This window comes from uncultured Chitinophaga sp. (genome assembly GCF_937898475.1).
Lineage (GTDB): Bacteria > Bacteroidota > Bacteroidia > Chitinophagales > Chitinophagaceae > Chitinophaga.
The window spans coordinates 115,344-173,014 of record NZ_CALEJS010000041.1 but is presented as its reverse complement, the minus strand read 5'-3'; the positions used below and the strand labels follow the sequence as shown (position 1 = coordinate 173,014).

General features: G+C 50.6%; 45 protein-coding genes (2 of these 45 cut by a window edge). 35 read left to right on the top strand and 10 right to left on the bottom strand.

Annotated features, from left to right (window positions below):
* Window positions 1–135, top strand: the 3' portion of a protein-coding gene (locus Q0577_RS25110) for a hypothetical protein (protein WP_298741257.1). It extends 1,338 nt beyond the left edge of the window; only the last 135 of its 1,473 coding nucleotides appear in the window; its start codon lies beyond the left edge, outside the window; the stop codon is at window positions 133–135.
* A 307-nt stretch (window positions 136–442) separates the two neighbouring features.
* A complete protein-coding gene (locus Q0577_RS25105) occupies window positions 443–1,813 on the top strand; it encodes a tryptophanase (RefSeq protein ID WP_298741256.1) in 1,371 nt (456 codons plus the stop codon).
* Between the two features lie 74 nt (window positions 1,814–1,887).
* On the opposite strand, the gene Q0577_RS25100 is transcribed toward Q0577_RS25105, so the two are convergent.
* From Q0577_RS25100 to Q0577_RS25085, 4 genes are read right to left on the bottom strand one after another with little or no spacing between them, the layout of a single operon-like run.
* Entirely contained in the window at window positions 1,888–2,895 is a 1,008-nt protein-coding gene (locus Q0577_RS25100; protein ID WP_298741255.1) for a glycosyltransferase family 9 protein, read from the bottom strand.
* The gene (locus Q0577_RS25095) at window positions 2,895–3,980 is read right to left on the bottom strand and encodes a glycosyltransferase family 9 protein (protein ID WP_298741253.1); all 1,086 of its coding nucleotides are present in this window, start codon (window positions 3,978–3,980) and stop codon (window positions 2,895–2,897) included. Before Q0577_RS25095 ends, Q0577_RS25100 begins: the two co-directional genes overlap by 1 nt.
* A 40-nt stretch (window positions 3,981–4,020) precedes the next feature.
* On the bottom strand, window positions 4,021–4,737 hold the full coding sequence (locus tag Q0577_RS25090; protein ID WP_298741251.1) for an SDR family oxidoreductase: 717 nt from the start codon (window positions 4,735–4,737) through the stop codon (window positions 4,021–4,023).
* 24 nt (window positions 4,738–4,761) lie between these two features.
* Window positions 4,762–5,766 (bottom strand): glycosyltransferase family 4 protein, encoded by a 1,005-nt coding sequence (locus Q0577_RS25085; protein WP_298741250.1) that lies wholly within the window; start codon window positions 5,764–5,766, stop codon window positions 4,762–4,764.
* A 500-nt stretch (window positions 5,767–6,266) separates the two neighbouring features.
* Between Q0577_RS25085 and Q0577_RS25080 the strand changes: the two genes are divergently transcribed.
* The 4 genes from Q0577_RS25080 to Q0577_RS25065 are packed head-to-tail and all read left to right on the top strand — an operon-like array spanning window position 6,267 to window position 11,030.
* Complete coding sequence (locus tag Q0577_RS25080; protein ID WP_298741249.1) at window positions 6,267–6,905, top strand: TetR family transcriptional regulator; 639 nt, start codon at window positions 6,267–6,269, stop codon at window positions 6,903–6,905.
* On the top strand, window positions 6,895–8,238 hold the full coding sequence (locus Q0577_RS25075) for a TolC family protein (protein WP_298741247.1): 1,344 nt from the start codon (window positions 6,895–6,897) through the stop codon (window positions 8,236–8,238). The genes Q0577_RS25080 and Q0577_RS25075 overlap by 11 nt, the downstream gene beginning before the upstream one ends.
* Window positions 8,239–8,287: 49 nt before the next feature.
* Window positions 8,288–9,430: an HlyD family secretion protein gene (locus Q0577_RS25070; RefSeq protein WP_298741245.1), complete on the top strand. Its 1,143-nt coding sequence runs from the start codon at window positions 8,288–8,290 to the stop codon at window positions 9,428–9,430.
* 19 nt (window positions 9,431–9,449) lie between these two features.
* Window positions 9,450–11,030 (top strand): DHA2 family efflux MFS transporter permease subunit, encoded by a 1,581-nt coding sequence (locus tag Q0577_RS25065; protein ID WP_298741243.1) that lies wholly within the window; start codon window positions 9,450–9,452, stop codon window positions 11,028–11,030.
* 86 nt (window positions 11,031–11,116) lie between these two features.
* Here Q0577_RS25065 and Q0577_RS25060 read toward each other — a convergent pair whose 3' ends face one another.
* Both Q0577_RS25060 and Q0577_RS25055 read right to left on the bottom strand, forming a co-directional pair.
* Entirely contained in the window at window positions 11,117–11,518 is a 402-nt protein-coding gene (locus tag Q0577_RS25060; RefSeq protein ID WP_298741241.1) for a DUF1634 domain-containing protein, read from the bottom strand.
* Between the two features lie 3 nt (window positions 11,519–11,521).
* A complete protein-coding gene (locus Q0577_RS25055) occupies window positions 11,522–12,358 on the bottom strand; it encodes a sulfite exporter TauE/SafE family protein (RefSeq protein ID WP_298741239.1) in 837 nt (278 codons plus the stop codon).
* A 77-nt stretch (window positions 12,359–12,435) separates the two neighbouring features.
* Between Q0577_RS25055 and Q0577_RS25050 the strand changes: the two genes are divergently transcribed.
* On the top strand, window positions 12,436–13,956 hold the full coding sequence (locus Q0577_RS25050; protein WP_298741236.1) for an arylsulfatase: 1,521 nt from the start codon (window positions 12,436–12,438) through the stop codon (window positions 13,954–13,956).
* Window positions 13,957–13,972: 16 nt separating this feature from the next.
* Here Q0577_RS25050 and Q0577_RS25045 read toward each other — a convergent pair whose 3' ends face one another.
* Window positions 13,973–14,998, bottom strand: a complete 1,026-nt coding sequence (locus Q0577_RS25045) for a LacI family DNA-binding transcriptional regulator (protein ID WP_298741234.1) — start codon at window positions 14,996–14,998, stop codon at window positions 13,973–13,975.
* A 214-nt stretch (window positions 14,999–15,212) separates the two neighbouring features.
* On the opposite strand from Q0577_RS25045, the gene xylA reads away from it, so the two are divergent.
* Together xylA and Q0577_RS25035 are read left to right on the top strand one after the other, a co-directional pair.
* Entirely contained in the window at window positions 15,213–16,544 is a 1,332-nt protein-coding gene (xylA, locus tag Q0577_RS25040; RefSeq protein ID WP_298741232.1) for a xylose isomerase, read from the top strand.
* 555 nt (window positions 16,545–17,099) lie between these two features.
* A complete protein-coding gene (locus Q0577_RS25035) occupies window positions 17,100–18,173 on the top strand; it encodes a hypothetical protein (RefSeq protein WP_298741230.1) in 1,074 nt (357 codons plus the stop codon).
* Window positions 18,174–18,266: 93 nt separating this feature from the next.
* Here the strand turns inward: Q0577_RS25035 and Q0577_RS25030 are convergent, their stop codons facing one another.
* Both Q0577_RS25030 and Q0577_RS25025 read right to left on the bottom strand, forming a co-directional pair.
* Window positions 18,267–20,015: a hybrid sensor histidine kinase/response regulator gene (locus Q0577_RS25030; RefSeq protein ID WP_298741228.1), complete on the bottom strand. Its 1,749-nt coding sequence runs from the start codon at window positions 20,013–20,015 to the stop codon at window positions 18,267–18,269.
* 544 nt (window positions 20,016–20,559) lie between these two features.
* Window positions 20,560–21,609: an AraC family transcriptional regulator gene (locus Q0577_RS25025; protein WP_298741226.1), complete on the bottom strand. Its 1,050-nt coding sequence runs from the start codon at window positions 21,607–21,609 to the stop codon at window positions 20,560–20,562.
* A gap of 473 nt (window positions 21,610–22,082) precedes the next feature.
* Between Q0577_RS25025 and Q0577_RS25020 the strand changes: the two genes are divergently transcribed.
* The 10 genes from Q0577_RS25020 to rhaM all read left to right on the top strand — a co-directional run bounded on the left by Q0577_RS25020 (window position 22,083) and on the right by rhaM (window position 35,185).
* A complete protein-coding gene (locus Q0577_RS25020; RefSeq protein ID WP_298741224.1) occupies window positions 22,083–24,275 on the top strand; it encodes a helix-turn-helix domain-containing protein in 2,193 nt (730 codons plus the stop codon).
* A 112-nt stretch (window positions 24,276–24,387) separates the two neighbouring features.
* Window positions 24,388–25,386: an LLM class flavin-dependent oxidoreductase gene (locus tag Q0577_RS25015; protein WP_298741222.1), complete on the top strand. Its 999-nt coding sequence runs from the start codon at window positions 24,388–24,390 to the stop codon at window positions 25,384–25,386.
* A 253-nt stretch (window positions 25,387–25,639) separates the two neighbouring features.
* Window positions 25,640–26,704, top strand: coding sequence for an L-rhamnose/proton symporter RhaT (gene rhaT / locus Q0577_RS25010; RefSeq protein ID WP_298741220.1), 1,065 nt, complete (start codon window positions 25,640–25,642; stop codon window positions 26,702–26,704).
* Between the two features lie 42 nt (window positions 26,705–26,746).
* Entirely contained in the window at window positions 26,747–28,870 is a 2,124-nt protein-coding gene (locus Q0577_RS25005) for a bifunctional aldolase/short-chain dehydrogenase (RefSeq protein WP_298741218.1), read from the top strand.
* Between the two features lie 135 nt (window positions 28,871–29,005).
* On the top strand, window positions 29,006–30,280 hold the full coding sequence (locus Q0577_RS25000; protein WP_298741216.1) for a TIM barrel protein: 1,275 nt from the start codon (window positions 29,006–29,008) through the stop codon (window positions 30,278–30,280).
* A 176-nt stretch (window positions 30,281–30,456) separates the two neighbouring features.
* Window positions 30,457–31,830 (top strand): FGGY family carbohydrate kinase, encoded by a 1,374-nt coding sequence (locus Q0577_RS24995; protein ID WP_298741214.1) that lies wholly within the window; start codon window positions 30,457–30,459, stop codon window positions 31,828–31,830.
* Between the two features lie 90 nt (window positions 31,831–31,920).
* Window positions 31,921–32,658 (top strand): (Fe-S)-binding protein, encoded by a 738-nt coding sequence (locus Q0577_RS24990; protein ID WP_298741211.1) that lies wholly within the window; start codon window positions 31,921–31,923, stop codon window positions 32,656–32,658.
* Between the two features lie 124 nt (window positions 32,659–32,782).
* A complete protein-coding gene (locus Q0577_RS24985) occupies window positions 32,783–34,156 on the top strand; it encodes a lactate utilization protein B (protein WP_298741210.1) in 1,374 nt (457 codons plus the stop codon).
* A complete protein-coding gene (locus tag Q0577_RS24980; protein WP_298741208.1) occupies window positions 34,157–34,747 on the top strand; it encodes an LUD domain-containing protein in 591 nt (196 codons plus the stop codon). It begins immediately after the preceding gene.
* Between the two features lie 126 nt (window positions 34,748–34,873).
* Window positions 34,874–35,185, top strand: a complete 312-nt coding sequence (gene rhaM, locus Q0577_RS24975; protein ID WP_298741206.1) for an L-rhamnose mutarotase — start codon at window positions 34,874–34,876, stop codon at window positions 35,183–35,185.
* A gap of 40 nt (window positions 35,186–35,225) precedes the next feature.
* Here the strand turns inward: rhaM and Q0577_RS24970 are convergent, their stop codons facing one another.
* Window positions 35,226–36,245 (bottom strand): GntR family transcriptional regulator, encoded by a 1,020-nt coding sequence (locus Q0577_RS24970; RefSeq protein WP_298741204.1) that lies wholly within the window; start codon window positions 36,243–36,245, stop codon window positions 35,226–35,228.
* A gap of 693 nt (window positions 36,246–36,938) precedes the next feature.
* Between Q0577_RS24970 and Q0577_RS24965 the strand changes: the two genes are divergently transcribed.
* The 16 genes in view from Q0577_RS24965 to Q0577_RS24890 are tightly spaced (at most 37 nt apart) and all read left to right on the top strand, a layout consistent with a single transcriptional unit that may run on beyond the window.
* Window positions 36,939–38,870, top strand: a complete 1,932-nt coding sequence (locus Q0577_RS24965) for a nucleoside-diphosphate sugar epimerase/dehydratase (protein ID WP_298741203.1) — start codon at window positions 36,939–36,941, stop codon at window positions 38,868–38,870.
* A 7-nt stretch (window positions 38,871–38,877) separates the two neighbouring features.
* Window positions 38,878–39,672, top strand: a complete 795-nt coding sequence (locus Q0577_RS24960; protein ID WP_298741202.1) for a polysaccharide biosynthesis/export family protein — start codon at window positions 38,878–38,880, stop codon at window positions 39,670–39,672.
* A gap of 10 nt (window positions 39,673–39,682) precedes the next feature.
* Complete coding sequence (locus tag Q0577_RS24955) at window positions 39,683–42,076, top strand: tyrosine-protein kinase (protein WP_298741201.1); 2,394 nt, start codon at window positions 39,683–39,685, stop codon at window positions 42,074–42,076.
* 25 nt (window positions 42,077–42,101) lie between these two features.
* Window positions 42,102–43,391, top strand: coding sequence for a nucleotide sugar dehydrogenase (locus Q0577_RS24950; protein ID WP_298741199.1), 1,290 nt, complete (start codon window positions 42,102–42,104; stop codon window positions 43,389–43,391).
* Window positions 43,392–43,404: 13 nt separating this feature from the next.
* Window positions 43,405–44,847, top strand: coding sequence for a lipopolysaccharide biosynthesis protein (locus tag Q0577_RS24945; protein ID WP_298741196.1), 1,443 nt, complete (start codon window positions 43,405–43,407; stop codon window positions 44,845–44,847).
* Window positions 44,844–45,926, top strand: a complete 1,083-nt coding sequence (locus tag Q0577_RS24940) for a DegT/DnrJ/EryC1/StrS family aminotransferase (RefSeq protein WP_298741194.1) — start codon at window positions 44,844–44,846, stop codon at window positions 45,924–45,926. The genes Q0577_RS24945 and Q0577_RS24940 overlap by 4 nt, the downstream gene beginning before the upstream one ends.
* 4 nt (window positions 45,927–45,930) lie before the next feature.
* Window positions 45,931–47,211 carry an ATP-grasp domain-containing protein gene (locus Q0577_RS24935; protein ID WP_298741191.1) on the top strand — a complete coding sequence of 427 codons (1,281 nt, stop codon included), beginning with the start codon at window positions 45,931–45,933 and terminating at the stop codon, window positions 47,209–47,211.
* Window positions 47,212–47,223: 12 nt separating this feature from the next.
* Entirely contained in the window at window positions 47,224–48,294 is a 1,071-nt protein-coding gene (locus Q0577_RS24930) for a polysaccharide pyruvyl transferase family protein (RefSeq protein ID WP_298741189.1), read from the top strand.
* A 23-nt stretch (window positions 48,295–48,317) separates the two neighbouring features.
* The gene (locus tag Q0577_RS24925) at window positions 48,318–49,145 is read left to right on the top strand and encodes a glycosyltransferase (protein WP_298741187.1); all 828 of its coding nucleotides are present in this window, start codon (window positions 48,318–48,320) and stop codon (window positions 49,143–49,145) included.
* 21 nt (window positions 49,146–49,166) lie between these two features.
* On the top strand, window positions 49,167–50,093 hold the full coding sequence (locus Q0577_RS24920) for a hypothetical protein (RefSeq protein ID WP_298741186.1): 927 nt from the start codon (window positions 49,167–49,169) through the stop codon (window positions 50,091–50,093).
* A 20-nt stretch (window positions 50,094–50,113) separates the two neighbouring features.
* The gene (locus tag Q0577_RS24915; RefSeq protein ID WP_298741185.1) at window positions 50,114–51,211 is read left to right on the top strand and encodes a glycosyltransferase family 4 protein; all 1,098 of its coding nucleotides are present in this window, start codon (window positions 50,114–50,116) and stop codon (window positions 51,209–51,211) included.
* Window positions 51,205–52,431, top strand: a complete 1,227-nt coding sequence (locus tag Q0577_RS24910; RefSeq protein WP_298741182.1) for an O-antigen ligase family protein — start codon at window positions 51,205–51,207, stop codon at window positions 52,429–52,431. Before Q0577_RS24915 ends, Q0577_RS24910 begins: the two co-directional genes overlap by 7 nt.
* A gap of 16 nt (window positions 52,432–52,447) precedes the next feature.
* Window positions 52,448–53,611 carry a glycosyltransferase family 4 protein gene (locus Q0577_RS24905; protein ID WP_298741180.1) on the top strand — a complete coding sequence of 388 codons (1,164 nt, stop codon included), beginning with the start codon at window positions 52,448–52,450 and terminating at the stop codon, window positions 53,609–53,611.
* A 37-nt stretch (window positions 53,612–53,648) separates the two neighbouring features.
* Window positions 53,649–54,767 carry a UDP-N-acetylglucosamine 2-epimerase (non-hydrolyzing) gene (gene wecB, locus Q0577_RS24900; RefSeq protein WP_298741178.1) on the top strand — a complete coding sequence of 373 codons (1,119 nt, stop codon included), beginning with the start codon at window positions 53,649–53,651 and terminating at the stop codon, window positions 54,765–54,767.
* Window positions 54,764–56,659: an alginate lyase family protein gene (locus Q0577_RS24895; RefSeq protein WP_298741176.1), complete on the top strand. Its 1,896-nt coding sequence runs from the start codon at window positions 54,764–54,766 to the stop codon at window positions 56,657–56,659. Before wecB ends, Q0577_RS24895 begins: the two co-directional genes overlap by 4 nt.
* A gap of 5 nt (window positions 56,660–56,664) precedes the next feature.
* Window positions 56,665–57,671, top strand: partial view of a glycosyltransferase family 4 protein gene (locus Q0577_RS24890; protein ID WP_298741174.1) — the 5' portion only. The gene runs 277 nt beyond the window's last position; 1,007 of the gene's 1,284 nt are visible here — the first part of the coding sequence; its start codon is at window positions 56,665–56,667; the stop codon falls past the right edge of the window.

Genomic DNA, 57,671 nt, shown 5'->3' with positions numbered 1-57,671 from the left:
TCCCAGCAGGCCGGCGACGAATGCATGATCAACGCCGCCGCTGCAAAGGCAATAGAAACCGGCGCCGCCGTATTCATGCTCGATAAATCCCAGATGCCTGCGGGGAGTGTAATGGCGGCGAGGATGAGATATTAACGTTTGAAGTTTGAAGAGGTTTGAGGTTTGAGGTTCGTTGGAGGTTGATGGTTTATGGCAGGGCTTTCGAACTGGCGAATTGCTACAACTTATAACGTGCAACAAACCTCAAACCTCAAACTTTTTTATTATTTTTGTTTGGATGAACCTCTGGAAAAATATCATCAAAAGTCCCACCTGACCGGCTGGTCAAACATACGCCTTGTTACAGGCGGCATTCCCTTATTGAATAGTATTACATGTTGAAATGAGATGCTCCCTTTTGGGCGGAGTGTCCAATACTGTATTCCCTAAACTGATATCTGCAATGAAAACAATTATAGAGCCTTTTAAGATAAAGTCTGTAGAACCTGTTTATTTTACCAGCCGTGAAGAGCGTAAACAGATACTCTCGGCAGCACATTACAACCCCTTCCTGATCCATGCCAGGGATGTGATCATTGACCTGTTAACAGACAGCGGTACCAGCGCCATGAGCAGCGAACAATGGGCCGGCGTAATGCGGGGTGATGAGAGCTATGCAGGCAGCGAGAGCTTTTTCCGCTTTGAGAACAGCGTGCGGAATATCACCGGTATGCCCTTTATTATCCCCACCCACCAGGGAAGGGCGGCAGAAAAGATACTTTTCAGCATTTGCGGTGGTAAAGGAAAATATTTTGTGAGCAATACCCTGTTCGATACCACGCGCGCCAATATTGAATTCTCAGGGGCAGAAGGGATAGACCTGCTCTGTGAAGAGGGAAAACAGCCTGCACTGGTGGCGCCTTTTAAGGGGAATATCAATATACAGGCGCTGGAGCAGTTCATACAGGAAAAAGGCGCGGAAAATATTCCCATGGTGATCATTACGGTAACCAATAACTCCGGCGGCGGGCAACCTGTAAGTATGGAAAATGTACGCGCCGCCAGGCAGGTCTGCGATAAATACGGTGTACGGTTGTTTATAGACGCCTGCCGCTTTGCAGAGAATTGCTACTTCATCAAGAAACGGGAGAAGGGCTATGCAGATAAAACCGTCCTGGCCATTGCGCAGGAACTGTTCTCCTATGCAGACGGCTGCACCATGAGCGCCAAGAAAGATGCATTCGCCAATATAGGCGGATTTTTGGCGCTGCGCAATGAGCAGCTGGCAATGGAATGCCGCAACCTGCTGATCATTACGGAAGGGTTCCCCACTTACGGCGGACTGGCAGGGCGCGACCTGGAAGCCATTGCTATCGGGCTGGAAGAAGTGATGCAGGAAGATTACCTGCAATACCGCATCCGCAGTATTGAATACATAGGAGAGAAGCTGGATGCCGCAGGCGTACCCTATATCAAACCTACCGGTGGCCATGCCGTGTACCTGGACGCTAAGGCATTTCTACCGCACATTCCCGTACACCAGTATCCCGGGCAGGCGCTGTGCGCAGCATTGTATATTGAAGGCGGCGTGCGCGGTGTAGAGATAGGATCTGTGATGTTCGGTAAGTACGCGGCAGACGGATCCCTGATACCCGCCCAAATGGAACTGGTACGCCTGGCTATTCCCCGCCGGGTATACACCCAGAGCCATATTGACTACGTAGCGGAAGTGATCGTAGAAGTATTCAGGAACCGCGACCAGATCAAAGGATACGAGATCACTTATGAAACACCGTTACTGAGACATTTCACCGCGCAATTCAGGGAGGTGTAAGCGTTTGAATGTTTGAAAGTTTGAAGGCGCCCTACCGCTTTTGGCCACCTTCAAATTTTCAAACGCTCAAACTATCAAACCTTCAAACTATTTACATTTATTTTTCCAACACATTTGTCCGCCACATACGCCAGGTTGTTTGCCTGCGCGGCTGTCACAACGGTATGCAGTTGATCATTGAGGGGCGCCCAGCGGCCGGGATCAGAATAGTCGGAGAAGATGATGACGCTGGGTATGCATAACGCAGCGGCAATGTGAGAAACGCCGGTGTCATTGCTTAACAGCAGCTGCGAACTTTGAATGAGGGCTGCCATTTCGCCGATGGTGGTTTGCCCTGCCTGCGCAACCAGGTCAATGGCGGGGTATTGCATTTGTGCAGTGACGGCCTGTGTGAGGGCGGCTTCTTCTGCAGCACCGGTAACAACTATTGTATGTCCCATGGCTGCGAGCGCATCGCCCACGGCGGCAAAATGGGCGGCAGACCAGCGGCGCCGCGGATCACGTGCGCCGGGATGCAGGCAGATATAGTTGCCTGCCTGCAGGTTTAACAGCTCCATGATCATCCCCGCCCCTGCGTATTCTTCTGCATGGATAGGAAATTCCAGTGCGGTGCCGTCTATGGGTATGTCCAGCGCGTGCACTATTTTCAGCAGGCGCAATATTTCATGCTCGCTTTCGGTCATGAGCGGGAACAGCGTTTCATTGGGGGCCCACACGCCTGCGGCACGGAGTCCTGCCGTTATCCTGCCATTCAGCAGGAAGCAGCAGTCATTGGTATGGGCACCGCTGCCCTGCATTTGAAGGACCAGGTCAAATTGTTCCTGCTGCGCATCCAGCAGGAAACGTGCAATCCCGGCGGGATCGGCTTCCTGTTCCGGAAGGCCGGGCCACCCGGGAAACGGTAGCAGCCTGCTGAAATAATGATTGAACCGTTGTACAAAATTTTCTTTTCCCGGCAGGCCAAGTAAAGTTATTTCCGCTTGCGGGTATGCCTTTTTAATGGCGCGTACCGCGGGGATCATGCAGAGCATATCGCCCAGCTGTAATGCACGCAGTATGGCTATTTTGTTAATGTTATCCATTATATCACGGCTTTAAGCTCATGCATATTGCAGAGCAGGTCCTGTACCGAATGTATCACATCATCCACCGTTATATCTGCAACAAAGGAAGTGTTGTGTTTACAGCTGGTAATGGTGGTCTTCAGTTTTTTTGTTTCCAGTCCGCATAAAGGACATTGACTGGTCCATGAGATCAGTGGCCGCGCCAGCGCGCTGGTCATGGGCGTACCCGTGATCATATTACCTACCCAGTAGATGCCAACTGCGGGAACCCGTAGTGCGTAAGCCAGGTGCAGCGGCCCGGAGTCGTTAGACACTACGATGGCTGCCATAGACAGCAGGCCGGTGAGTCCGCATATGCCCAGCTTCCCGCAAAGACTGTAGGCGCCCTTGCGCTGCTGCATGTTTTGCAGTATGGCGTCGGCCAGGTAGCTTTCTTCCGCTACGCCGTTGATGTACACGGTGTATCCTTCGTTCACCAGGTAATCTGCCACCTTTGCAAAATGGATGGCGGGCCAGTGGCGGTGCGGATCTGTTGCCCCCGGATGGATCACCGCAATGCGGCCGGTGTACTGCCCGGGCATAGCTGCCCTTGCTTCCTGCAGGTCTTTATCCATCACAGTGATGGCCGGAGCAATATGACGGGTATTGGCGCCCAGGTAGGACACCACTTCCAGGAAACGCAGGATCTCGCTGTAGTACACAACATATGGGATGTTGATATCCAGTGGGGGCGCATCAGGCGCCTGTAAGCCTACATTCAGCCGGGCGCCCAGTTTTTGCAGGAAGGGGTTGGAGAAGCCGCCGCCGCCGTGCATCTGTATTGCGATATCGAATTGCTCCTGCTGCATCTGTTCAAAGAAGCTTTCCACCAGTGCATGGTCGGGCTCGTAGTGCTCTGCTTCACCTACACCGGGATAGGGCGGTACCACCACAACACGGTCTACCGGGCCCGGGCGGTCTGTCAGTAAAGCCTGGTGCATTTTTTTACCCAGGTATACGATCTCGTTATCCGGGTAGGTTTCTTTCAGCGCCCGCAAGGCGGGTAATGCAAATATGAAATCACCGAGGGCATTGGCCCGCAGTACAGCGATCTTTTTTTTCATCAGCATGTAGCTTTTGGCTTTAGCTTTCAGCCTGGTGTTTTCACGGCCAGGAAGTTTCATGTAAAGGAATCACCATGATCTCCGGAACGGCGGTGTCTGCGGGGCCTTCCAGGATGTAGCGGATGTTGCCTGCTACGTTTTCCGGGTCTTGCAGCTTGTTCTGGTCAATATCCGGGAAGCGGTCCAGCAGGAAGGGCGTTTTCATACCGCCTGCAATGAGCGCCGTTACCTTGATACCGTGCTGCCGCGCTTCTGTGAATAATGCCTGGGTAAAGCCGCGCAGGCCCCATTTACTGGCATGATAGGCAGAAGCTTCTGGCCAGGCGCGTAAGCAGGCGGTAGATACGATGTTGATAATGTGACCGCCACCCTGGCCCGACATCACCGGCAATACATATTTACTGGTAATGAAAGGTCCGCGCAGGTTTACAGACATCACCACATCCCACTCTGCCACGCTCATTTCCGTGATGGGTTTGGTAAAATCCACCCCCGCATTATTGATCAGTACATCCAGGCGGCCATACTTACCGGTGATTTCCTGCAACGCTTCTTTCACATTTTCTTCCTTGCTCACATCCAGGTGCAGGGGATAAGCCTCTCCGTTGTTCTCCTGGATCTCTTCTGCCAGCTTAACGGCCTTGGCGTCCTGGATATCCCCGATGATCACGATGTGATCTTCCGCCAGTGTGGTGCAAATGGCTTTACCGAGGCCCTGGCTGCCGCCGGTTACTAATACTACCTTTTTGTTCTGCATGTGTATTGTGTGGTTTTAATGTTTTCAGATCTCTTTTTCAACATCCGTGTGTTGTCCGCTGATGTAGCTGACAGGCCCGTTGTTGGCTACTGCTGTGCGGAACAGTGCTTCCCATTCCCGGGTAAACCGTTGTATGTTAAAGCGCCGTTCAGCAATTTTCCGTCCTTCGGCCCCTATGCGGGCGGCCAGTTCGGGTTTTCGCAGCAGCAGGTCCATCTTGTTGATCAGCGCCGCAGGGTTGGTGTCCAGGAAGCCGGATTGTCCGTTACAGATGATGGTGGCCAGTTCTGTGGTAGCCAACGCTACCACGGGTATACCCATCATCATGGCTTCGCATACGGCCAGTCCGAGGCTGGTGTACCGGATGGGGTTAAAGAAGAAGCGGTATTGACAGATGAAGGCGGGCAGCTCTGTATGGGTCACCTCTCCAAGTCCGCCCAGTTCATCTGCACCCATACCCACCAGGTCAAGCGGTACCTGCCGGGAGGCCTCCCGGAATACGTCCAGTCCGAGGCGCCTGCCTCTTTTGGCCAGGTTGTTCACCACTACGATGCCCCTTTCCAGCTGACCGGTATAATGCACCTGGTCGGGTATCATTACGCCGTGTTCTATTACTACGGCGGGGCTGCGGTTATTATCCCACATCAGCTTGTTGAAGGAGGTAACATGCACCACGATGGTATCCGGGCTGTCAACAATGTGGCGGGTATCTGTAGGATGCTGCCTGGGTGGATCATGCTCGAGGTAGATCTTCGGTAATTGCCGTTGTTCGGGTGTAAGTATCTCATACTGGTCTGTCTGGTAATTAGCGGCACTCTGGAACAGGATACAGTCAAAGGCAGTATGCGGTATGTCTTTTACAGGTATTTCGTGAACATTACTACCAAAGGGGTAGGTGGCGCCCCGGCCTATATAGCCTTCAGTACGGGCTTCATTAACAGGAAGGTAGATGTCATAATTGCCTTGCGAAAGATAATACAGGTAACTTCCGTGGACATGCCAGGTAAAAACCTTCAGTCTGGTTTGCATATATACAAATGAGTTTGGTGAAACTGGACTTATTGAGCCTCAATTAACGAGCCACACGGTTGCCAAAGGAGGAAGGGCCCCGGTGCAGTAGAATATTTTCCTCGGTTTATTGTCCAGCACCACGTTTTTTACTCACATAAGTAGATCACATCATTACATATTACGATAAAGAATATTCAATTAAACATTTGTTTAAACTAAACAAACGTTTAATTTTGTGTTTCAAACGAACGTTTAATTAATTAGTTGTTAGTGTTTGGTTGGCGTAAGCAGCAGTTGGAAACAGAGGAAGCGGGGACGGAAGTTTTAGGAAGAAAAGGAAACAGCAGAAGAAGGAAGACAGTAAGACGGGAACCAGGCAGGATGACAGACTGACAAGAAAGGTAAACAAAGACAGCCAGGCAGGAAGAAGTTAAAGCATAACAGCATGGAAAAAGAAACAATAACAGTGAAAGTGGGAGACCGGGCGCTAACAACTAATTCTTTACAACTTACTAATCATGGAGGAAGCAATGGATTTTAATCAGAAACAATTACAGATCCTGGAAACAGCAGAGCGCTTGTTCGCCATGCACGGATTTCACGGGGCTTCTGTAAGAGATATAGCGCAGGGTGCAGATGTTAACATCGCCATGATATCCTATTACTTCGGATCAAAGGAACGCCTCATGGAGTCCATCTTTTTAAAACGTATCATGGACGTAAAGACCGGGCTCGATGAACTGTTGAAGAATAAAGATCTACATCCCCTTGAAAAAATTAACCGCCTGATAGACATTTTTGTTGCCAGGATCTCCGAACGACCTTATTTCTGCAGGATGATGGTCAGGGCCCAGGCAAATGATGAAGGCATACCTACTGAATTGATCACGGATGTAAAGAAACAAATGCACGAAATGGTCAAGAAATTGATCACCGAAGGACAAAAGAAAGGTGTTTTTGTGGCCGATGTGGACCCGCTGATGACAGTAAGCACAATTGTAGGTACTGCCAATCATGTGGTGCTCTCACAAAACTACCTGCGTAAACTCTGGAATATGGAGGGCGTACCGGATGAAAAATTCCGGCTACAGCTCCAGGAGAAAGTAGCCAATCATTTAAAGAAAATGTTTAAAGTAGTTTTAACCAATGAACGTTAGGAGTATATACAGATCATCATTCCTGGTGACCTTGGCGCTGTTGCTGGCTTTTAGCCTGGCCAGCCGGGCGCAGTCGGGCGGAAAGCTCACCCTGAATGAGGCAATTGATCTCAGCTTAAAGAACAGCAAACAGCTGAAATTAAACCAGACGAAGGTCATTGCTGCTACCAACGCAGTAAAAGATGCCAACGCAAAACAATTGCCGGACGCCAGCATATCTGGTTCTTACCTGCGCATTAACAGGCCCAATGTAGATCTGAAAACGGGTGACAACAGCGGTGGCAATGGCGGCGGCTTTGAATTTGACGCCAACCAGGTGGCTTATGGTTTAGCCAATGTATCCGTACCGCTTTTTTCCGGCTTTAAGATCCAGGCAGGAAAAGAATCTGCCCGTTACCTGGCCGTAGCCGCCAAGCTGGATGCAGACCGCGACCGGGACAAAGTGATCCAGAACACCGTAGCCGCTTACAGCAACCTGTATAAAGCAGCCGTAGCGGTAAACCTGGTAAGAGAGAACCTGAAACAACAACAGCAGCGTACTGCCGACTTTGCGAATATGGAAAAGAACGGCCTGCTTGCACGCAACGATTTATTAAAGGCCCAGCTGCAGGAGTCTAATATAGAAGTGGCCCTGACACAGGCAGAAAGCGACCTGAAAGTGGCCCGTGTGAACATGAACATTATGCTGGGTATTCCGGAAGACAGCCAGTATGATATAGACACCAACTTCCTTTCACAGGTGGGCCCGGATAGGAAGAGCGAAGTGGAATGGGAACAGACGGCGCTGCAACGCCGCAAGGATGCCGCCTCCCTGCAGGCCCATGAGAAAGCTGCTTTAGCCGGTATCAAATCTGCCAAGGGAGATTATTATCCTTCCCTGGCCCTCACCGGTGGTTACGTAGCGGCGGACATCCCTGGTTTTGTGACCGTTACCAATGCAGTGAACGTAGGCGTAGGATTGAAGTACAACCTGTCATCCCTCTGGAAAGCAGGTTCCAAAGTAGACGATGCAAAGAACCAGCTGAATGCAGTGAAGATCAACGAAGAAATGCTTGCAGATGATATTCACGTAGAGGTGAACCGTGCTTATGAGAACTACGTGGTAAGCACCAAGAAGATTGAAATGTATCAGAAGGCAATAGAACAGGCAGATGAGAATTATCGCATTACCCGGAACAAGCACGAGAACAGCCTGGCCACTACTACCGACCTGCTGGAAGCCGATGTTGCCCAGCTGCAGGCAAAGCTGAACTACACCAGTGCCAAAGCAGACGCCGTGGTTTCCTACAACAAATTACTGGAAACGGCAGGTGTGCTGAGTGACAATAAATAGCGATCATCATTAAAAAGTACAAAACACAAGAAATTCAATTAAGGTCTTTATGGAAACAGTTAATGAAGTAAGATCTACCAGTCATAAAGCAGCGAATGCTGCACAGGGTGAGAATGGCGCTCCTAAGAAAAAGAACCTGCGCTTCATTATCATACTGGCCGTACTGGTAATTGGCGGGGGCTCCTTTGGTATCACCAAATATGTACACGCCCTGCATCATGAGGAAACAGACAATGCACAGGTGGAAGCAAATGTGAGTCCTGTAATACCCCGTGTAAGCGGTTATGTGAAAGAAGTAAGGGTGAAGGATAACCAGCTCGTGAAGAAAGGCGATACCCTGATAGTGCTGGACGACCGCGACCTGCAGATAAGGGTACAACAGGCGGAAGCCGCCCTGGCTGCCGCCCAGGCTAACGTAGGTGTGGCTGAAGCCAATACCACTGCTTCCCGTGCCAATATCGTAACCTCTCATGCCAACGTGGCAACGGTAGAAGCCCAGATAGAAGCTGCCAAGGTGAACCTGTGGCGCGCTTCTCAGGACTACGACCGTTACGCCAACCTGATCAAGGATCACTCTATTACCCAACAGCAATACGAACAGGCGCTGGCCGCCAAGCAAACCGCTGAACGCCAGCTGCAGGTACTGCAGGAGCAGAAGGCATATGCCTCTAAACAAACCTCCGTGGTGGCTTCCCAGAGTGATGCTACCGCCCGCCAGATCAGCGCCGCCCAGGCAGTGATCAAACAACGTGAGGCCGACCTGGCAGATGCTCAACTGAACCTTTCCTACGCAGTGATCACTGCCCCGGAAGATGGCAGGGTATCTAAAACATATGTACAGCCCGGACAATATCTCCAGGCAGGTCAGTCACTGTTCAGCGTAGTACTTGACAACAGCATATGGGTAGTGGCCAACTTTAAAGAAACACAGCTGGATAAAATGAAAGTAGGACAGAAAGTAGAAGTGCATGTAGACGCTTTCCCTGAAAAGGACCTGGAAGCGCATGTGGCTTCCTTCTCCCCGGCTACCGGTGCAAGATTTGCACTGCTGCCTCCTGATAACGCATCCGGCAACTTTGTGAAAGTGGTACAGCGTCTCCCCGTGAAGATAGAATTTGATCACCCGGAAGACCCGGTGGTGAAACAACTGCGTGCAGGCCTGAACGTAGTGGTAGACGTAAATCTTGACTAATAACAACATCGAACTGTTTATGACGCAACAGGAATCATTGGTGGAATACGGGGCCCGGAGGGTGATCATCACCATCACCGCCATCTTCTGCGCACTGCTCGAAATAGTGGATACCACGATCGTGAACGTGGCGCTGAATGATATGCGGGGCAACCTGGGCGCCACCATGAGTGAGGTGGGATGGGTGGTGACCGCTTACGCCATCGGTAACGTGATCATCATCCCCATGACCAGCTGGCTGGCCCAGCAATTCGGGCGTCGTAACTACTTCGCCGTATCCATCATCATATTCACCGTCTCCTCTTTCCTCTGCGGTAACGCCAGTGTGTTGTGGGAGCTGGTACTATTCAGGTTTATACAAGGGGTAGGCGGTGGCGCCCTGCTGGTAACATCGCAGACCATTATAACAGAAAGCTACCCGGTAGAAAAACGTGGCATGGCGCAGGCCATCTATGGCCTGGGTGTGATCATAGGGCCAACCCTGGGTCCCCCGCTGGGCGGCTACATTGTAGATAACTTTTCCTGGCCATATATATTTTACATCAACATTCCCATAGGTGTCATTGCCACCCTGCTTACGCTGCAATTTGTGCGTAGTCCCAAGTTTGCAGAAAAGAAAGCGGCCAATGAGATAGACTGGTGGGGTATTGCTTTCCTGGCCATGGCCGTAGGCTCATTACAATATGTGCTGGAGCGCGGGCAGGAAGACGACTGGTTCAGCGACGGTACCATCGCAACGTTAGCGGTAGTATCCGTATTAGGCTTTTTCTTTTTCGTCTGGAGGGAGTTGGTGTACAAGAATCCGATTGTAGAACTGCGTGTATTGAAGAACGGAAACCTGCGGATTGGAACAGTATTGTCTTTTGTGATGGGATTTGGATTGTACGGCTCCACCTTCGTTATACCCCTGTATACGCAGGGTATAATGGGGTGGACCGCCACGCAGTCTGGTTTGCTGATGCTGCCCGCCGCTTTAATGACGGCCTTCATGATGCCTTTCATTGGCCAGTTGCTGGGAAAAGGCGTGTCGCAGCCCCTGCTGATTGCAATAGGGATGTTAGCCTTTTTTGTTTACAGCTTCTGGGGCTATAAGATCATCAGTCCCGACACCGGGAAGGACGCTTTCTTCTGGATGCTGATTGTGCGCGGTGTTGGTCTGGCAATGCTGTTCATCCCCATCACGGCATTATCGCTCTCATCCCTGAAGGGGGTGCAGATAGGACAGGGGGCCGCCTTCACAGGTATGGCCCGGCAATTGGGGGGATCTTTCGGGATCGCATTGATCACCACTTTTGTATCACGCAGGAACCAGCTGCACCGTAATGACCTGGTGAGTGACCTGGACATTAACAACCCGGTGGTGGCCAACAGACTGCATGCCATGCAGGCCAGCTTTATGCAGAAGGGAGCCGATGCAACTACGGCGTTGAAAAGAGCGTACCAGTCACTGGAGTACTCCATCGTAAAGCAGCAGACAGTATTGTCGTATATGGATGTGTTCCTTTACCTCGGCGTGCTGTTCCTGATCTTTGTGCCGCTGGTGCTGATGGTAAGAGCCAAAAAACAAACAGGTAAAATAGATGCGAGTGCAATGCACTAAAAGATATTAAGGTATGTTACTAACAGTGTAACAGTTGTAGGTTTAGGTAAAAGCCGGAATAGTCTTGTTCCGGTTTTCCTTTTTTATCACCCGCCCAGTCCGCCTATCATACTGAACACAATTACGCCCAGCACAATGAGCGTGATCACAACATACAAATAATCTTTTTCGAGCAGGAAGGCCACTACGGAGAAGAGTATACGCGCAATCGGCGTGGCGATCAGCATCACCACCCCCAGCTGGATCAGCTCCTTACCATGCCCGCCGCACACACCTTTTACAATGGAAGGCAGGTTGTCCCAACGGGCATTAGGCCCTGCAAATGCCCGGTAAGACGGCGCCTCGTGCCCATGCCTCACCAGGTAGATCATCCCGCCTGCGATCACCACAACGCCTGAAAAAATAACGCCAAAACGCAGCAATGTACCCATCAGTACCTCCACGTCTTTATCAGCCCAGTATGTCTTTGAAAGCCAGTGTTTCTTCATTTGTCAGAATTTCCGTGTAATGCCGTTAAAGATCATTTGTAATGCCAGCAGCGTGATCACCACGCTGAAAATAATGCGCAGCAGTTTGGTGTTGGCTTTAGCCAGTATTTTAGTGCCGCCCAGTGCGCCGGCCAGAACACCCAGCACAACGGGGAAGCAAAGCCCCGGGTCAATATACCCTCTTTGCAGGTATACCACCGCGCTGGCAGCAGCCGTTACTCCTATCATGAAAATACTGGTGGTAGTAGATACTTTGAAGGGAACACGCATCATGTTATCCATCGCCAGCACCTTTAAAGCCCCGGAGCCGATGCCCAGCAGTCCGGACAATACACCGGCGATGGTCATCATCAGGTAACCGCCGGGCACCCTGCGTACTTTATAACTCACCTCACCGGATGGGGTGGGATAGTCGCCATTCAGTCGGAGGCGTTGCGCCAGCTCGCTTTTTTCTTCCGTTTCGAGATGACTGTGTTTTGGGCGGGCAGATAGCAGGGCGGAAATGATCAGCACCACGCCAAAGATAATGGCCACAATATGCGTGGGCATATATACCGCCAGCAAGGCGCCGGCTACCGCCCCGGTGGTAGTGGCAATTTCCAGGAACATACCCAGGCGTATATTGGTAATGCCTTCCTTTACATAGGCGGAGGCAGAGCCGGAAGAAGTGGCAATGGCCGCGATCAGTGCGGTTCCGATAGCATAGCGGATGTCTACATGAAAAACCAGGGTAAGCAGTGGAATGATCACTACGCCTCCTCCTAGTCCGGTGAGCGACCCCAGCAGCCCTGCCAGAAAAGCTCCGCCCAGGAGAATGAGCGTAAAAGTTAAGATTGTCATGGTTGGTGGCTCAGTTGGTTGGTAAAGGTAAATAAATCCAAAGGTAGAATAATTACGATTTAGTATATTTAATGACTATGAGAATACCCCTGTTGTCACTTGCCAGCTTGTTAGCCTTGCTGTTCAGCATCACAGCCAGGGCACAGCCATCCCGCCCCAATATCGTGTTCATCTACACAGATGACCTGGGCTATGCAGACGTCAGCTGTTATGGCGCCGTTAAGATTAAAACACCGCATATAGACCGCCTGGCGGCCAGCGGCATCCGCTTTACCAACGCGCATGCCAGTTCGGCCACCTGTACGCCTTCCCGTTATTCCTTCCTCACGGGCCAATATGCCTGGCGGCGGAAAGGCACCGGTATTGCCCCCGGCAATGCCGCCCTGATCATTGATACGGCGGTAACCACCGTGCCCGCGCTGCTGAAGAAAGCCGGCTATACCACCGGTGTGGTGGGTAAATGGCATCTGGGCCTGGGCGGAGCAGAGGGGCCGGATTGGAACGGGGAGATCAGGCCGGGGCCCCTGGAACTGGGTTTTGATGAATCTTTTATCATCCCCGCTACACTGGACAGGGTACCCTGCGTATACGTGGAGAACAGGCGCGTTGTGCGTTTAGATCCTGCAGACCCCATCCTGGTGAATTATAACCAGCCTGTTGGCAACTGGCCCACCGGCCGTGAACACCCGGAACTGTTACGGGTTAAATCGTCCCATGGGCATGATAATACCATCATTAACGGGATAGGCCGCATCGGGTATATGACCGGCGGCCGGGCGGCCCTGTGGACCGACCAGGACATCGCCGATACGCTCACGGCAAGGGCGGAAAGCTTTATTGCTGCACACCGCACCGAGCCCTTCTTCCTGTACTTCGCCACGGCGGATATTCACGTGCCCCGCGATCCGCACCCGCGCTTTGCAGGTAAAAGCGGTATGGGACCCAGAGGAGACGCCATCCTGCAGCTGGACTGGTGGGTAGGACGGATCATGGCCACTTTAGACAGTCTGCAGCTGACCAGCAATACCATTGTGATTTTCAGCAGCGATAATGGCCCCGTGCTGGATGACGGCTACCAGGACAATGCCGTGGAGCAACAAAACGGCCACCTTCCTGCAGGGACCCTGAGCGGCGGTAAATACAGCGCTTTTGAAGGCGGTACGCGGATACCTTTCCTGTTTAGCTGGCCAAAGGCCGTAAAGCCAGGCAGCTCAAAGGCTTTAATCAGCCAGGTAGACCTGTTGGCTTCTTTTGCCGCTTTAACCGGGCAGTCATTATCCCCCGCAGATGCACCGGATAGTTTTGATATGCTGCCGGTGCTGCTGGGTAAAAGAGAAAAAGGAAGGGAGGATTTGGTCGAGCAGGGCGCCAGTCTTTCGCTGATCTCAGGAGACTGGAAGTACATTGCGCCCTCAAAAGGGCCTGCCGTGTTGCCCAATGTGCATATTGCATCAGGGCATAACGAACAACCGCAGCTTTATGATCTCAGGAATGATCTGGCAGAAAAGAACAACCTGGCATCCCGCCATCCGGAAAGGGTGAAAACAATGGCCGCACGCCTGGAAGCACTGCAACAAAAGGGCAGGAGCAGGGAATAAGGATGGTAAGTAATTATCATCGCTTTCTTGCAGACGATCCTCTTACGATCAGCACAGGATCCAGTACCAGCTTATCCGCCGGCATCGGTTCTTCTTCCTGTTTATGCCGGATCATTTTAAGGAATAAATGCGCGGCTTCCTGACCCATTTTCACGGTCTGCTGATCAATGGTAGAAAGGCCCGGACTTACCAGCGCCCCGAAAGATTCATTGGCAAAACCGATCACACCCGTTTCTTTCGGCACTTTTATTTTGTACACCTGCAGCTGCTGGATCACACCCATGGCCGTATAATCTTCCAGTGCAAACACCGCATCAAAGGGGATGTTCTTTTCCCGCAGCATCCTTATGCAGGAGCGGCCAAACTCCAGCGAGAATTCGCCCTGCAGGATCAGCTCCTTCCGCACAGGTATCTTATACCGTTTCAATGCATCTTTATAGCCCCTCAGGCGTTCTTTGAAGATGGGCAGGCCCCTGGCGGCGGTAATGTGCACGATCCGCTCATAACCCTGCTGTATCAGGTGTTCTGTGGCAATAAAGCCTCCTTTGTAATCATTGATGGTAACCGACGGTGTTTCCAGCGCCGCTACATCACGGTCAAAGAAGATGAGCGGGATGTTGCGCCTTTTTACTTCCTCATAATGCCCGTACTGATCGGTTTCCAGTGAAACGGAACAAATGATGCCATCCACATGCGACTGCAGGAAAGTGTCTATCCCTTTCTTTTCCTGTTGCAGTAATTCGTTAGACTGGTAAAGCAGTATGCTGTATCCATTTTCATTCATCACCTTCTCGATCCCGTGTACTACTGAGCTGAAGAAGCTCACATCGAGGCTGGGCACGATCACCCCGATAACATGCGTATTACCTGAGCGCAGCGATGAAGCCAGCTTGTTCTGATGATAATTCAGCTTCTCCGCTGTTTTGCGCACTGCCGCCTTGGTGGCCTCACTGATAGCCGGGTGATCCCGCAGCGCCCTGGCCACCGTAGAAAAGGTAATGTTCAGTTCCCTGGCAATATCATGGATCGTTGTTCTCTTCATACTACATTTAACACACAATTTTAATGATCCATTTTTGTTTTTTCACGTTTTCTTTTATTTTTATGCCAACGTTGGCATTAATAACAGCTTTTAGCTATTGGCAGCAGGCAATCAGCGATTATGTTTGCCTGGCAGCCATGAGCTGACAGCACACAGCTGGCGGCTGATAGCGAATTGCCAACAGCTTTTTTCACTGATACAAATAATTCTCACTATGGCAAAAATTGTCACTGGCAGTAAAGAATTCTTTAAAGGCATAGGCCAGATCCGTTATGAAGGACCTTCTACAGACAACCCGCTGGCGTATCGCTGGTATGATGAGAACAAAGTAGTAGCCGGAAAGACCATGAAAGAGCACCTGCGTTTTGCGGTGGCCTACTGGCACTCTTTCTGCGGAACAGGCGCCGATCCCTTTGGCGGGCCTACCCACATTTTCCCCTGGGATGAAAAATCGGACCCGGTTGAAAGGGCAAAAGATAAGATGGACGCAGCTTTTGAGTTCATCACCAAACTGGGCATGCCTTACTACTGTTTCCATGATGTAGACGTAGTAGATTATGGTAACGATATAGCGGAGAACGATAAAAGATTGCAAACCCTGGTAGACTATGCAAAGTCTAAACAGGCAGACAGCGGTGTAAAGCTTTTATGGGGCACTGCCAACCTGTTCTCACACCGCCGTTATATGAACGGCGCGGCCACCAACCCGGATTTCCATGTGCTCTCTCATGCAGCTGCACAGGTAAAAGCGGCGCTGGATGCTACCATCGCACTGGGCGGTGAGAACTATGTATTCTGGGGCGGCCGTGAAGGATATATGAGCCTGCTCAATACCGATATGAAGCGTGAACAGGAGCACCTGGCCAGGTTCCTGCAAACTGCCAGGGATTATGCGCGCAAACAGGGCTTTAAAGGCACCTTCTTTATTGAGCCTAAACCCTGCGAGCCTACCAAACACCAGTATGATTATGATGCTGCTACGGTGATCGGCTTCCTGCGCCAGTACGACCTGCTGAATGATTTCAAGCTGAACCTGGAAGTGAACCATGCCACACTCGCGGGCCATACCTTCCAGCATGAGCTCCAGGTAGCTGCAGATGCAGGTTTACTGGGCTCTATTGACGCCAACAGGGGCGATCAGCAGAATGGATGGGATACCGACCAGTTCCCGAACAATATCAACGAAGTAACAGAATACATGCTGATCATCCTCGAAGCCGGTGGCTTTGCAGGCGGCGGTATCAACTTCGACGCCAAGATCCGCAGAAACTCTACTGACCCCGCAGATCTGTTTCATGCTCACATTGGCGGTGTAGATACTTTTGCCCGCGCACTGGTAGTGGCTGATAAAGTGCTGCAATCTTCCGACTACAAAAAGATCCGTAAAGACCGCTATGCAACTTATGACAGCGGTAAAGGCCAGGAGTTTGAAGCCGGTAAATTATCACTGGAAGACCTGCGCGCCTATGCGATCGAAAAGGGAGAACCCGTAGCTGTCAGCGGACGGCAGGAGTACCTGGAGAACCTTATCAACAGATATATTTAAGCATAACACACAAAAAACGATCGAAGGGCCTGGCCGCGCAAGCAGTCAGGCTTTTTCTTTGCCCTGAAACCGGTTACAATCAGGAGGTTAGCTGAAATAGTAACTAAATAATCGGACAGTGTATTAAAAAAAGATGAATTTTTTTTTGCCCCGATAGCCCCTTTGACGGCCGGAAAGTGTCCTTACTACACCAGCAAAAAGGTATTGAAGCTATTATCGGTAAACGGAACAGGAATAGCCTGGCACCTGTAACTGAAGGGGAATGCGGACTTTTAAACCATCTCCATCATGAAAACGAAACTGTTCCTTGCAATTTGTGTGTTTGTGCTGGCTGTAAGCACCAATTGGGTTATGGAAGCCAATGCCAGGGCCAACGCTTATTAAACAGATGCTGACGCTCCGGGATTTTGTTTTTATCCGCTGGCATTGCCTGCGGTTTGTTCGGTACAGGTCACCGGCACCATTTGCCGGTCTACCGGGAATTTGTTCACTTACTATAAAGACGCCGCTTGCAGTAGTCCGTTCTACCGCCAGCAGTAAAGAAAAAAGGATCTGATGTTCATCCGTCTATTTCGCTCACTCCGGCGGAAAAGGAGCAAAGCTGGTCTTATCACAGGCAGTTTCCTGCTTAGTATTGCCACGGTCTGGATCTTATACCTGGCTGCAGATAAGATCAATCACCGGCCCAACGGCTTTATACGGCTTGTACCGCCGCATATGGCCACGCCGGAAAAGATACTGGACATTCAATACAATTCCTATTACATTGCAGGCGCTTCTCCTACGCAGATCTACCTGGGAAATGCCGTTGCCCCCACTTATGTGCTCCGCATGAACTATGCATTGTCAGATACGGGGCATATGCGGCTGGAAGCGGCTCCCGGAACGAAGCTGTCCGGACCTGCAACGGTGACGATAGATTCTCCCCATATTTATATGACGGCAGGCTCGCGGGGTGCTATCCTGCAGGCCTCACTGGGAGCACCTGTGCTGCAACCGCTGCCGGAAGCGCGCCGGCAATTCTATAATGCAAGCCCGGTATCAGCAGCGTCCTTTATCCTGCGGATGTATGACAGCGCGTATCATCAGAATGTACTGGCCAAACGTACGCTGGATACCGTTTTGCATCAGCCCCGCATACCCGTGCTGGAGAAACAGCTGGACGGCGTGTTCTGTACGGACGGAACACTGCATTATGATCCTGGCACAGCCAGATTGGTGTACGTGTATTATTACCGTAACCAGTTTATATGTCTTGACACCAACCTGAATATTCAATACAAAGGCCGTACAATCGACACCGTGAGCCGCGCCAACATTAAGGTTGCCTCGCTGGCCGATGAAGGCAGGAGTACGCTCGCTTCTCCCGCAGGAGTAGTGAACCGTTTAAGCTGTATAGACGGAAAGTGGATCTACGTCAATTCAAAGCTGATGGCGAACAACGAAAAGAAAAAGGAGTTTGATCAGCTGTCGGTGATTGATGTGTATTCGCTCAGGGATGGGGCTTATCATTTCAGCTTCTATCTGCCCAGTCTTGGCGACAAAAAACTGCGGGCATTCCGGGTGTTCGGTAAAACATTGGTGGCCTTATACGATCATTACGTATACACGTTCAGGCTAAATTTTTAGATCCGGACTGTAACAGGAATGGATCTAGCTGGAGTAGCAAATAAGGAGCCGGATATTTATCCGGCTCCGTTTTTATGATCAATAGACAGTGTGTTAGTCAAATAATCCCGAACTCACTTCATCAATATGCGGCAGGTACGTGCGGATCTCTTTGAACAGCAGGTGAGGATCGATGGGTTTGAGCAGGATGGCGGCGGCCCCCGCAGTGGTTAAGGCTTTTTCATGTTCATGAGCACCTGTACAGATCAGTACGGGAATATTTTTAAACAGTGGGTTCTTTTTCAGGAGCAGCAGGGTTTGTTCCCCGTCCAGGTCGGGCATCTGGTGGTCCAGTATGATCAGCTCGGGCAGCTGCCTGGTTTTTTCCAGGTACTGCAGCGCTTCACGTCCGCTGGATGTACAGATAGCGTTGCAGCCGTACATGGTGAGATACTTGGAGAACAGCATGTTATTCATGTTATTATCATCTGCCAGCAGTACGTTGATATTGCTCAGGTCAATTTCGGCTTCTGTTACTTCTTCTTCAATATCAGCAGCACGGCCTTCCTGTAAAGGAAGCAATACCGTAAAAGTAGTGAGGCCGTTTTTGCTGTGCAGCTTTATCCGGCCACCCAGGCTGTCTACCTTGTTGCGGGTAATATAAAGGCCTAAGCCGCTGCCTTCCGTGTATTTGCTGCGTTTATCGGTTGTATACATTTCGAACAGTACGGTCTGCTGTTCCGCCGGAATGTCGGGGCACTGGTTGCTGATAGCCATGCTGAACATGCCTGCGCTACGGGCCACCTGGATAGTGATGGCCGTATTACGGTCTGCATACTTGATGGCGTTGCCCAGCAGGTTGGTCAGGATCATGGTGAGCTTCAGCGCATCGGTTACAATGATATCCGGCATGCCCTCCGCTACTTTCAGTTCCAGCTTAAGGTTCCTGGAGCGTGCACTTACTTTGTGCAGGTTCACCACTTTCTTGATCAGTGAACGGATGGAAAAGGTATCTTCATCTGCTTTGTCAGCACTGCCGGATTCTATCTGCGCGATATCCAGCACATTGTTGAGGATGTTGCGCATATTATGCTGTGCGGTCAGCTGCTGGTCAATATAGGGTTCCAGCTTCTTCATGTTGTTATCCAGCTTTATTTCTCTTTTGATCAGTTGCGATATCAGCGACATGGCATTCAGCTGGTTCCTGATCTCATGCGATATCTTACGGTATACAAAAGTTTTCAGGCGGTTGGCCAGGGCCTTATTCTCCTTGGCATAATACACCACTACCAGCACATCAAACAGCAGGAAGAAGGGGACGGCGGTCCACCGCAGCAGGAACTGCGTTTCAACGCTCATGATCAGCGGCTGGAACACCTGGAAATAATAATTGAGTTCCAGCAGCAGCATGGTGAGCAGGGTAGCGCTGACGCTGATGAACTGCTGACTGGGTTTGGGGTACACCAAAAAACAGCTGCCGCAGAGGCAGACTACGATCAGGGATACATTGATCTGCGGCCCCAGTAAAATGCCAAAATACAGGGCGCTGGCGCAGTGTACCAGGGTAACTGCTATACAGGCCAGGCTGTAGGATCTTTCCTTATTCATCAGTATCACGCCGCAAAACAACAGGCAGGCGGTTAATGCGGGCAGCTGTACTTTCCAGAGCTCACCATAAAGATAGAAGAGGTTGCCGGAAACGAATGCGATGACAGCGCTGATCAGGCTGATGGCATTTACGGTCATTACTCTTTTGGCCGCTTCTTCGGGCAGGCCGCTTGTTCCCGTACGGATAACAGGCATGTAAAGTGGGGTAAGCCTTTTTTTGATCCTGGCAGACAGCGAGGAAAAGGCTCGGGTCATAATTTTTCGCAATGAATAGTTCAAGGTATTCATAAGGATAAATAAATGGGGTGGTTATTTGAGTTTGAACTTCGTTAACTTAAATTGATATTATACTTGTCAGTGCCCGCTGACCGGTATTGCTGAAAAAGGCGCTATCAAACGTTGCTGGTATTGAGGTCTCCTGGTGAATTCGTGCTTTTCTTTGTATCGCTTCCCTTCTAAACTGCTCCGAAATTACACATTTCCGGCTAGACCGTCAAAATGTTAGTTGGAGGTACTTTCTCCTTCGTTATTGCGGGAAGCTCCGAAGCTCAGCGCGCAGGCGCGACGAAGCAATCTTTTCTTTCATCAACTTTTTTCGAAGATCTGACAGCAATCTTTTAAAAACAATCCAGCCCCATTATGACCATTCGCACTGTTTTTTTGCCGGAATGATCAATCCCGCTATAGTCACAACCGCTACTTTTGCCCGGAGCAAGCAACACAGTTCATCAAATGTTTAATTGTTAGAAGTTAGAACTGAAATGTGCCGGGAGTGATGTTCTCATTACTCCCGGTTTTTTTATGCCGGATCCTGGTATTTCGACTTCCGCTGAAACTCCCTTGGCAGCATATCAAACGCCTTCTTAAAAGACCTCGTAAAATTCGCTGTATTCTGAAAGCCTGTCAGGTAAGATACCTCCTTTACCGGGTAGCCCTGTTTACCCAGCAGCATCTTGGCATATTCCATCCGCTGCGCCTGATAGTACTGGTAGCAGCTCATACCAAACAAAGACTTAAACACACTCTTGAACTTGGTCACACTCATATTACACATCCGCGCCAGTTCTTCCACCGTCATCGGCGGGCGTTCAAAATCACTTATATACAGTTCCTTCACCTTCATTACTTCATGCAGGCTGGCGTGATGATGATACGCCTGCTGTTCATGCACCTTAAAGTACTGCAGGTACCATTGGTTGAGCAGGTAATAAGCGGCGCTGATCATACCCGAGCGCTGCACAAAATCAGCATACCCGCTGGTATCCGGCTGTTCAAAGATCTGGTCTATCCGGTGCTGTACCACCAGGGGCAGGCTGAGGATGCTGCAGAAAGGAGTGTCGCTCATCAGCTCCTGCGCCAGTGAATGCTCCGGCGGATGTTCTGCCAGCCGTAGTTCCCTCAGCGCAAACCTTCTTGAGATGATCACCAGGAAGGCGCGGTGCCGTTGTCCCGCCGGGAACCGGAAACTGCTGCCTAACCGGGTACTATGTACGAAAATGCAATCATGATCTATCCGGACGAGTTTTTCATTGTGATCTGCATCCGTAAAATGGTAGGAGTGGTGACCATAGCGGCAGCCAACAAGGTAATACTGGTCTGCTGCCAGTGCGCGGCTGTTGATCAGCAATGCCTGTTGGGCGGTAATATCCAGCATCATACAATACATACCCTCAAACAGCTCGCTGCATGCTATGAAACCTTCGCCAGCTGTGGCAGGAACAGTAACACGGTTATGCACAGCATACGCCGTATGCCTGCCATCTGACACGTAGGAAGCCGTAATTTCTTCCAGCATCCCGGTCGCCGGACCAGGAGTGAAGTATACGACAATGCTGTTTTTATCCTTCATGAACCATTATTGCTACATTAAAAAAAATACCAAGTCCGGGCCGGTTTTATGTCAAAAACCAGCTTGTATCAAGCTCAGAATAAAGAATGGTTGAAATGGCTACCCGTGGGAAAAGGCTTGCTACAGGGGGCGCACGCCTGTTATTGGTACGGCAGCTCATCTTCTAAAAAAATCATGCCAATTATTAAATCCGCCCTGGAACCCGTTAGGTGCCTTACCGTTTTGCACTGTTCTTTTGTCTTTTTAGCTAATTTTTTTTGCTCCCGCTGTTTTTAATTGCAGGGTGTTTCACTGTGAATTGGTAACTCCAGAAACGGCCCGCTGCCAGGAAAGGTGGCGGGTATTTTTTTGAGCTGCAGGCCGCAGCAATTTATATGTTGGTCGACAGCTTATAACGGATAGCAGACACCTGGCAGGCTGCCGCGCCAACTTGCCGCTTTTTCTTTATCTTCGCTGCTTACCATTTTTTACTTATGCCTCAACCAGACGGCACTAATAGCATGTTTCAGCTGGCGGCAGATTTTGTCCAGAAGACCAACCGCCATATTTTCCTTACCGGTAAAGCAGGTACAGGTAAGACCACCTTTCTGAAATACATTAAGGAACATACGCTCAAGAATACTGTAGTGGTAGCGCCTACCGGTGTTGCAGCCATCAACGCAGGCGGTGTTACCATGCACTCGTTCTTCCAGTTGCCATTCGGGCCTTTTATCCCGGGCACCAAGAGAGGATTCGGGGAGGAAGATGATTTCGGCATGGATCGACATGCTCTCTTCCGCAGCATCCGTTTTAACCACGATAAGAAGATGTTGCTGCAGGAGCTGGAGTTGCTGATCATCGATGAGGTGAGCATGGTGCGCGCCGACTCACTGGATGCAATAGACGCCATTCTGCGACATTTCCGCAATCAGCCGTTGCTGCCTTTTGGCGGCGTACAGGTGCTTTTCATCGGCGACCTTTTCCAGCTGCCGCCTGTTGTGCCGGATGCCGAATGGCAGTTGCTGCGCGAACATTACGCCGGCATGTTCTTTTTTGACGCAAAAGTGCTGGAGCAGGCGCCGCCTCTCTATGTTGAGCTGAAAAAGATCTATCGCCAGAACGAAGCATCGTTCATCGACCTGCTGAACGGCATCCGTAACAATGCTATGACGGCACAACAATTCGGATTGCTGGACCAGCGTTATAAACCTCATTTCACCGGTATTGATGAACAGTACATTGTACTGACCACCCACAACCGGCGGGCCGATGAGATCAATGCATCCCGCCTGGCCGCCATGCCGGGGCCCGTGCATCGTTTTGAAGGTACCATAGAAGGTGACTTCAGCGATAAAGCCCTGCCAACGGAACAGGTGCTGCAGCTGAAGCCCGGTGCGCAGGTGATGTTCATCAAGAACGACCTGGCAGAAGTAAAGCGCTATTACAACGGTAAAATCGCCACCGTAAAAGAGATCCGTGATGAGCGGATCATTGTTACCCTCACCGGCAGCCAGGATGATCTGCAGCTGGAAAAGGAAACCTGGCGTAACATCCGCTACACGTATAACAAAGCAGACAACCGTATTGAAGAAGAGGAGCTGGGCAGCTTTACCCAGTATCCCATTCGCCTGGCCTGGGCCATCACCATTCACAAAAGCCAGGGCCTTACTTTCGAAAAAGCCATTATCGATGCAGGCAGCGCCTTTGCCCCGGGACAGGTATATGTGGCGCTCAGCCGCTGCACCTCGCTGGAAGGCCTCGTACTGCACTCCAGGATCCATCCATCCGCCATCCGCAACGATGAACAGGTAACGGCCTTCGCCTCCCGCGAGCATGCCGCCAATGAACTGGAACACCTGCTGGATAAAGAGAAGCGCGTGTTCTGGGCCAACAGCCTGCTGCAGCGTTTTAACTGGCAGAAATTCATCGCCATACTGCAGGAATTTGCCGCTTCCCTGCAGGGAAAGAAGCTGCCTAACGTGGAAGCTGCCTACGCCCTGAGCCGCCTGCTGATAGACAAGGCGGTGCAGCAGCAGCAGGTAGCGCAGAAATTCCGCCAGCAGCTCAGCGGCCTGCTGGAAGATATCCTGACAACTGAAGATATCAGTCCACTGTGTGAACGCATGTCAAAAGCCATTGCCTATTTCACTCAGTCTATTCACGATGAGCAGATAAAGCCTTTGCAGGACCATATCGCCGAAGTAAAAAGCCTCCGCCAGCGCAAATACCTGGCCCAGCTGGAAGCCCTGGAACAATCCCTCTGGAACAAGCTGCAGCAGGTGTGGCAGGCAGGTTATGGCGATCAGCTGTTCAATGAAGGCCTTACCGACTATTCACTGCAACGCAGCCAGGCGCCAGCCGTTAAACCGGCCAAACAGAAAGCGGAAGCCGGTGGCAGCCGCCGTGGCAGCCTGGAGCTGTACCTGGGTGGCAAAAGCATTGAAGAAATTGCCACTATCCGTCAGCTGGCCGCCAGCACCATCGAAAGCCACCTGGCACAGTGTGTGGGCGCCGGTGAACTGCCCCTGGAACGGTTTGTGCCCAAAGAGAAAATAGACCGTATCCTGCCCCTGGTAGCAGAACTGGGCTACACAGCCACAGGCCCCATCAAGCAACGCCTGGGCGATAGCGTCAGCTATGCGGAGATCCGCGCCGTACAAGGCTACAGCAGGTTGGAAAATAAATAGTATTTTTACCCCTTCCTTACCTGCAGCTGCACTCAATACACAAGACTAACGGCTAGTGACAAACGATTAATGCTTTAACAAAAGGACTGATTTTATGACTAACAAACTAAAATTGAGTGTATTAGATCAATCTCCCATTCGCCGCGGCAGCAATGCCGTTGAAGCGGTACAGGAAAGCATCCAGCTGGCCCGGCTCGCAGATCGCCTGGGATATACCCGCTACTGGCTCTCGGAACATCATAACACCCGCTCCCTGGCAGGCTCTGCCCCCGAGGTCCTTATTGCCCGCCTGGCGGGCGAGACCCAACGCATCCGCGTAGGCTCCGGCGGCGTAATGCTGCCCAATCACAGCACACTGAAAGTGGCAGAGAACTTCCGCCTGCTCGAAGCCCTCTATCCCAACCGTATAGACCTGGGTATTGGCCGCGCCCCCGGTGGTGACCGCATCACCGCGCACCTCCTGAACCCATCCAACACCTTTGACCCGCATGAATTTGTGCAGCAGCTGATAGACCTCCAGGCCTACCTGTCTGAAGACGCCAATACAGGCTCTGTACACGAAAAGGTAAAAGCCATCCCGCATGTAGACACCAAGCCCGACCTCTGGATACTCACTTCCAGCGGCGAAAGTGGTTTACTGGCCGCTCACTACGGCATGGCCCTGTCCTTTGCACATTTCATCTATCCTAAAAATGGTCCGGCTACCATACAGAAATACCGCCAGCAGTTCCATCCATCTCCCTGGCTGGACGAGCCGCAGGCCAGTGTAGGGATCTTCGTTTTCTGTGCCGACACAGAAGAGAAAGCTAACCAGCTCCGCGCGGTAATGGATTTTCGCCTCTTAAGCCTGGAAAAGGGAGGGGGAGACATTACCTACTCCTACGAGGAAATAAAAAGCTACCAGTACACCGAAGCAGAATGGGAGCGCGTATTGATCAACCGAAACCGCATGATTGCCGGTACCCCTCCGCAGGTGAAGGAACAGCTGCTGCAGCTGGCAAGCGATTATGCCGTGGACGAGATCGTAGTGGCGACCATTGCTGATAATTTTGCCGACCGCCTGCGTTCTTATGAACTGCTGGCAGAGATGTTTAACCTGGGGGAAGCATAACCGCCGCCATAAATGCGTCCTTTTTTGCCACCGGGGTTTTGTAATTCAGAAGAAAGCAAACCCCTCCGTCACTGACAACCGGCCGTCATAAGCCGGATATTTAACTGGGTAGGTATAGGACAGTTCCCCGTTCTCCTTTAGTTATTTTCGGGTCTGAAAGTTTGGGCGTTTGAAAGTTTACAGGTGCTCGGCATTTGCAGTACACCCGCAAACCTTCAAACTTCCAAACTCTCAAACCATAAATAAATTCCACATGCAAGCTATTTTAGGCGTCTTTTTCCACTTCATCGGAGGATTTGCATCCGGCAGTTTCTACATTCCATTTAAAAAAGTTAAGTACTGGGCCTGGGAAAGTTACTGGATCGTAGGTGGTTTCTTTTCCTGGCTGATCGTTCCCTTCCTCGCAGCCTGGATCACTGTACCTGACTTTCTTTCCATCATCGGCAGCACAGATGGCCTCACTCTGTTCTGGACTTATTTCATGGGTGTATTATGGGGCATAGGCGGCCTTACTTTCGGCCTGGCCATGCGTTATCTTGGCCTGTCGCTCGGTATGTCTGTTGCCTTAGGCTATACTTCTGCATTCGGTTCCCTCATACCGCCCATTTACCGTGATCTGGCGGGTAGCACCGGTCCGGACGCCGTTACATTTTCAGGGATGCTGCAAAGCACCAGTGGTCAGCTGGTATTGGCAGGAGTACTGGTTTGCCTGGCAGGTATCGCGATCTGTGGCAAAGCCGGTATGATGAAGGAAAATGAGCTGCCGGAAGAAAAGAAGAAAGAAAGCATCCAGGAATTCAACCTGCGCAAGGGCCTGATCGTGGCCACCATCTCCGGTATACTGAGCGCCTGCTTCAACTTTGGTATTGAAGCCGGTAAACCCATGGCAGAAATAGCTGTGCAGCAGGGCAGTAACCCGCTGTTCCAGAATAATGTGATCTTTGTGGTGCTGTTATGGGGAGGACTTACCACCAATCTTTTATGGTGCCTGCTGCTGAATGTGCGTAATAAGACTTTTGGTGACTACACCAATAAATCCACTCCGCTGGCCAGTAATTATTTCTTTGCCGCCATCGCAGGTACTACCTGGTTCCTGCAATTCTTCTTCTACGGCATGGGAGAAAGTAAACTGGGCAACGGCGCCAGCTCATGGATACTCCACATGGCTTTCATCATCATGGTGTCCAGCCTCTGGGGTATTACACTCCGCGAATGGAAAGGGGTGAGTAAGAAAACATTCGGCACCATCATATTGGGAATACTTACCATCATGGCTTCGGTATTGCTGGTAGGATATGGAAATTCATTATCTAACTAGCTGTCAGCACTTAGCATTTTGCATTTAAAATTTACCAATCATATGTCAGTTTCAGCATCTACAAAGTTCAGGCATGTAAGTTATTTATGGGATGAGGCGAAAGCGGCATCGCTGGCAGGCGATGAAGTGGCGTTGCTGATCTACCGTTCCAACCTGCTGGGCGCCGATCTCCGGCTTACCAACTATGGTGGCGGCAACACCTCCTGCAAGGTAATGGCCAAAGATCCGCTCACCGGGAAACAAACGGAAGTAATGTGGGTAAAGGGCTCCGGCGGCGACCTCGGCACCCTGAAAAAGAGCGGGCTGGCAGCACTGTATGTAGAGCGCCTGCGCAGCCTGGAGAACATCTACCGCGGTATTGAGCATGAAGACGAAATGGTAGAGCTGTTTAACCACTGCATCTTTGATCTCAGCTCCAAAGCGCCTTCTATTGATACGCCTTTGCATGGCTTCCTGCCATTCAAACATATTGATCACCTGCACCCGGATGCAGCGATCGCCATTGCTGCTGCGAAAGATGGCAAGCGCATTACGCAGGAGCTGTTCAACGGCGCCATCGGCTGGGTAGAGTGGCAGCGCCCCGGTTTTGACCTGGGACTGAAACTACGCGCCTGCCTCAACGAAAATCCCGGTATTAAGGGGATCATGCTAGGATCGCATGGTTTGTTCACCTGGGGCGATACTGCCTACGAAAGTTATGTGAACACCCTTGAAGTGATAGAGCGCTGCGCTGCTTACCTGGAAGACAACTATGGTAAGAAAAGGCCCGTGTTTGGCGGGGCGCGTATCCAGCCTGCAGCCCCCGAAGCGCGTGCACAGCAGGCCGCAACGCTGGCGCCTGTACTAAGAGGCCTCTGCTCTGCCCACACACGGATGGTAGGTCATTTTACCGATGATGCCCGCGTACTGGAATTCATCAACTCCAATGACCTGGACCGCCTGGCGCCAATGGGTACCAGTTGCCCGGATCACTTCCTGCGCACTAAAATCAGTCCGCTGGTATTGAACCTCCAGGCTGCCGATGATCTTTCAGATGTAGCAAAGCTTAAAGAAAAACTGGCGCCGCAGTTTGAAGCGTACCGCAAGATGTATGCAGCGTACTACAACACGTGCAGGCATCCCAATTCACCGGCCATGCGCGATCCTAACCCGGTAGTGATCCTGTATCCCGGTATCGGTATGTTCACTTTTGCAAAAGATAAACAGACCGCAAGGGTAGCCGCTGAATTTTATATCAACGCCATCAACGTAATGAAAGGTGCGGAAGCGATATCTGAATATACTTCGCTGCCCCGCCAGGAAGCATTCAATATAGAATACTGGCTGCTGGAAGAAGCCAAGCTGCAGCGTATGCCCAAACCCAAGCCGCTTTCAGGACGCATTGCCCTTATTACCGGCAGCGCCGGTGGCATCGGCAAGGCCATCGCCAAAAAGTTTGCAGATGAAGGCGCCTGTGTAGTGATCAACGATAACGATGCCGGCCGCCTGGAAACTGCTAAGGCAGATTTCGGCAAGAGCTATTCGGCAGATGTATTCACCACCGCCATCCTCGATGTTACCAGCGCCGCAGATATCCGCAACGCGTTCAGGACCGCTGTCCTGGCCTTTGGCGGGGTAGACCTGGTAGTGAATTGCGCCGGTCTTTCTATTTCCAAACCTATTGAGGAACACACGGAAAAAGACTGGGACCTGTTGTACGATGTACTGGTGAAAGGCCAGTTCCTGGTTACCCAGGAAGGCGTGAACATTATGCGCAAACAGGATATTGGCGGTGATGTGCTGAATATTGTCAGCAAGAACGCCCTGATGTCTGGTCCCAATAACGCAGGCTACGGCTCTGCCAAAGCCGCCCAGCTGCACCTTGCCAGGCTGAATGCAGCAGAGCTGGGTAAAGATCACATCCGCGTGAACGTGATCAACCCGGACGCCGTGATAGCCGACAGCAAGATATGGGAAGGCGCCTGGGCAGAAGGCCGCGCCAAAGCATACGGCGTAAAGGTGGAAGAGCTGCCTGCCTACTATGCCAAACGCACCCTGCTGAACGAGGTGATCCTGCCCGAAGACATTGCAAACGCCTGCTTCGTTTTTGTTGGCGGCCTGCTCAACAAATCTACCGGTAACGTCCTCAACGTAGACGGCGGCGTGGCCACCGCATTTGTTAGGTGAGCTGATATAATTGAAAATTAATAATGAATAATTGATGATGACGGGACAAGCGCCTCCACCGGATACAGGTGGCAGGAATAACGGGCATTATTAATTATTCATTATTAATTGTTATTTTAATAAAAACCACGACTTATGAAACTGAACCAACAGCACATACACGCTTTCAACGAAGATCATCATAAAGCTCACGACCGGGCCTTTGCACATACCGCAGAAAAGGTGGCAGACATACAATATGTGCTGCAGCGCCTCCAGGAATTCCAGGTAGCTATTCCCAGCTGGGCCCTGGGAACGGGTGGCACCCGTTTTGGCCGTTTCTCCGGCGGTGGAGAGCCCCGCAGCCTGGAAGAGAAGATAGAGGATGTGGGCCTGTTACACGCGCTGAACCGCGCCAGCGGCGCCATTTCCCTGCACATTCCCTGGGACATCCCGGAGAATGCGCCTGCAGTTAAAGCGCTGGCCGCCCAGCACGGCCTCCGTTTTGACGCCGTAAATTCAAACACCTTCCAGGATCAGCCGGGCCAGCAGCACAGCTATAAGTTCGGTTCCCTGCATCACACGGATAAGGCGGTACGCAAACAAGCCATTGCGCATAATATAGAAGTGGTCAAATATGGGATTGAACTGGGCTCTAATGTACTGAGCCTCTGGCTGTCAGATGGATCCAATTTCCCGGGCCAGCTCAATTTCCGCGAAGCGTTCCAGCGCACCCTTGAAAGCCTGCAGGAGATTTATGCAGCACTGCCGGCAGACTGGAAGCTGTACATTGAGTACAAATGCTGCGAACCTAATTTTTACGCTACCACAATTGCCGATTGGGGCCAGTCTCTCATGCTGGCCAATAAACTGGGCGATAAGGCACAAACACTGGTAGACCTGGGGCACCACCTGCCTAATGCTAATATTGAACAGATCGTAGCCCTGCTCCTCATGGAGGGCAAGCTGGCCGGCTTCCATTTCAACGATTCCAAGTACGGGGATGATGACCTTACCGTAGGCAGCATCAACCCTTACCAGCTCTTCCTTATTTTCAACGAACTGGTAGAAGGGATGGACGCCCGCAGTATGAACCATGCCACTGACCTCGGCTGGATGATAGACGCTTCCCACAACGTAAAAGATCCGCTGGAAGACCTCCTGCAGTCAGTAGAGGCCATCATGATCGCCTACGCGCAGGCGCTCCTGGTAGACGCTAAAGCTTTGGCCGCCGCCCGCCAGGAAAATGACGTAGTCACCGCGCAGGAACTGCTGCAGGATGCCTACCGTACCGATGTGCGCCCCCTGGTAGCGCAGGCCCGCCTCCTGAATGGCGGAGGGCTGTACCCCGTACAGCTGTACCGCCAGCTAAAGGTAAGAGATCAGCTTATTAAGGAAAGGGGACTGAAAACAGTGGCTACAGGATTGTAGGCGTTTTCCTCCCCGGGGCTTAGTGGAGTCCGCATGCACTCTGCGTATACTCCTCATGTTACCTTAGTGGAGTCCTCGTGTTACTTTAGCGCTACCTACACAAAAAGCGCAAACAAGCCGGGGTCAAAGCGCATGCAGGCTTAGTAAAAGGGCACGAAGCAGTAAAAGCGTATAGCATGGATCAAGTTCAGAACAGGCAGCCGGTGATCGCGATACTCGATATCGGCAAAACAAACAAGAAATCCTTCCTGATAGACGAGCATTACCGTATCGTATGGGAGCAGAGCTGCCGTTTCCAGGAAGTTCCCGACGAAGACGGCGACCCCTGCGAAGACGTAAAGGCGCTCAGCGCCTGGGTACAGGAAAGCCTGCAGGAAATGCTGGCGATGCCCCAATACGAGGTGAAAGCGCTTAACTTTTCTGCCTACGGGGCAAGTTTTGTGCTGACAGACCAGGAGGGTAACGTGATCTGCCCCCTGTACAACTACCTGAAAACCTACCCGGCAGACCTGCACCAGCAGTTCTTCCAGGCGTATAATAAAGACGGGGCGCTGCCGGGTATTACGGCCTCTCCGGTGCTGGGAAGCCTGAATTCCGGCCTGCAGCTGTACCGCTTAAAATACCTGCAGCCCGGGCGGTATCAAGCGGTACGTTACGCCCTCCATCTGCCGCAATATACCAGTTACCTGATAACCGGCAAAGCAGTGGCAGATATCACCAGCATTGGCTGCCATACCATGTTATGGAACTTCCGCGAGCAGCAATACCATGAATGGTTGCATAAGGAAGGTATCATAGATAAGCTGCCGCCGTTGTTCCCTTCAGACGGGGTAATGCCCGTTCAGATCAACGGTGTTAATTGCCTGGCAGGAGCGGGGCTGCACGACAGTTCAGCGGCCCTTATTCCCTACCTGGCCACATTTACAGAGCCTTTTGCGCTGATTTCCACAGGTACCTGGTGCATTACCCTGAACCCTTTTAATGACAGGCCCCTGACCATGGCAGAACTGGAACAGGATTGCCTCTGTTACCTGGAGTACCAGGGCCGCCCGGTTAAAGCGTCCCGCCTGTTTGCAGGGCAGGAGCACGAGGCGCAGACCGCCCGCCTGGCCACCCATTTTGGCGTGGCGCCCGACTACTACAAGCAGGTGGAATTTGACCCCCTGCTGGTTCGCGGGCTGGAAAACCCGGTAGCGCCTTCTCTCTCGCATTTTGCCGCCCGCCCGCTGAACGCTTTCTCTTCTTACGAAAAGGCCTACCATCAGCTGATGCTTGACCTGGTGGCCGCCCAGCTGAAGTCGGCCCAACTGGTACTGGATCATACCCCGGTGAAACGCATTTTCGTGGATGGCGGCTTTGGCAAGAATCCCCTGTTCATGCACCTTTTGGCGCTGGCTTTTCCTCATATGGAGGTCTACGCCGCTTCCGTTGCACAGGCTACTGCCGTGGGGGCCGCGCTGGCTATCCACCGGCATTGGAACCACCGGACTTTGCCCGGCGACCTGGTTGCCCTGAAGTACTATAAGGCGGAAAATCTTGAACAGGTATAAAAAGCAAAAAAGCGGTAATAAAAGGCAAGAAAACATAATTCAGTCAGCCGCCTGCGTTATACCTTTCCTTCCGCTTAAACCATATGTATTATGAAAGTGGGATTGTTTATTCCATGCTACATCGATCAGTTTTATCCACAGGTAGGCATTGCTACATTACAGTTACTGGAAAAACTGGGTTGCGAAGTGGGCTATCCTACCGGGCAGACCTGCTGCGGGCAACCCATGGCCAATTCTGGTTTTGAGCATCTCACAGACGGCTGCAACCGGCTTTTTGTAAACAATTTCGCTGATTTTGACTATATCGTGGCGCCCTCGGGCAGCTGTGTGCTGCATGTGAAAGATCACCTGCATGTAACGGATAAAGAGACCGCCGCCACCCACATACGGGAGCACATATACGAGTTGTCCGAATTCCTCACTGATATCCTGAAGGTGGAGCGCCTCTCCGCAAAGTTTCCGCACAAGGTAGGCATTCATCAATCCTGCCACGGGCAACGCGGCCTGCATGTATCGCAGATGACCGAACTGGTGGGGCCTGCCTTCTCCAAACCGCAGCAGCTGCTGCAGATGGTAGACGGCCTGGAACTGGTGACCCTGAACCGGGCAGACGAATGCTGCGGCTTTGGCGGTACCTTCTGCGTATTCGAGGAAGCGGTATCTGTAAAGATGGGAAAAGACCGCGTAGCAGATCATATCCATAACGGCGCCGAATATATCACCGGCAACGATGTAAGCTGCCTTATGCACATGGAAGGCATCCTGCGCAGACAAAAAAGCAACGTGAAAGTTTTACATATCGCAGAGATACTAAATAGCGAGGTTTGAAGTTTGAGGTTTGAAGTTCGTTAAAAGTTTGAGGATATTAATTAGCGGCAAGGCCATTAGTTATGATCCTGGAACATCCAACGAACTTCAAACCTCAAACCTCAAACGTCCAGACAAGAATCATATGCACACACCTGATTTAAAAGACCACGCTGTACTTGCCGCACAATTCAACGCCAATGAGCCGCGGGTAAACTGGCATGATGAAACGCTCTGGTGGGTACGGCAAAAGCGCGACAGGATGGCCTGGAGCCTGCCCGAATGGGAAGCGCTGCGTGATGCGGCTTCTGCCATCAAACATAATGTGCTCGGCAACCTGCATGAATACCTGCTGGAGTTTGAACGGAATGCGATAGCCAACGGCGCTGCGGTACACTGGGCCGCCAATGCAGCTGAGCACAACCGCATTGTGCTGCAGCTGTTGCAGCAGCAGGGCGTGAAGAGGATTGTGAAAAGCAAGTCCATGCTGACGGAAGAATGCCACCTGAACCCTTATCTGGCGGAGAACGGCATTGAGGTGATCGATACAGACCTGGGTGAGCGCATTGTGCAGCTGGCAAAAGAACCGCCCAGCCACATTGTACTGCCCTGTATACATAAGAAGAAAGAAGAGATAGGAGAACTGTTCCACGAGCACCTGGGAACGCCCGCCGGTAATGCAGATCCGCAGTTCCTGACGGCCGCCGCCAGGACCCACCTGCGTACAGAATTCCTGCAGTCAAGGGTGGCCATCACCGGCGTCAATTTCGCGGTAGCTGAAACAGGTGAGATGGTGGTATGTACCAACGAGGGGAATGCAGATATGGGCGCTCACCTGGCAGATATGCACATCGCCTGTATGGGCATTGAAAAGCTGGTGCCGCAGCGTAAGCACCTGGGCGTGTTTTTACGCCTCCTGGCCCGTAGCGCCACCGGGCAGCCTATCACTACCTATAGCAGTCATTTCAGCAAACCCAAACCGGGGCAGCAGCTGCATATTGTGCTGGTGGATAATGGCCGCAGCCGTCAGCTGGGCCGTGCAGATTTCCGCAATTCATTGAAATGTATCCGTTGCGGGGCCTGTATGAATACCTGCCCCGTGTACCGCCGCAGCGGAGGGCATAGCTATCATAACGCCATTGCCGGGCCCATTGGCGCCATACTTGCGCCCAACCTGGATATGAAGCAGTATGCCGACCTGCCTTTTGCCTCTACCTTATGCGGCTCCTGCTCCAATGTATGCCCGGTGAAGATAGACATTCACCAGCAGCTGTATAAATGGCGGCAGGTGATCACCGAAGAAGGACAGGCCCCCGCTTCCAAGGCAGCCGGTATGAAGCTGATGGCCGCCGTGTTATCCAGTCCGGGGCGTTACCGCTTTGCCGGTAAAGCGGCCAGGTGGCTGTTGCGCACCATGCCCGGGTTGATCAACAATCGTTTCAATCCCTGGTACAAACAAAGAGAATTACCTGAGCCGCCTGCAACATCTTTTGCAGCGTGGTATAAAAAGAACCGATAAATGAACAGCAGAGACCAGATACTGGCCGCCGTAAAGGCCAATCAGCCCGCAGCCTCCGCTTTGCCAGACCTGGATGGTTTTGCGGCTCCCGGTACTGCAGGGGTGGAGGCCTTCCGCAAGGTAGCCGAAACCATGGGCAGCCGGGTGATCACCATCAGCAGTGAAGCCGAAATACCAGCCTTATTAAAGGAGTACTTCAGTGATATGCCCCTGATCGTGTCCGCCGATCCCGCTATAGCAGCCTGGTGCCCGAATGCCCCCGTTAACTGGAAAGAGGGCGACGGCCGCCAGCTGCAGCACGTAGACCTGGCCATTGTACGGGCACAACTGGGGGTAGCAGAGAACGGGGCGCTGTGGCTCACCGAAGCCGCCCTACAGGTACGGGTGCTGCCCTTCATTGCTCAGCACCTGGCTGTTGTACTGCAGGCGGATACCATCCTGCCTACCATGCACCACGCCTATAATGTTATAGGAGACCTGCGCAGCGGTTTTGGCGTATTCATTGCGGGGCCGTCCAAAACAGCCGACATAGAACAATCGCTCGTGTTGGGCGCACATGGGGCTAAAAGCCTTACCATAATAATAGTTTGAGGTTTGAGGTTCGTTAAAAGTTTAAGGTTATTAATTAGCGGCAAGGCCATTAGTTATGATCGTGGAACCTCCAACGAACCTCAAACCTCAAACTTCAAACTTCAAACGTCAAACCTTTAGACGCTCATGCGAACAGCCTTCAAAATGTACCTGAAACCCGGTTATAAGGAAGAGTACCGGAAACGCCATGCCGCTATCTGGCCCGAATTGCAGCAGTTATTAAAGGACAGTGGTATAGGTAACTACAGTATTTTCCTGGATGAATCCACCCATACGCTTTTTGCTGTCCAGGAACAATCGGGGCAAGGGTCGTCTCAGGACCTGGGGACTAACCCTGTTGTACAGCGCTGGTGGGCCTATATGGCAGATATTATGGAAACAAACCCCGACAATTCACCCCTCAGCCATTCCCTGGAAGAACTCTTCTATATGCCCTGACTCAATCCCCAATAGCTAATACCCAACAGCCAATAGCAATTCAAAGCGATCTTCTTAAAATCAGCTTAAACGGGTTCTTCACCCTTTCCGTGCTTTTCTCCAGGATCATCTGTGCTGCCGTGATGCCCATCTGCTCGTGATCGGTAGAGATCACCGTAATGCCGTCCAGCAGGATCTCTTTCAACGGCGTTTCATTATAGGACACAATTCCTACTTCCTTCCCGATGGTTAGCTTATTCTGGCGGCAGATCTTTACCAGGTTCACCAGATCGGTCTCTTCTATTACTATATAGGCTTGTCCCGCTTTCACCGGTGCATTCATTTCAATGCCCTCAGTGACGGAAAAATCAAAATCGTGCATGCGGCAGAAGTACTGGAAGCCCTTCCTGATCTCGGGCGGGTAGGGCACTATGCTGCTGGGGTTTACAAACACCAGGCTACTATACTTCTTTAAGGAAGGCAGCGCCTCGTAGAGCGCCTCGTAAATATCCTTTTCAAAGTTCTGGTACACGGCGGCGTGCTTACCGTTGATCTCCGGCAGGTCTTTATCCAGCAGTAATAATTGTGAAGGAGGGATCTGGCGGATGATCTGCAGCACTTTCTCCGGCTGCTCATAGAAATGCGGCATGATCACATAGTGGTCGTAGTCTCCCAGGTTGTTACTGATAAGGCTGTCAAACAGCTGTACATTACTATGGTGTATATGAAGGTCTACGAACACACCTTCGCCCAGGGTCTTTACAAAAGCGTTATATAACTGTTTCTTATAATTACTGATCTTATTGAACAGCAGCAGCACCCGCAAGGGCATATTGATATCGGTACGGTAAATGAAGTATCCCTTACCTTTAACAGACAGGATCACCTTTTTGTCGCGCAGCTCTTTGTACGCCTTTTCAACTGTTCCCCTGGAAAGAAGGTATTGTTCGCTGAACTCATTAATAGAAGGTATCTGCTCGTCCCTTCGCAGATCGCCATCACGTACCGCAGCCATGATGGAATCAACGATCTGCAGGTACACCGGCACTTTACTGTTGGTATCTATATGCAGCGGTTTCATATTCGAAATATAGTATTTTTAATTTTCATATTCACAATCCTGTAATGCTTCCGCAAATGGCTGTGACTGCTGTAATATATAGCTATCGGCTATATATAGCGGTATTTATTTTATTTATTGTTGGAAACAAAAAAATACTTAACTTGTTATACAATAACAGAGCGTCTGGCTTACTAATAACCTGATAGCATGTGACGGTAAGTTTTAGCAGGCGCCTCTCGCCAACGTTGCACTGATACTTTTGACTATTCCTGCCGAAGAACCACCACACTTTAAGTATAATTGACAACACGTTTTTTGACCATTCCACGTTAGCGTAAAACTTTGCGCAACGCCATAATCTTTTGATGCGATGCGGGAATGTGCGTTTGATCCTTTCATTAAATATTAGACTTTAAATCACTTGATTAAAAAGAGGTATGAATTTTGATACCTAATTAATGTAATTTTACTGCCTGATCCGGATCATTAGAACGGTAACCCGCAATTCCACGAGATTCCACATGTATGAAGCGTTTAGCGGGAAAGACTACAGGATGGCAAGCAAAACTAAGCGAACTGAACAAAAGCTGATACAAGGTAAACTTCAGGCTTCTTATTGGATTTTTATTGAAAAACACCATCAGCGATGAATGCATGTTGATGAATAAACATTAATGTAAATCTAGTTTTAACCTTATCTACAAGTAACCAATGATTAGACGATCTTGGATAACCCCCTCATGGCTTATATTGTTGTTAGACCTTGGTTGCGCCAGCATAGCAATGTATCTCGCGCTGCTGCTGCGATTGAATTTTGACCTCGAAGCATTCGGGCGTTATCCCCTGGTTCCTATTCTCAGTGTGGTGCTAAGCGTTACACTGCTGCTTTCATTACTGTTCCGCACATACAAGGGTATAGTTCGCTATACCAGTGTGGCTGATGTGGGCCGTATTTCAGGCCTCAGCCTTGCATGCGCAGTAGTATATTATATTGTGAACGCCTCCGGCGTGTTTCGCAGCAACGGCGATATCTTCCCGTTGTCTGTTATCTTCATCAATTATTTCATCAGCATTTTTATCTGGCTGTCCTATCGGCTGATCGTGAAGTGGTTCTTCCGCATCTACTGGCGCTATAGCAATGAGAACAAGATCAGGGCCGCTATCTACAACACCGGCCACTCCGGCCTCACCTTACGTAAAGTGATCAGTGAGGACGATAATGTTAATATTAAGGTAGTGGCCTTCCTGGAAAATAAAGGACCGCATACGGGTAAACGCCTGGAGGGGCTGCCTGTTTACGCCTTTAATAATGCTTCGCTGCAGAAGCTGGCGCGGCAGGAGCGTATCCGCCTGCTCATCATAGCAGATGAGCAGATAGACGCCTGCATGTTGAATGAACTGGTAGAGCAATGCGTGGCGCTGAACATCCGCGTGCAGAAAGTGCCGCCTGTAGAAAAGTGGATCAGCAGCGGCTGGAGCAATAACCAGCTGAAAGATGTGAACATTGAAGACCTGCTGGACCGCTCTGTTATTCATATACAGAACAGGAAGGTGGCCGAAGAGCTGCAGGGAAGATCTGTATTGGTAACAGGGGCAGCCGGTTCTATTGGCAGTGAGCTGGTAAGGCAGCTGGTACTGCATAATCCTGCCGCCATCATATTGTGCGATAAGGCAGAATCCCCACTGCATGAACTGGAGCTGGAGATATCAGAGAAGATACCGGATGTACCGGTGGTGCCCTTCATCGGTAACGTATGCGACCGGGAGCGTATGCGCCAGCTCTTCGAAATATATGCCCCCGCCGTGGTCTACCACGCGGCAGCCTATAAGCACGTGCCCATGATGGAGAAGAACCCCTCCATCGCTGTGCTGAATAATGTGCTGGGCACGAAGATCCTGGCAGAACTGTCTGTAGAGTATGAAGTGGAAAAGTTTGTGATGATCTCTACAGACAAGGCCGTAAATCCCACCAATGTAATGGGCGCATCCAAAAGGATCGCTGAAATATTCACCCAGTCTTATAACCATTATATAAAAGAGCGCTATCAGAAAATGGGCGCTGCCGGAGAAACCCCGCCTACCCGTTTTATTACCACGCGTTTCGGCAATGTGCTGGGCTCTAACGGCTCTGTTATACCACGCTTTAAAAAGCAGCTGGAACACGGGGGCCCGCTGACCGTTACCCATCCCGATATTACCCGCTATTTTATGACCATCCCCGAGGCCTGCCAGCTGGTACTTGAAGCCGGCGCCATGGGCCAGGGCGGAGAGATCTTTGTGTTTGATATGGGAAGGCCGGTGAGGATAGCAGACCTGGCCAAAAAGATGATTCGCATGAGCGGCAGGGAACCGGGCAGGGATATACAAGTGATCTATACAGGGCTGCGTCCTGGTGAAAAATTGTATGAAGAATTACTGAATACCGCTGAAAATACAATGCCCACCTATCACGAGAAAATATTAATCGCCAGCGTGCGCGAATACGATTTCGTTGAAGTTGAAGAAAGTATCAAACAATTGATCAATGCCGCGCATAAGCATTATATAACGCCTACGGTTGCGCTCATGAAAAAACTGGTGCCAGAGTTTATCAGCAAGAATTCTGCTTTCGAGCAGTTAGATAAGGACAAAATCAGAATGTAATTAAAATATGAGCAATTTCCGTTTGGGTATTTTCATTTTGCTGCTTTCATCCTGTGCAGCACCGAAGAATGTCACCTATTTCCAGGATGTACCGGATACATTAAGGCAAAAGATGGTAGAAATGTCTGCATATAATACACCGGTTATTCAGCCGGATGATATTTTGCAGGTATCCATCCAGACGCTGGATCCTGCCACTACCGCCTTATTAAGTCAGCAAAACACCAACACCTGGCCCACCATCGGGGCCACCGCCGGGGTAGCCGGCAATCCCACCGCGATTAACGTATCCGGCTACCTGGTAGACAAAGAAGGCTACGTGATCCTGCCGCTCATCGGCAAGGTGATGGTCAGCGGTAAAACTACAGACGCCATCAGGGACGAGATCAGGACAAAAGCCGCTGAATACTACAAAGATCCCGTCGTCACCGTCAGGTTTGCCAATTTCAAGATCACTGTACTGGGCGAGGTAGCCCGCCCCTCTACCTATGTAATGCCCAGCGAGAAGGTAACCCTGCTCGATGCCATCGGCATTGCCGGCGATCTCACCATTTTCGGTAAGCGGGAAAACGTAATGCTGATAAGAGATAATAACGGAAAGAAGGAATTTGTACGCTTTAACCTGAACAACAGCAACATATTTACTTCTCCCTATTTCTATTTACACCAGGGAGATGTGGTTTATGTGGAGCCTAATAAGGCGAAGGTAGCCAGTACTGATATGGCACGTGTGAGAAGGTTATCCATTCTTGCCACCGCCCTGTCATTGTTGATCGTGATAGCCACAAGAGTTAAATTTTAATGATTTTGCTATGCAGCATAACACCAATGGAAAATATCCATTCATGAATGGTGATCTGACCGGAGCGGAACAGGAACCGCAAACGATAAGCCTGAGAACCGTGGTCGATAATTTTATTGCAAACTGGTATTGGTTCGCACTTTTTATCATACTGGGATTAGTTGCCGCCTGGCTGTTCCTCAGGTACGCTACCCCTACCTATAATATTAGCGCAAAGATCCTGGTGCAGGATGAACAGAAAGGGGGGAACGTGCCCGGAGATGAAGTGCTCCAGCAGCTGCAGATCTTCACCAATAAAAGTAATGTAGACAACGAAGTAGAGATACTGCAGTCCCGTTCCCTGATGGAGCAGGTAGTCAGGAACCTGCAGCTCAATGTTTCTTACTGGCATGAAGGCCGTGTTAAGACCAGCGAGCTGTACCGCCGGGTGCCCTTCATTGCGCGCTGGCTCAATGTCCGCGACAGCCTGGAAGAAGTGCAGTACCAGATAACGCCGCTCAGTGAAAAGAAATTCAGCTTTGGCCGTGAAAATAAACCTGAAATAGAAAGGAACTGGGGTGATACCATTCACCTGCCTGAAGGTATCATCCAGCTGGAGCGCAGAACCTACTACCCCCTGGTAACGGAACCATACATCATTAAGCTGGTTTCAATAGATGCAGCAGTAGCCAACTACCAGCGTAAGTTCAGCGTCAGCATTCCCAATAAACAGGTGAGCACAATAGACCTGCAGCTGGCCACCGCCATTCCTGCAAAGGGAGAGGCCATCCTCAATGAGCTGATCAACGCTTATCTCAAAGCCAGCGTGGAAGTAAAGAACCGCATTGCAGACAGCACCATTGCGTTTGTGGATAACCGTCTGGCCCTCGTTAGCCGGGAATTAATGGGGGTGGAAAAAGACATTCAGCAGTTTAAACAAGCCAACCAGCTGGCAGATATTACAGAGCAATCCAAACTGCTCATTAACAGCACCGGCGATTTTAACAGGCAACTTACAGAACAGGAGGTTAAGCTGAGTGTGGTGAACACCCTGGAACAATACATTGGTGATGAGAACAATAACAAGCGTATTGTGCCGTCTTCTCTCGTATTGCAGGACCCCACCTTTGTAGCCCTGGTACAGAAGTACAATAACTTCCAGGTGGAACGCGAACGCCTGCTGATCTCCAGCACGCCTTCCAACCCGCTGGTACAGAATATAGACCTGCAGCTGAAGAACCTGCGTGAAGACCTGCGCAGTAACCTGGCATCTTTCAAAAGTGGCCTGCAGGCCAGTATTGCAGAGCTGAAGGGCAGGTCCGGCCAGCTGGACCAGAAGATACAACAGGTGCCTGCGAAAGAACGTGTGTTCCTGGATTATTCGCGTCAGCAGGCCATCAAACAGGAGCTGTATCTTTTCCTGCTGAAGAAGCGCGAAGAGTCTGCCATCTCCAAATCGTCCAACCTCGCCGTGGCCAGGATCATAGATCCTGCCAAGAGCGGCGCTATCCCGGCCATGCCTAAACGTACGCTTACCTACCTGGTATGCTTCATGCTGGGCATTATCCTTCCCGCTGTTATCCTGTACCTGAAAGACCTGCTCAACAGGCGCGTACGGAGAAAACAGGATATTACCGCCGGTACCCCGGTGCCCATTTTGTCTGAAGTAGGCCATACCAGGGAACACGATGAGGTGGTGGTGGGTAATGATACCGTTACGCCTATTGCAGAACAGTTCCGTGCCATGCGCACCAACCTGCAGTTCCTGCTGTCCGGCGCACAGGAAAAAGTGATCCTGCTTACCTCCAGCATGAGCGGCGAAGGCAAGTCTTTTGTAGCAACCAACCTGGCCGCCACGCTGGCCTTATCCGGTAAGAAAGTAGTGCTGATGGAGCTTGATCTGCGCAAACCCAAGATATCAGAAAAGCTGAAGCTGAACAATAAACAGGGTTTCAGCACCTACGTGATCGGTAAGACTTCCTTCTCGCAGCTGGTGCAGCCTTCCGGCATTCATGAGAATTGCTGGGTGATCCCCTCCGGACCAGTTCCGCCCAACCCGGCGGAGCTGCTGCTGCTGGATACCACCAAGCAGCTCTTTGCAGAGCTGCGTAAACAGTTTGACTATATCGTGATAGATACCGCCCCTGTGGGCCTCGTAACCGATGCACAACTGCTGGGTTACCTGGCAGATGTAACGCTTTACCTGGTGCGCCAGGGATACACTTTTAAACAGCAACTGCAGCTGTCAAAAGAGCTGTATCAGCAGGGCAAGCTGCCCCGGATGAACCTGGTGGTGAATGATGTGAAAGCCGGCAGTGGATACGGTTATGGCTATGGTTACCAGTACGGATATAATTATGGATATACAAACGAGCATGCCAGCAGGAGTTTAGCGCGGAAAATGAGACTGACATTCAAAAGGTAAAACCAGTAAAAAACAAACCCTTCATATGAACCAGGAAACGAAAATTGCCGTTATCGGTCTGGGATACGTTGGCCTTCCCCTCGCGATCGAATTCGGCAAGCAGTATCAGACACTTGGCTTTGACATCAACACCAGGCGGGTAACAGAACTGAGAAGTGGCCGCGACCATACCCTGGAGGCCGACCTGGAAGGCATGAAAACAGCCATGGCCAAAAGACAGGAAGGCAAGGGCATAGGTCTCTGCTTTTCCGATAACATTGAAGAGCTGCACAACTACAATGTGTTCATTGTCACCGTGCCCACCCCGATTGACCGTTTTAACGCGCCCGACCTTCGCCCCCTGCTGCGCGCTTCTGAAATGCTGGGCGGCGTACTAAAAGAGGGCGACATTGTTATCTACGAATCCACGGTGTATCCCGGCTGCACAGAAGAAGATTGTGTACCCGTGCTGGAGAAGGCTTCGGGCCTGCGCTTCAATACCGACTTCTTTGTTGGATATTCCCCCGAACGCATTGTGCCGGGCGATAAAGTGAATACCCTTACTACCATTAAAAAGATCACTTCCGGTTCCACCCCTGAAGTGGCGGAGTATATTGACCAGCTGTACAAAAGCATTATCAAAGCCGGTACGCATAAAGCCACCTGCATCAAGGTAGCAGAAGCCGCCAAGGCAATAGAGAATGCCCAGCGCGATGTGAATATCTCTTTTGTCAATGAACTGGCCCTCATCTTTGACCGCATTGGTATAGATACCAATGATGTGCTGGATGCGGCAGGTACCAAATGGAACTTCCTCAAGTTCAGGCCCGGCCTGGTAGGCGGCCATTGCATCAGCGTGGATCCTTACTACCTGGCGCATAAAGCGGAGGCCGTAGGCTATCATCCCCAGGTGATCCTCAGCGGCAGGCGGGTAAATGATATGATGGGCATCTTTGTAGCCAACAAGATCATCAAACTGATGGTAAAGAAAGGGCGCCGCGTAGAAGGCGGCAGGGCCCTTATACTGGGTATCACCTTCAAGGAGAACTGTCCTGATATACGCAATTCCAAAGTAATTGACATTTACCGTGAGCTGGTTGAATTCGGTATGCACGTGGATGTGTACGACCCGCATGCCAGCAGGGCGGAAGTAACGGAGGAATATGGCCTTCAGCTGGTAGATGGCGTGCATCGCCAGTACGATGCGGTGCTCCTGGCGGTAGCGCATGACGAGTTCAGGAAAATAGATTACCATGCGCTCAAGAACGGACACGACGCTATCATTTTCGATGCCAAGGCATTCCTGGAGAAATCCCTGGTAGATGCCAGGTTGTAGACGACAACAAATAATGAGCTTAAAAGAGAAAACAATAACCGGTTTATTCTGGACCATCAGTCAGCAGTTCAGTGTCCAGTTTATAAATTTTGTGGTGCAGATCATTCTGGCAAGAATACTGCTCCCCGCAGAATTTGGCCTGATAGGCATGCTGACCATCTTTATCTCGATCGGTAATTCACTGGTCGATAGCGGCCTTACGTCTTCTCTGATAAGAACCCCCGATGCCAGTCAGCGGGATTATTCTACTGTTTTCTTTATCAACCTGGCCGGAAGTTTCGTGATCTATGCCATACTGTTTGCTTCCGCACCATTGATAGCCCGTTTTTACCAGCAGGATAGTCTCAGCGCCATCATCCGGGTATATACCATCTCTTTCCTGCTCCGCGCCTTTATAGGCGTACAGACCACCCGCCTCACAAAAGAGATGAATTTCAGGGCCCAGATGTTCATGCAGATACCCTCTGTGATAGGAGGCGGTGTCACCGGTATTCTGCTGGCATACTGGGGTTACGGCGTGTGGAGTTTGGTATGGATGAACCTTGTACAGGCCTTCCTGTTTACCGTACAGCACTGGATCTTTACCGGCTGGCGGCCCAGCCTGATATTTGACTGGAGCTGCTTTAAACACCATTTCAGGTTCGGCTACAAACTTACCCTGTCCGGTTTGCTCAACGCGGTATACACCAATATCTATAACCTTATCATCGGTAAATACTTTTCGGCAACACAGCTGGGCTATTATACAAGGGCCCAGACCATGCAGATGTTCCCGGTGCAGAACCTCTCTGCCGCCCTGAACAAGGTGACTTACCCCATGTTTGCTACCATCCGGGATGATGATAAGCGCCTGAAAAGTGTATACCGCAGGCTGATGCAGCAGGTGATTTTCTGGACAACCCCCGTAATGATCGTCCTGGCTATCATTGCGGAGCCGCTGTTCAGGGTACTGCTGACGGAAAAGTGGCTGCCTGCCGTGCCTTATTTCCGCATTCTCTGCGCATGTGGCATACTGTTCCCTTTACAATACTATAACCTGAATATCCTGAATGTAAAAGGCCGTAGCGACCTGTTCTTTAAACTCGAAGTTGTTAAGAAGGCCTTTACTACTGTCGGGATATTTTGTGTGATCCCCTTCGGCATCTACGGGCTGCTGTACTTCCAGGTGCTGTCTTCTGTTTTCTCCTTTGTGGTCAATTCCTGGTATAGCGGCCGCCTGATTGACTTTTCACTGCAGGATCAGCTCCGCGAGCTGCTGCCCATTTTCCTGCTGACCATCCTGCCTGCGGTATTATCCTGGGCATTGGACCGCTACCTCCTGGAACCGCTTCACGCCGGCGATATTGCCCGGATCCTCACCGTAGGAGCGGCCTATTTCTCCCTGTATCTGAGTATGAGCTATCTGACACGTATGACGGTAATCATTGATCTCAGACAACTAGTTTTTAAAAGATGATATTAGTTACAAAGCCTTTTCTTCCACCGCGGGAAGAATATGAACAGTACATAAAAGGGATCTGGGAGCGCGAATGGCTCACAAATAACGGCCCCCTGGTAAATGATTTTGAGCTGAGCCTCAAACGCTATCTCCAGGTGAAGCACCTCTTATTCCTTTCCAATGGCACGATTGCCCTGCAGCTGGCCATAAAAGCCCTGGAGCTGAAGGGAGAGATCATTACCACGCCGTTCTCCTATGTGGCTACCACCAGCAGCATTGTCTGGGAAGGTTGCACGCCGGTGTTCGCTGATATTGATCCTCAAACCCTGACCATAGATCCTGCAGGTATTGAAGCGGCCATCACACCCAACACCGTGGCCATCCTGGCTACCCACGTCTACGGCAATGCCTGCAATATCAGCGCTATTGATGACATTGCACAGCGGCACAACCTGAAAGTGATCTACGATGCAGCGCATGGCTTCGGCACCCGCTACAAAGGCAGGTCTGTGTTTGAGTATGGGGATGTCAGCACCACCAGCTTTCACGCCACCAAACTGTTTCACACCATAGAAGGTGGCGCGGTGTTTACCCGGGACGCTGAACTGCTGAAGAAAATGGCCTTTATGCGCAACTTCGGGCACAATGGTCCGGAAGCATTTGCAGAACTGGGCATCAACGGCAAAAGCTGCGAGTTCCATGCTGCCATGGGGCTGGTCAACCTCCGGTATATAGAAGAAATACTGAAAAAGAGAAAGGAAGCGGCCGCACATTATGATACTTACCTCCAGTATCTGAAGGCCTTCAAACCGGCTATTACACCGGGTACTGATTACAATTACGCTTATTACCCGCTGGTGTTTGAAAGTGAGGAGCTGCTGCTCAGGTGTATAAAAACACTGAACAATAACAACGTCTTTCCCCGCCGGTATTTCTATCCTGCATTATCCAACATCCTGCCTTACGTGAGTAAGGTATCGATGCCGGTAACAGAGGATATTGCCCGCCGGGTGATCTGTTTGCCGATGTATTATTCACTGGGTAAGGAAGAGATTGATCTTACCATGCGCCTGATACTTCGGGTACAAAATAACTGACCGGATGAATAAAAGATACAACATACTGGTGTTTCCCTGCGGCTCAGAAATAGGCCTGGAACTGTATCGTTCCCTGCAGTATTCCGTGCATGTCAACCTGCTGGGCGCCAGCAGTATTGAAGACCACGGCAGGTTTGTATATCCTAACTATGTGAACAGCGTGCCTTTTGTGGATGATCCCGGGTTTATTCCGGCCATCCGAGCCATTGTGGCGGCTCATCATATAGACGCCATCTATCCTTCCATGGACGCGGTGATCACGCGGCTGTCGCTGGCGGAGGATGAGATTGGCTGTAAGGTCATTGCTTCTCCCGTGGCCACTACAGAAATCTGCCTGTCCAAGAAAAAGACTTACGAATATTTTAAGGATATCATCCGCGTACCGGGCATGTTCTCTTCGCTGGACGAGGTTCAGCAATACCCGGTGTTCATAAAGCCGGAAGTGGGCTACGGCTCCCGCGGCGTTAAACTGGTCCTCACGGAAGTGCAGGGGCGGCAGCACCTGGTAGAATATCCGCATTCGCTGATACTGGAAAACCTGCCGGGAGAAGAGTACACGGTAGACTGCTTCAGTAACAGCGAAGGGCAGTTACTGTTCTCACGGCCCCGTAAACGCAAACGTATCAGCAATGGTATCAGCGTGCATACCGTACCCGTGAGCGAACGCCTGGAAGAGTTTACGGCCATTGCACAAAAAATCAATGATCACCTTCCATTAAGAGGCGCCTGGTTTTACCAGGTAAAGGAAAGCGCGGCAGGCGAGCTGGTATTGCTGGAAATAGCCAGCAGGCTGGCCGGCTCATCTTCCCTCTATCGCAACCTGGGGGTAAACTTTGCCCTGCTCAGCATCTTTGACGCATTTGGTCATAAAGTGAATGTGTTTCACAATGACTATCCCATAGAGCTGGACCGCGCCCTGGACAATAAGTACAAGGTGCGGCTGGATATCACGAAGGCCTATGTGGATTTTGATGATTGCCTGCTGCTGAACGGGCAGGTGAACGTACAGCTGGTAGCTTTACTGTACCAGTTCCTCAATAAAGGTATCAAGATCATGCTCATCACAAAGCACGACAGGGTAGTGGAGGATACCCTGGCCCGTTACCGCCTGCTGAATATTTTCGATGAGATCATTCATCTGCCTAAAGAAGATTGCAAGTACCGCTATATAGACCCCGAAGGAGCCATATTCATAGATGACTCTTTCGCAGAGAGGTTCCAGGTGCATCAGCATTTGCATATACCTGTATTTGCCCCGGATAATATTGAATGTTTACTGGACTAATAAAACCATACAATGAGGATCTTACACACATACTGCCTGAACTACAATATCGGTGATTATGCGCTGGGCATCGGCGTCAAGAACCTGCTGCGCGAATACCTGGATGTAGACCTGATCGGAGAGACCAACCTGCAGGGAACCGTTTTCAACGAGTACTTTATTGACGTTATTAACAGGAATTACGACCTGCTGGTGATAGGCGGCGGCGGCATCATTCACGGCGCTCACTGGCCGAACGGCTGGTTCTGGCTGATTGATAAGGAAAACATCAGCAAGATAAAGATTCCCTTCATTGTTTACGGTGTAGGCTATAATTATTTTAAAGACGAACAGGGTATTCCGCCTCATGGGGTGGAGCACCTGAAAGAGACCCTGGCTCATGCTGCTTACTTTTCCATCCGCAATGACGGCAGCTATGAAAGGCTGAAAGAGCAAACAGGCATCGATGTGCCGGAAATACCAGACCCCGGATTTTTTGTACATCTGAACACGTATTACGAGCGGCCTGAAAAAGAACCTTACGTCATTCTGCAGCTGGCCAATGATAAACCGGAGTACCGTTTCGGTAAAGGGGATGCATACAACAGCTTCGTGGAGAATATCCGGGCCGTTGTACGGGCTATTACACCCCGCTGCAAGGTGATCCTGGCACCGCATGTCCTGGCGGATGTCAGCCTCTCTGAAGAAGTGGCGCAGGGCCTGGACAATACAGCGGTGTGGGATTTCGGCAAATATGCCTTTGATCATTCCGATAAGGCAGTAGCCTGGTACCAGTATGCAGAATACGCACTGGCAATGAGAGGGCACGGACAAATAGTGCCCATCTGTTTTAACGTGCCGGTTATCTCCCTGGAGAACCATCCCAAGCACAGGGGCCTGATGGAAAAACTGGGCCTGGCAGCATACAACATCAGCGTGCATGATCCGCATTTTGTAGACAATTGTACAGCCCTGGTACAGCAGCTGGAGACCAACCGGGATGCCCTGCGGCAGCAGCTGAAAAGTATAAACCAGCGGCTGCACCAGGATACACGGACCGCTTTTGAACAGATTAAGGAACGTATCTCATTGATCACGATATAGTTTATTACAATAAATCACTGGATATGGAAGCTCCGTTAGTAAGTATCACCTGCATTACCTACAACCATGAGAAATACATAGCACAGGCTATTGAAGGATTTCTTATGCAGGAAACCTCCTTTCCGTATGAGATAATTATCGGGGAAGACTGTTCCACCGATAATACCCGCAAGGTGATCGGTGAGTATGTTAAACAATACCCGGGCCTAATCACCCTGATCACATCAGACGAAAATGTGGGTGCAAGAAAGAACGGCATACGCGTCAGGAATGCTGCCCGTGGAAAATATATAGCTATCTGTGAAGGAGATGATTACTGGACCGACCCCCATAAACTGCAGAAGCAGGTGGATTTCCTGGAGGCGCATCCAGACTATGTACTGTGTTATCATTATGTGAACCGGGTGGATAAAGACAATGTGCTGATAACACCTGCAACCGTGGAGGCGGATGTACAGCTGTTTGGATGGAAAGACTTTTTCCATCTTCATGTACCGCCCTTGTCCATGATGTTCAGGAACTGCCTTACGCACTACCCCGACGAATTTCTGAAATGTTTCAATGGCGATGCTTTTTTGCTGGGCCTCTTGTCCTCGCATGGCAAGATCGCCAAACTCGGATTTATAGGGGCGCACTATCGCCGCCATCCGGGAGGGGTGTACTCCCGCAAGGGCAAAATGGAGAACATCCGCCTGTCGCTTGCCACACGCTGCCTGATGCTGAAGTGTTCCTACTTCTCCAGGGAGCAGCATAACGAGATCCGCAGGCAGGTGTTCAGGTGGCGTAAGATATACCTGTACTATTTCTTTAAGCTGAACTTCCGGAAAATGTTAGGATACCAGAGTGAGTGATCATCCAATAAAACACGCTTTATGAAAAGTCTGATAACGCTTATCATAGCATGCTACCTGTTTTTACCGCTGCCCGGCCTCTCGCAGGATGCTGCAAATGGCGGTCCACCCTTTACCATTTATATTTTCCCCGGTTACTACACCTCGAAAGTCCGCGGGTACCTGCTGCAGAATAATTGTGCAGAAGCACACCTGCTCACCTACAAAGGCATAGATCCGGATAAGGATCAGCAGGTGGATGAAGACGCGATAAGGAAAGCTGCGGCCGAATTTTATCCTGGTAAGGATGATGGCGGCCTGTTTATTATTGACTGGGAGGCGCAGCCTTTTAAGGACCTCCGGGAATACGATGCCAATGATCCGCGTTTTAAAGCCGCAGAAGCCAAATACCTGCAGGTAGTGAACACGCTGAAAGCATTCCGTCCCCAGCTGAAGGTGGGCATCTATGGCATACCCTTCAGGGTGCTGCAGGCGGGACAGCTAAAGCAAAGCAGTACCAAGCTGGATAGGCTGTTGTCGCGCTGCGACGTTATCACCCCTTCCCTGTACATCATGCGGACGGATGAAGAGGTGGGGCAGCAGCGGAACCTAAACTACCTGAAACAGAATGTTGACCTCGCCCTGAGTTTTGGCAGCCGCCTGAAGAAGCCGGTTGCACCCTTTGTATGGTATAAAGTGCACCCTGGCAACAAGCGTTTTGGTATGAACACTATTTCGCGGGACAAGATGCAGGAATACCTCCGTTTCCTGAACACCTATACTTACCAGGGAACACGCTTAAATGGAATTGTCTGGTGGGAAGGCGGAGAACGGATCGATAAGCCCGCCACAGGCAATAAACGGCTGAATGCAGCCGCCGCAGGCGCCGCCCCTGCAGAAGTTGAAAAAGCAAGAGACAGGATCATTGTTGACTATACCGCCCCGTTCTTAAAAGCAAGAAAACAATAACCTCTAAATGCCAACGACAAATGTTAAGTAAAGTACTACATATTAATAGTTATTACCTTACGAACAGGCTCCACTACTTCTTCTGTACCTTCTCTGATGTAAATAGCAACTCCTATTTTATCCCTGTATATAAGAATGCTGTCAACGTATACGATGCAGTGCTCAGACAGGGGCAGAAAGTATATAAAATATATGGCGGCCTCGATAAGCGTATCTTTTTTACCAAGATATTCAAATGCTGTTTTGTAGCGGCAAGAAGATATGATATTGGTAAACATCAGTTCATACATGCGCACACACTTTTCAGCGATGGATTGCCTGCTTTCCTGCTGGCTAATCTCTACCGGAAGAAACTGTTGATCACCGTGAGAAATACAGATGTCCACTTTTTTATAAAACGAAGCCCGGTATTTCGCCTGCTGGGAGAATATGTGTTGTCCACGGCCTACCTGGTATTTGTTCCATCTTATGCCTATCAGAAACATCTTGTTGAACAATATCCGTTCCTGCAACAAAAGGGGAAGGTCAGGGTATTACGGAATGGGGTAGCCCCTTTCTGGATAGAAAATGCTTTTCTGCGTACCTGCTGTACAGGCAATGCCAGTGTAAAACTATTGTTTGTAGGAAGGGTTGAAAAGGATAAGAACCTCCAGGTATTAATAAACTACCTGCAGCAATATACCATTGGTAACGGCATCGTACTCAATATTGTAGGAGAGAACAGGCAGGGGCTCAATTTCTCGGGTATCCAGGGCCTGAGAAAAGGCAATGCCATTGTGTACCACGGCAGGATAGCTGATGAGAAAACATTGCTGCACTTCTACAGGTCCTGCGATGTTTTCATACTCCTGTCTTTCAGGGAAACATTCGGGGTAAGCTATGTGGAAGCAATGACCCAGTCTTTGCCAATTATTTACAGCAGGGGAGAAGGGATAGATGGCTTTTTCAGTAACGGTTGTGTTGGGTATGCCTGTGCCCCGGATGATATGCACGAGCTGCATGAGGTATTGACCCGGGTGATGGATAATTACGAAACAATCAGCAGGAATGCTTACACAGAATCGCTGAAGTTTAACTGGAAAAATATTGTCACTGAATACGAGAACATGTTATGCTAGTAACCAGAGCCAGAATACAGTCGTCCTTACTTTTTGTATCGCATTTTTTCAATTTTGCGGGGTACTACTTTTTCCTGGTGATACTGTCAAACCTGGGATTGATAGCCCTGTCAAGGTCAATGACCATTCCGATAAGGATGCTGATATTAGGATGCTTCTGTTTTATTCTTGTGATGAGAAGGAAGGTGTACCTGCGGCCTCCCATCCGCTGGTTCCTGCTTTTTGCGGCTATTTACATCGGCCGGATCATCATTGATATGATGATGATGAAAGTCTATCATATAGATATCTCAGAATTCCTGCTGTATTTTCTTGCGTTTGGAGCCATCCCTTTGCTGGCGATCAGTGGTATGAAACTGCGGGAATATGACCTGGACGCCATCAAATGGTCTATGCTGATCTCCGGTTTGTTGCTGTCTGTGATGACCTTGTTGTTTTACCGCAACCTGATAGGATCGGTGGGCCGCATATCCCAGGCCATTTCCCGGGAGGATAACTACATTTCACCGCTGGCGCTTTCGTACTGCGGCACTTTGTCCATTGGTATAGGCATCAGCTATATAATGCAGGCTGGCGTTGTCTTGCGGAAGAAGCTGCTGGTGATGGTTTTTGTTTTGTTCTCTTTGGTTCCTTTCTTCCTGGGGGCATCAAGAGGATCTATTTTCGCTTTGTTCCTGCCTTTTGTGATCATGTTCTTTTCACGGGGAAATGCTGTGGCTAACCTGCGCTTAATGGCCGTTATGCTGATCATTGCCGTGGGAGGCGTGTACCTGAGCGGGCTATTCGGCAGCAGTCTTATTGAAAGGTTCTCCAGTTTAAATACCGATATATCGCGTGGCAGTGAGTCTGCCGTGCGCCTGGAATTGTGGAAGGGGGCATTGCAGCAGTTTATGGATAACCCGGTATTTGGCGATGCGCTGGAGGTGAGAAAATTCCGGTTCTACCCGCACAATGTTATCCTGGAAGTCTTAATGGCAACAGGTATTGTTGGCTTTATTCCATTTGTGGCCTTGTTGATCTACGCCTTCAAAAGGACGGTCTTTATTTTCAGGAATGACCCGGCAAACAGCTGGCTGGGAGTGGTGTTTATACAGAGCCTTATGCAGAATATGTTCAGTGGGTCCTTATATGGCGCCAGCTGGCTGTGGGTATCTTTAGGTCTGTTGTGTTCATATGAATATGCGGCCCAGCGGCGAAACAATCTTGCTGTTTTTAACTAATAATAGACAGAACTCCATGCAGTATTGTAATGAAAGGAAACTAAAGCTAGTTGTATTGTCCCGGGTAGTGCAACATTACCGCGCGCCGGTATATGAAAAACTGAGTTTAACCGGGCAGGCCAATCTCAAGGTGATCTACGGACCAGACTTTGAAGGTACAAAGGTGGTAAGTACCAGTGCAAAGTTTGCCTTCCCGAAAGAACGTATACGTTCGGTACGTATCAGGTCGCGTACCATCAATAACGCCGTGCTCATGCCATTTTCTCCATTTCTTTTCTTTAAGCTGATCAGGGAGAAGCCCCAGGTGATCCTGTCTGAAGGCGCATCAAACCTTCTGAACGCCCTGCAGGGGTTCGTGTATGCAAAGCTTTTCAGGAAAAAGTTTATCTGGTGGAGCCTCGGCAAACTTCAGCATACGGAATTTGACGTGAAAAGAAAGCGGATCAATTTCCTGATCAACTGGATTGAAAGAAAGTCAGATGCTATCCTGACCTACAGCTCTGTTGGGAGAAAATACTTTGAACAAATAGGCGTGCCGCCTGAAAATATTTTTGTGGCCGTGAATGTGGTGGATACAGACCGCCTCTTTGAAAAGATCAGCCAGTATAACAGGGAAGAAGTTTACCGCGAGTTTCACAGGGACGCAGATTTCAATATCCTTTACGTGGGCGGCCTTGATAAAGGAAAACGGGTAGATGTGCTGATAAAGGCATATGCTGCACTGTATAAAAAGTACGGCAGTAAGGTGGCCCTGCACATAGTAGGCAAAGGGGACCTGCGGGATGAGCTGCAGGACTTGGCAGTAACGCTGGGCTGCCACAATGTGCATTTTCATGGCCAGGTAGTGGATGGTGTCACAAAGTATTTCCTGGGCGCAGACGTGTTTGTGCTGCCGGGACTGGGAGGCCTTGCTATTTCTGAAGCCATGGCGCACGGACTGCCCGTGATAGTAAGCATTGGAGATGGCTGTGAAGTGGACCTGGTAGACCAGGAAAATGGCATTAGAGATCCATATCTGAATGAACAGTCATTGTATAAATATCTTGATGAATTGTATGCAAACCCGGCACTGTTGAACAGTATGAAAGCCGCCTCCGTTGAGAAAGTAAGGAAGCGGTTCAATATCAGGCAGTATTTGCTGACCGTACAGAACGCAATCAACCATGTTGTTCATAACTGACCGTGGTATTTTGATGTCATCTTAAAAAACTATTAACGTGAAAATCACCATCGTTGCAGGCGCCAGACCAAATTTTATGAAGATCGCACCTATCATCGCCGCTATCCGGCAAAAGCAGCAGGAAGGCTTTGATATGAGCTACCGCCTGGTACACACCGGGCAGCATTATGATGCTAACATGAGCCAGTCTTTCTTTGAGCAGCTGGGTATTCCCCAGCCGGATGTGAACCTGGAATCAGGCGGCGGCTCGCAGGCAGAGCAAACGGCCAATATTATGCTGCGCTTTGAAAAGGATCTCGCCGCCCATCCCAGTCAGCTGGTACTGGTAGTAGGCGACGTTACATCTACCCTGGCCTGTTCCATTGTGGCCAAGAAAATGCAGGTAAAGGTGGCCCATGTAGAAGCAGGTATCCGCTCCGGGGATATTTCCATGCCCGAGGAGATCAACCGCATGGTAACCGATGCTATTACCGATTACTTTTTTACTACGTCCGATATCGCCAACGAGCAGTTGCGGCGGGAGGGTAAAACGTCCGACCAGATCTTTTTTGTCGGCAATACCATGATAGATACCTTGCTGAAGCACCGGCACCGTTTTATACAACCACCCATCTGGCAGGAGGCGGGCCTCCTTTCGCAGCAATACCTGGTAATGACCCTGCACCGCCCTGCCAATGTGGATGAGGAGGAGCACCTGGCTTTGCTCATTAATGAGGTGATGCGCAATAACCACGGCCTGCCGGTGATTTTCCCCGTGCATCCCCGTACGGCCAAACAACTGGAGCGTATCGCAGTGGCGCATCCCTTATTGTATCTCACCACACCGCTGGGCTACCTTGAGTTCAATTACCTGGTAGAAAAGGCGAAAGCGGTGATCACAGACTCCGGCGGCATTACGGAAGAAACCACTGTGATGGGCGTGCCCTGCATGACCCTGCGCAATAGTACCGAGCGGCCCGAAACCTGTTCCATCGGCACCAACATGCTGCTGGGTACAGACCCCGCCGCACTGGGACCTGCCATGGACCTGCTTTTTGCAGGTAAATGGCAACAGGGTGGTATACCACCCCTCTGGGATGGCCATGCGGCAGAACGGATTGCCGGTAAACTGGCAGCGCTTTTCAATCTTACACCTCAATCTGCGACTGTAGTATGAATCAATGGAATACTTTAAAACGGAGTGTGGATGTAGCCCGCAATATGGGATGGAGATACATGGCCTTTCGTTCTGTTTATGAGCTGCAGCTGAAAAGCGGCAGGCTCAGAAAGAACTTTCCTGAAGCGCCGCCATTTGTGCAGTATCTGTCCCTGGATCAATGGAAATCATCCTCCGTGCGTTTCTTTTTCCGTAGCCGGGAAGAAATGACCGTGCCTAAAATGCCACTACCTTCCCTCAAAGAAAGGTATCAGCAGATCAGGCAGGGACGTTTCCCCTTTTTCAATGGCCCGCTCCTGGATATCGGGCAGCAGCATAACTGGATGCAGAACCCGGACACCGGTTTTGTTTACGATGCCAGCCGTCACTGGACCACCATCAACGATTACTCCCGTGAGGCCGGTGATATTAAGTATGTATGGGAAAAGGCTCGCTTTGCCTATCTGTACGATGTGATCCGCTATGACTATCACTACGGTGAAGACTGCAGCGAATGGGTGTTTGCGGAGATCCTGTCGTGGATCAATGCCAACCAGGTGAATTGCGGCCCTCACTACAAATGCAGCCAGGAGATCAGTCTGCGGGTATTGAACTGGACCTTTGCGCTCTTTTACTATCGTAACGCACCTGCACTCACGGCCGAAGTATTTGATAAGATCCAGTATGCCATTTACTGGCAGCTGCACCATGTATTTGAGAATATTCACTTCTCGCGCATAGCCGTTCGTAATAACCATGCCATCACCGAGACGCTGGCCTTGTACCTGGGAGGTTTATTATATCCCGAGCTGCCCGATGCCGCAAAGTGGAAGGCCAGCGGCAAATACTGGTTTGAACAGGAAATAGCCTACCAGGTATATGCAGATGGTACCTTCCTGCAATTCTCTATGAACTATCACCGTGTAGTCGTGCAGCTGTTGACCTGGGCCTTGCGGCTGGCAGAGCTGAACGGCGAACAGTGGAATGGCATGGTACTGGAACAAAGCCGTCAGTCGCTGGCATTCCTGCGTACATCCATGAACGATAGTAATGGCTGGCTGCCCAATTACGGCGCTAATGACGGTGCGCTGTTCTTCCGCCTGAACGAATGCCATTATCGTGATTATCGTCCGCAACTCCAGGCCCTGGCGGCATTGCTGGATATGGACCCGGCCCTGCCGGAACTTTGTGAAGACATGTACTGGTACGGACTTCGTCCCGGCAACCGTTTAACGCCGGTGTTGCAGCCTTTCAGATCCTGCTACCAGTTTACAGCTGGCGGCTATTACATATGCAGGGAAGAGGACGGACTTACTTTTTTACGCTGCGGCAATCATAAAGACCGTCCCTCTCAGGCAGACAACCTCCACCTGGATATCTGGTATAAAGGCGTCAATATTTTGATGGATGCAGGCAGTTATAAGTACAATACAGATGAGGCAACGTTGAAGTACTTCATGGGCACGGCCTCTCATAATACGGTAATGCTGGGCGATTATGACCAGATGGAAAAAGGTCCGCGCTTTATCTGGTATAACTGGACCCAATGCGAGAACGCCAGCCTGCGGGAAACCGGTACAGAATACATCTGGGAAGGGGTGATCACTGCCTTTCGCCACGTGGCAAAAGGTATCCGGCATTTTCGCCGGGTCAGGAAGATGAAAGACCGTCCCCTCTGGATCATTGAAGACCACATACTAAATAAACCGGCGGGCTTGCCAATGCTTCAGCTATGGCATACCACCGTACCCGAACGGTTAAAGTGGAGCGCTTATGACCGCGGTGGAGAACAGCTGCAACCACAGCGGCGTGAAGGTAAACATGCTGTATTATACGGAGTGACAGAAGCCAGTACGGAGATCGTATTTGCTACTGACAGCGATAAGATTACCACTGAAATCACTGTAATATAAAGGCTATGCATATTCTTTTGATCCATCAGTATTTTTTAGAGGAGGATGATCCGGGAGGGTCCCGCTGGAATGAGATCACCCGGTCCTGGACAGACGCCGGCCACCAGGTTACGGTACTCGCAGGTATGATCCATGCCAACGGTGCAGAAAAGCGGCAGGAATACAAAGGGAAGTACTTTATGCAGCGGCAGCAGGGAAAAGTAAAGGTGTGGCGCTGCCATGTGTCTGAATCATACAATAAGCATTTCATGGGCCGCCTCTGGGGATATTTTTCCTTTATGTTCTCTTCACTCTGGGCCGGGATCTTCAAAACCAGGGGGAAGTATGACCTGGTGATAGTAACCTCGCCGCCTTTGTTTGTAGGTTTTTCCGGTTACCTCTTGTCGCGCTTTAAACGCATGCCCCTGGTATTTGAAGTGCGGGATCTCTGGCCCGAATCTGCCATAGATACCGGCGTATTGAAAAACGGCCTGGTCATAAAACTGGCCTACTGGTTCGAAAAATTCATCTACAGGAAAGCTGTACTGATCAATGTGCTGACGCCTGCTTTCTATAACACCCTGCGTGACCGGAAGCAGGTACCCGAAGCGAAGCTGATACTGATCCCCAATGCAGCCGATTTCTCTTTGTCTGACCATTTGCTATCGGCTTTTGATGCGGAAGCCTTTCGCCGGGAACAGGGACTGGAGAACAGGTTTGTGATCACCTATGTGGGCGCCCATGGCGTGGCCAATCATCTTGAACAGCTGCTGGAAGCCGCCCGGCAATTGGAAGATACGCCGGTACTGTTCCTGCTGATAGGACAGGGTATGGAAAAGCCACGTTTGCAAAAGCTTGCTGCAGAACAGGGACTGCAAAACGTGCGCTTCCTCGATCCGGTGCCCAAACAGGAGGTGTTTAAATATATCCTGGCCTCTGATATGGGCGCCTCCGTGCTGAAGAAAGTGGATACGTTTAAGACGGTTTATTCCAACAAAACCTTTGACTATATGGCCTGTAAAAAGCCCATCCT

Excerpts from the sequence above, each read along its gene's own strand:
- Q0577_RS24895 (WP_298741176.1), top strand. The coding sequence starts at position 54,764 with ATGAATCAATGGAATACTTTAAAACGGAGTGTGGATGTAGCCCGCAAT.
- rhaM (WP_298741206.1), top strand. The coding sequence starts at position 34,874 with ATGCGAACAGCCTTCAAAATGTACCTGAAACCCGGTTATAAGGAAGAG.
- Q0577_RS24915 (WP_298741185.1), top strand. The coding sequence starts at position 50,114 with ATGTTAAGTAAAGTACTACATATTAATAGTTATTACCTTACGAACAGG.
- Q0577_RS24995 (WP_298741214.1), top strand. The coding sequence starts at position 30,457 with ATGGATCAAGTTCAGAACAGGCAGCCGGTGATCGCGATACTCGATATC.
- Q0577_RS25055 (WP_298741239.1), bottom strand. The coding sequence starts at position 12,358 with ATGACAATCTTAACTTTTACGCTCATTCTCCTGGGCGGAGCTTTTCTG.
- Q0577_RS24945 (WP_298741196.1), top strand. The coding sequence starts at position 43,405 with ATGAGCTTAAAAGAGAAAACAATAACCGGTTTATTCTGGACCATCAGT.
- Q0577_RS25070 (WP_298741245.1), top strand. The coding sequence starts at position 8,288 with ATGGAAACAGTTAATGAAGTAAGATCTACCAGTCATAAAGCAGCGAAT.
- Q0577_RS25085 (WP_298741250.1), bottom strand. The coding sequence starts at position 5,766 with ATGCAAACCAGACTGAAGGTTTTTACCTGGCATGTCCACGGAAGTTAC.
- Q0577_RS24920 (WP_298741186.1), top strand. The coding sequence starts at position 49,167 with ATGAAAAGTCTGATAACGCTTATCATAGCATGCTACCTGTTTTTACCG.
- Q0577_RS25075 (WP_298741247.1), top strand. The coding sequence starts at position 6,895 with ATGAACGTTAGGAGTATATACAGATCATCATTCCTGGTGACCTTGGCG.
- Q0577_RS25080 (WP_298741249.1), top strand. The coding sequence starts at position 6,267 with ATGGAGGAAGCAATGGATTTTAATCAGAAACAATTACAGATCCTGGAA.
- Q0577_RS24980 (WP_298741208.1), top strand. The coding sequence starts at position 34,157 with ATGAACAGCAGAGACCAGATACTGGCCGCCGTAAAGGCCAATCAGCCC.
- Q0577_RS25095 (WP_298741253.1), bottom strand. The coding sequence starts at position 3,980 with ATGAAAAAAAAGATCGCTGTACTGCGGGCCAATGCCCTCGGTGATTTC.
- Q0577_RS25100 (WP_298741255.1), bottom strand. The coding sequence starts at position 2,895 with ATGGATAACATTAACAAAATAGCCATACTGCGTGCATTACAGCTGGGC.
- Q0577_RS25065 (WP_298741243.1), top strand. The coding sequence starts at position 9,450 with ATGACGCAACAGGAATCATTGGTGGAATACGGGGCCCGGAGGGTGATC.
- Q0577_RS25030 (WP_298741228.1), bottom strand. The coding sequence starts at position 20,015 with ATGACCCGAGCCTTTTCCTCGCTGTCTGCCAGGATCAAAAAAAGGCTT.
- Q0577_RS25035 (WP_298741230.1), top strand. The coding sequence starts at position 17,100 with ATGTTCATCCGTCTATTTCGCTCACTCCGGCGGAAAAGGAGCAAAGCT.
- Q0577_RS24905 (WP_298741180.1), top strand. The coding sequence starts at position 52,448 with ATGCAGTATTGTAATGAAAGGAAACTAAAGCTAGTTGTATTGTCCCGG.
- Q0577_RS24970 (WP_298741204.1), bottom strand. The coding sequence starts at position 36,245 with ATGAAACCGCTGCATATAGATACCAACAGTAAAGTGCCGGTGTACCTG.
- xylA (WP_298741232.1), top strand. The coding sequence starts at position 15,213 with ATGGCAAAAATTGTCACTGGCAGTAAAGAATTCTTTAAAGGCATAGGC.
- Q0577_RS25025 (WP_298741226.1), bottom strand. The coding sequence starts at position 21,609 with ATGAAGGATAAAAACAGCATTGTCGTATACTTCACTCCTGGTCCGGCG.
- Q0577_RS25000 (WP_298741216.1), top strand. The coding sequence starts at position 29,006 with ATGAAACTGAACCAACAGCACATACACGCTTTCAACGAAGATCATCAT.
- Q0577_RS24985 (WP_298741210.1), top strand. The coding sequence starts at position 32,783 with ATGCACACACCTGATTTAAAAGACCACGCTGTACTTGCCGCACAATTC.
- Q0577_RS25060 (WP_298741241.1), bottom strand. The coding sequence starts at position 11,518 with ATGAAGAAACACTGGCTTTCAAAGACATACTGGGCTGATAAAGACGTG.
- Q0577_RS24955 (WP_298741201.1), top strand. The coding sequence starts at position 39,683 with ATGCAGCATAACACCAATGGAAAATATCCATTCATGAATGGTGATCTG.
- Q0577_RS25045 (WP_298741234.1), bottom strand. The coding sequence starts at position 14,998 with ATGAAGAGAACAACGATCCATGATATTGCCAGGGAACTGAACATTACC.
- Q0577_RS24950 (WP_298741199.1), top strand. The coding sequence starts at position 42,102 with ATGAACCAGGAAACGAAAATTGCCGTTATCGGTCTGGGATACGTTGGC.
- Q0577_RS24990 (WP_298741211.1), top strand. The coding sequence starts at position 31,921 with ATGAAAGTGGGATTGTTTATTCCATGCTACATCGATCAGTTTTATCCA.
- Q0577_RS24910 (WP_298741182.1), top strand. The coding sequence starts at position 51,205 with ATGCTAGTAACCAGAGCCAGAATACAGTCGTCCTTACTTTTTGTATCG.
- Q0577_RS24935 (WP_298741191.1), top strand. The coding sequence starts at position 45,931 with ATGAATAAAAGATACAACATACTGGTGTTTCCCTGCGGCTCAGAAATA.
- Q0577_RS24940 (WP_298741194.1), top strand. The coding sequence starts at position 44,844 with ATGATATTAGTTACAAAGCCTTTTCTTCCACCGCGGGAAGAATATGAA.
- Q0577_RS25090 (WP_298741251.1), bottom strand. The coding sequence starts at position 4,737 with ATGCAGAACAAAAAGGTAGTATTAGTAACCGGCGGCAGCCAGGGCCTC.
- Q0577_RS25020 (WP_298741224.1), top strand. The coding sequence starts at position 22,083 with ATGCCTCAACCAGACGGCACTAATAGCATGTTTCAGCTGGCGGCAGAT.
- Q0577_RS24930 (WP_298741189.1), top strand. The coding sequence starts at position 47,224 with ATGAGGATCTTACACACATACTGCCTGAACTACAATATCGGTGATTAT.
- Q0577_RS25105 (WP_298741256.1), top strand. The coding sequence starts at position 443 with ATGAAAACAATTATAGAGCCTTTTAAGATAAAGTCTGTAGAACCTGTT.
- Q0577_RS24960 (WP_298741202.1), top strand. The coding sequence starts at position 38,878 with ATGAGCAATTTCCGTTTGGGTATTTTCATTTTGCTGCTTTCATCCTGT.
- Q0577_RS25050 (WP_298741236.1), top strand. The coding sequence starts at position 12,436 with ATGAGAATACCCCTGTTGTCACTTGCCAGCTTGTTAGCCTTGCTGTTC.
- rhaT (WP_298741220.1), top strand. The coding sequence starts at position 25,640 with ATGCAAGCTATTTTAGGCGTCTTTTTCCACTTCATCGGAGGATTTGCA.
- Q0577_RS25005 (WP_298741218.1), top strand. The coding sequence starts at position 26,747 with ATGTCAGTTTCAGCATCTACAAAGTTCAGGCATGTAAGTTATTTATGG.
- Q0577_RS24925 (WP_298741187.1), top strand. The coding sequence starts at position 48,318 with ATGGAAGCTCCGTTAGTAAGTATCACCTGCATTACCTACAACCATGAG.
- Q0577_RS24965 (WP_298741203.1), top strand. The coding sequence starts at position 36,939 with ATGATTAGACGATCTTGGATAACCCCCTCATGGCTTATATTGTTGTTA.